Genomic DNA, 56,064 nt, shown 5'->3' with positions numbered 1-56,064 from the left:
CCAACGATCGCGCCCATCGAACCGCCCATGAAGGAGAATTCGAACGCCGACACCACCACTGGCATGCCCAGCAGGGTACCGCTCATGGAGATCAGTGCGTCTTTTTCGCCGGTCTGCTTCTGTGCAGCGGTCAGGCGATCCTTGTACTTCTTGCCGTCGCGGAATTTCAGGCGGTCAACCGGCTCCAGGTCAGCGCCCAGTTCGGCACGGCCTTCGGCATCCAGGAAAATGTCGATCCGCGCACGCGCGCCGATGCGCATGTGGTGGTTGCACTTGGGGCAAACATCCAGGGTCTTTTCCAGCTCTGGACGATACAACACCGCCTCGCAGGACGGGCACTTGTGCCACAGGCCTTCAGGCACCGAGCTTTTCTTCACCTCGGAACGCATGATCGAAGGGATCAGTTTGTCTACTAACCAGTTGCTCATGCTTTCTTTCTCCAGTACCGGCGGCCCGAACGCTTTGGTTCGCAGCCCCGCGTATGCCCTTGAGCTAAATTCATGTGTGCGGCGATGGTCGGTGGATGGCCGGGTCAGCAAGACTGACCTTCGTACAACCCAACAACCCTCAGCCATGCCTGCCGTATGCAGTACACCTGTTTCGTACAGTGCAATGGACGGCGGCAGACTGCCAGCCGTCACATCGACTACACGCTAGTGCGCACTGCCTGTATAAACGCGCGAATCTTCGCGTGATCCTTGATGCCCTTGCTCTGTTCTACCCCACCGCTGACGTCCACCGCATACGGGTGAACCCGGGCAATGGCCTCGGCGACATTGGCCGCCGACAGCCCGCCTGCAAGGATGATCGGCTTGCTCAAACCTTGCGGTATCAATGACCAGTCAAAGGCCTCGCCGGTTCCGCCGGGAACACCTTCGACATAGGTATCGAGCAAAATGCCGCTGGCTTTAGCGTAAAGATCGCAACTGGCAGCGATGTCGTCGCCCGCCTTGACCCGCAATGCCTTTATGTACGGTCGATGGTAACCCTCGCAATCGGCCGGGGTTTCGTCGCCGTGGAACTGCAACAGGTCCAGCGGCACCGCGTCGAGAATCTCACCGAGTTCGCAGCGGCTGGCGTTGACGAACAAGCCCACCGTGGTCACGAATGGCGGCAACGCGGCGATGATCGCCCGAGCCTGTTGCACCGTCACTGCTCGCGGGCTTTTGGCATAGAACACCAAACCGATTGCGTCCGCCCCGGCTTCAACCGCTGCCAACGCATCTTCAATGCGGGTAATCCCACAAATTTTGCTGCGAACGGCTGACATGTCGTTTGAACCTCAGGGCAAATCCGGGAAAGTCCCGGATGGTAGCAAATGCATTCGAGGGCGTCAGCCGTCAAGTTCCGAGAAGCCGGTCAGGAAGTGCGGACCGATGTAACGCTCGGGCAACTCGAACTCGTCGCGGTACTCGACCTGCACCAGGTACAGCCCGAATGGATGGGCCGTGACGCCACCGGTACGGCGGACCCGGCTTTCCAGCACTTCTTTGGCCCACTCCACCGGACGCTCACCGGCACCGATGGTCATCAGCACGCCGGCGATATTGCGCACCATGTGATGCAGGAACGCACTGGCGCGGATATCCAGCACGATCATCTTGCCGTGCCGGGTGACGCGCAGGTGATGGATTTCCTTGATCGGCGACTTGGCCTGGCACTGTCCGGCGCGGAAAGCGCTGAAGTCGTGGGTACCGATCAGATGTTGCGCCGCCTCGGCCATGCGCTGGACATCCAGCGGCCGGTGATTCCAAGTGACCTCTTCGTTGAGGTGCGCCGGACGGATCTGATCGTTGTAGATCACATACCGATAACGCCGGGCAATCGCCTTGAAACGCGCATGAAAGTGCGCCGGCATGACCTTGGCCCAACTGACGCTGATGTCGTGCGGCAAGTTGATGTTGGCGCCCATGACCCAGGCCTTCAACGAGCGGTCGACTTGCGTATCGAAATGCACCACCTGGCCACAGGCATGCACGCCGGCGTCGGTGCGACCTGCGCAGTGCAAGGACACCGGCGAGTCCGCGACCTTCGACAGCGCCGTTTCGAGGGCTAGCTGCACGGTGGCCACACCGGACGCCTGACGCTGCCAGCCACGGTAGCGCGAGCCTTTGTATTCAACGCCCAACGCGATCCGGAAAAAGCCGTCGGCCGCCATTTCGGCGGCCGGGTTATCTATATTTGCCAAGGAATGACAGCCTGCTGATCTACGCAAAGGCGTGCATTATAAGGCCGCAGGGCCGGGACGCCATGTTCATGGTGTTTTTTGTTCGGGCCCCAATAAGCGATTTGACATTTGCATGCGCCGCCCGCAGTTTCGCTATATAGATAACCACATAACGAAAACCATAAACCTGACGAGACCCGACACATGAGCGCCATGCAAAAGGAAGCCGTTGGATTGGCCTACAGCCTGGAGGGAATGCTCCACGCCAAACGCAAGACCTGGGAGGCCATCGAAGAAATGGCTCGCCGGATAAAGCCCGGCATGCTCGAGTCCGAAGCCCTGCAGATGGGGCTTGAAGTACTGACCGAGCTGGGTATGGACCGCATCTGGCACCCGACCAAGATCCGCTTCGGCGAGAACACCCTGAAAACCTTCAAGCAGCCTTCGAGCGGCGATCCGGTGCTGGGTGAAAACGACATTTTCTTCATTGATCTGGGTGTTGTATGGGATCGCCACGAAGGCGACTGTGGCGCCACGTTCACCACCGGCAACGACCCTGAAATGCAGGCCTGTGCAGCGGCCGCCAAAACCCTGTTCGATCAGGTCCACGATTATTGGCGAACCTACCAGGTTGCCGGCCCCGAGCTGTATCGCTACGCAGAAGAACAGGCGCGCGAAATGGGCTGGGTGTTGAACCTGGACATCAAGGGTCACAGGGTCAGCGATTTCCCCCACGCAATCTATCGCGCAGGGGATCTGGGCTATTTCGACGCCTGCCCGAATGTGGGACTGTGGATCCTCGAAATCCAGCTGGCCCACCCTACCCGGCCGTTCGGTGCGTTTTACGAGGATTTGCTGGCTTAAGGTGATGCACTTGTGGCGAGGAAGCTTGCTCCCGCTCGATTGCGAAGCAGTCGTAAAGCCTTCTGGCGAGGAGTACCTGAAAGAATGCGATTGCAGATTTCGGGGTCGCTTCGCAACCCGGCGGGAGCAAGCTCCCTCACCACAGGTTATGTGACCAATCCCTAAACCCCCGAAACAAAAACGGCAGCCTCGATGGGCTGCCGTTTTCATTATGCGTTACCGGTCATCAGGCCATACGCGCCAACATGTCCTTGGCTTCGCTCTTCTGACCGTCATTACCCTCGCTGAGCACCTCACCGAGGATGTCCCGCGCGCCATCGTTGTCACCCATGTCGATGTAAGCCTGCGCCAGGTCCAGCTTGGTCGCAACTTCGTCAGTGCCCGAGAGGAAATCGAAATCGGGCTCACCCATCTCCATCTCCATCCCCGCCGCCGCATCTTCAGCGGTGAAGCTTGGCGCAGCGATAGGCGGATGCTCCAGGCTACCGGACAAACGATCCAGCTCGGCATTGACGTCGTCCAGTTCGGACATGAAGTCGTCCGGCTCAGGCTTGGCGGGAGCATCGATTTCATCTGCCAGGGACAGATCGAAATCGGCCGGCAACTCCAGATCATCAAGCGCCGCTTCAGTGACTGCCGGCGACTCGACTGCTGGCAGGTCTTTCAGATCGTCGTCGAGGTTGAGCAGGAACTCGTCATCGGCCAGCGTTGCATCCGGCACGTCGCCACCCAGATCAAGGTCGAAATCCGACAGATCATCCAGGCTGTCCTTGGCTTCGGTCTGCTGTTGCAGAACAGATTCGAAGCTCAGATCGTCATCGAGCGGAAAAGCGTCCAGATCCAGCGCCGGCTCCGGCGTCTCTGGCGTAACGACCGTTGGCGATGCGGCCTCCAGATCGTCCAGACTCAGATCGAAGGCGCTGTCGAAGTCATCATCGGCCGGTGCAGCTTCAGGCTCCGGCGCCTTGGGCTCCTCGTGCAGCAGGTCCTTGACGTACTGCGCATCCAGCTCGGCGGCAACCGCTGCGGCGGCGATGCCGCCAACAGCTGCCACGGCAACCATCGCCGGAAAGCGGCTTTTCAGCTGTTCAACGTCAGCATGATTTTTGCCATTGGCAACCAGCTGACGCTCTTGCGCCACGAACGCACTGCGATCGCCCTGCTGGCCGTAGACTTCCATCAGCTTCAAGCGCAGGTCGCTGCGTTGCGGCTCTTGCTTGATACCCTCTTCAAGCAGGCTGGCAGCCTGATTCAAACGCCCGGCATTGATGTGCGACTGGGCTTGCGCCAGGACATCGTCCGAACGCTCGGCCGCCGGCGCGACCAATGGTGCAGCAATCGGCGGCGTGACTACCACCGGCGCCACGACTGGAGCTGGAGCTGGAGGCGTTGCAAGCTTGACGACTGGCGGCGGCACTTCGAGGCCTTCGAAGCTGCTTTCCGGCAGATCGAAGTCTTGCGTCAAGTCCGACTCTTCAGCCAGTGCCTTCGCCATGCGCTTGTGCCTCTCGGCTTCCTGTTGAGCCTTGCGCCGACGCGCCAGCAACAACAGCAGCAACAGCACCACCACCGCACCGCCCCCCACCAGACCCAGGAGTATCGGATTGGTCAGCAGTTCGTTGTACTTTTGCTCGTCGCTCGCTGCCGGGATTGCCTGAATCGGCGCTTCGGCAGGCACTGCGGCCGGCGTTGCCTCTGGGACTACCGCGGGTGCAGGCGCCGCCGCTGGCTGGGTAACCAGATCAGCCGAGATCGGCGCCGAAGGTTGAGCTGCAGAGTTTTCCCCCGCGCCTTCTGCCTGCATCTTGGCCAATTGATTATTTTTCAGCTCGATCAAGCGCTGGAGTTTGTCCATCTGACTCTGCAAGTCAGTTATGCGGCTTTTCAGCTCGGCATTGTCACGACGAGTCGTATCGAGGCCTTCCTGGGCTACCGCCAGCTTATTGCTGATGGCCTTGCTATCGCCCGCTGCACCTTTACCACCTTTCTTGCCGGATTCGGCCGAGACCAGGCTCAACTTGTCCTTGGCAGTGCCTTGCGGCGCGACCACATCATGCCCACGCTTGGTTGCATCAAGCTGTTGCGCCTGCGCCCGGTGAACCGAGCGACGCCCCTGACGCCAGGCCGTGTTCTGCGCGGCGACTTCGGCAATGGCTTTAGGCTGTGGCAGGCTGGTGCTTTGTGTGGCGTCCGGCAGGCGCAAGACCTGACCGGTTTTCAGTCGATTGATGTTGCCATCGATAAAGGCGTTCGGGTTCAGTGCCTGAATCGCCAGCATGGTTTGCTGGATCGAGCCGCCATTGCGTGCTTTCGCGGCGATTTCCCACAAGGTGTCGCGCGGCGTCGTGACGTGCTGTTTAGGCTTGCTCGCGCCAGTCACTGGTGCGTTGATCGCCGGCGCTTGAGCCGGTGCGGATTGCGCAGCAGCGTCAGCCGTCTGCGGCGAGAATTTGGACGGATCGAGCAGTACGCTGTAGTCGCGCAGCAGTCGGCCGCTTGGCCACATCACCTGAACCAGGAATTTCACCATCGGCTCGGAGAGTGGCTGACTTGAAGTCACCCGCAGGATGCTTTTACCGCTGGCATTGAGCACTGGCGTGAACGTCAGGTCATTGAGGAACGCCTGACGATCAACCCCGGCCTTGGCGAAATCATCGGCCGACGCCAGGCTCGGCACCACTTCGGCAGCGGTGAGGTCCTTGACGTCGAGCAACTCGATTTCTGCCACCAGGGGCTGGTTCAGGGTCGACTTCAGGGTCAATTCCCCAAGCCCGAGGGCATGCGCCATACCGGAGGACAGCGCCGAGGCGGCCGCTATTGCTAACACCAGTTTGCGAACTTGAACCATAGCCTCATCCTTTGTTGAACTTTCCTCGGCAAGCGAGAAGGTGTTGATACCGCTGCCGTAAGGCATTGCGCGCAGCCTCGAAGAGTCTCTGCGCGCGCTTATTTCACTGATGCCCTTGGAAGCCCCTGATGGCGGCTCGCCTCCAGCATTCAGGCCTTGCGGCCTGTACGACTAGAATCTATTTGCAAATTGTTGCCAAGTATCTTTTACACAAGGTCTTTTATCAACAACTCAGCCACCTGCACCGCATTGAGTGCAGCGCCTTTGCGTACGTTATCTGACGTCAGCCACACGTTAAGTTCCGCCGGATCGTCGATACCGCTGCGAACCCGACCGACGTAGACCACGTCCTGCCCTACCGCATCGCCCACCGGCGTCGGGTAATCGCCCGCCTCGACCAGCTCGACACCCGGCGCCGCCTCAAGCGCAGCATTCACCGCCGCCAGGTCAACAGCCTTGGCTGACTGCAAGGTCACGCTAAAGCTATCGCCGAAAAACACCGGGGCTTGAATGCAAGTGACAGAAATCTTTAATAAAGGCTGCGCCATGACCTCGCGCAGCTCTCGAACCAGGCGTTTTTCCAGCAGCGTATGGCCCTGAGCATCCGGCGTGCCGACTTGTGCCAGCAGGTTGAAGGCCATTTGCCGATCAAAGAAACGCGGCTCCAGCGGGCGAACATTCAGCAATTCTGCTGTCTGCCGTGCCAGCTCGCTGACTGCTTCGCGGCCCTGAGCGGAAACGGCCAGGCTGGCAGTGACGGTCACTCGCTGCAGGTCGAGCAATTCGCGCAATGGCGCCAGCACCACGGCCAGGGTGGTGGCCGATGCACTTGGACTGCTTACCTGAAACGGCTTTTTCAAACCGGCCAGCACTTGGCTGTTAGCTTCCGGCACCACCTGCGGTGCCTGTTCCGCCGGCAAGGCACCGGACAAATCGATCAGCGCGCAACCGGCGGCCGTGGCACGCGGCGCAAAGCTCAGGGTGACCGCAGGACCGGCGGCGAAGAACACCAGCTGGACCTTGCTGAAATCAAATTCGTCGACTTCCCGCACCCGTACGTTCTTGCCGCGAAACGGCACCGAATGCCCTGCTGATTCACTGCTGGCCAGCAGGTGCAGGTTAGCCACCGGGAAGTCGCGCTCTTCAAGAATCTGGACGAGTGTTTCGCCGACAGTACCGGTGGCGCCGACGACGGCGATATCAAAGGACTGGCTCATGGATCTACCTCAGGCGAAACGGGGGGAGCGGCACTTTACCGGGTGACTGGCATGCAGGCAATTCACAGGGGAATTTGTAGTAGCTGCACCGGCCTCATCGCGGGCAAGCCTTGCTCCTACAGGTTATGCGTCGTGCAAATGGAATGCGGCCAACACAAACCTCGTAGGAGCAAGGCTTGCCCGCGATGGCGGCCGACCAGGCGACACAATCCCCCCCCCCGCTAACGGCCATAAAAAAACCCGCAGCTCTTTCGAGATGCGGGCTTTTTCATTACATCAGCGAATCAACGCTCCAGCAGAATCCGCAGCATGCGACGCAGCGGTTCGGCCGCGCCCCACAGCAGTTGGTCACCGACGGTGAAAGCACCGACGAACTGCGAACCCATGTTCAGCTTGCGCAGACGGCCAACCGGTACGTTCAGGGTGCCGGTGACCTTGGTCGGGCTCAGCTCTTGCATACTGATTTCGCGCTGGTTCGGCACCAGCTTGACCCATGGGTTGTGCTGGCTGATCAGCCCTTCGATATCGGCGATCGGCACGTCTTTGTTCAGCTTGATGGTCAGCGCCTGGCTGTGGCAACGCATGGCGCCGATGCGCACGCAGATGCCATCCACCGGGATCGGGCTCTTGAAGCGACCGAGGATCTTGTTGGTCTCGGCCTGGGCCTTCCACTCTTCGCGGCTCTGACCGTTCGGCAGTTCCTTGTCGATCCACGGGATCAGGCTGCCGGCCAATGGCACGCCGAAGTTTTCAGTCGGGTACGCATCGCTGCGCATCGCTTCGGCGACACGACGGTCGATGTCGAGGATGGCACTGGCCGGATCGGCCAGTTGATCGGCGACAGCTGCGTGGGTCACACCCATTTGCTTGATCAGTTCACGCATGTGCTGCGCGCCGCCACCGGAGGCCGCCTGATAGGTCATGGCACTCATCCACTCCACCAGACCGGCTTCGAACAGACCGCCCAGGCCCATCAGCATCAGGCTGACGGTGCAGTTGCCGCCGATGTAGTTCTTGGTGCCCGCGTCGAGTTGCTGGTCGATGACCTTGCGGTTCACCGGGTCCAGAACGATGACCGCGTCATCCTGCATGCGCAGGCTGGAAGCGGCATCGATCCAGTAACCCTGCCAGCCGGCTTCGCGCAGTTTCGGGAAGACTTCGCTGGTGTAGTCGCCACCCTGGCAGGTCAGAATCACGTCGAGGGTTTTCAGCTCTTCAATGCTGTAAGCGTCCTTGAGCGGAGCAATATCCTTACCCACGGACGGGCCTTGGCCACCCACATTGGAAGTGGTGAAAAACACCGGCTCAATAAGATCGAAATCCTGCTCTTCCAGCATCCGCTGCATGAGCACGGAACCGACCATACCGCGCCAACCGATCAGACCTACACGTTTCATCGCAACTACACCTTTTACAAAAAGTGGGCTCGCTTGCCGGCATCAGCGACAAGCGGGGCCAGAGAGATTACAGATTCCGCAGCGCTGCGACTACTGCGTCGCCCATTTCCTGCGTACCTACTTTCACGCAACCCGGCGACCAGATGTCACCTGTGCGCAGCCCTTGGTCCAACACCAGGCTGACGGCCTTTTCGATAGCGTCTGCGGCCACCAGCTGGTTGAAGCTGTATCGCAGCATCATCGACACCGACAGAATCGTCGCCAACGGGTTGGCGATGCCTTTACCGGCGATGTCCGGCGCCGAACCGTGGCACGGCTCGTACATGCCTTTATTGTTGGCATCCAGCGAGGCCGACGGCAACATGCCGATGGAACCGGTGAGCATCGAGGCTTCGTCGGACAGGATATCGCCGAACAGGTTATCGGTGACGATCACGTCGAACTGCTTCGGTGCACGCACCAGCTGCATGGCGGCGTTGTCGACATACATGTGGCTCAGCTCGACATCCGGGTAGTCCTTGGCCACTTGCTCGACGATTTCGCGCCACAGCTGGCTGGACGCCAGAACGTTGGCCTTGTCGACCGAGCAGAGCTTCTTGCCGCGTACGCGCGCCATGTCGAAACCGACGCGGGCGATACGGCGGATTTCACTTTCGCTGTATGGCAGGGTGTCATACGCCTGACGCTCGCCATTCTCCAACTCGCGCACACCACGCGGCGCACCGAAGTAGATACCACCGGTCAGTTCACGGACGATCAGAATGTCCAGGCCTGCGACGATTTCGGCTTTCAGGCTCGACGCTTCAGCCAGTTGCGGGTACAGGATCGCCGGGCGCAGGTTGCCGAACAGACCCAGTTGCGCACGAATCTTCAACAAGCCGCGCTCTGGACGAATGTCACGCTCGATGGTGTCCCATTTCGGACCGCCCACCGCACCCAGCAGCACCGCATCGGCAGCACGCGCGCGGGCCAGGGTTTCGTCGGCCAACGGCACGCCGTGCTTGTCGATGGCCGCGCCGCCGATCACGTCGTGGCTCAGCTCGAAATCCAGTGCGAACTTGTCGTTGGCCAGTTCCAGCACCTTGACCGCTTCGGTCATGATTTCCGGGCCAATACCGTCACCTGGGAGAATCAGAATCTGCTTGCTCATGCGTTCCTCATGTCATCAGTCGGCGCGCTCATGGGCGCGCCCGGAAAAATTCCAGCGCTCAGCGCTTATCGTTCAGCCATCAGCACCAGCACATCGGTGCTGAACGAACCATCGGCTTCAATCTCGAAATACTCGCGAACTTCGTTGCCCATCGCCTGCTGCAACTCGCGGATCGCCACGCGCAACGCCTGGGGTGTACGCATGCGCTCGACCCAGGAGTTGTACTCCAGGCGCAGCCGCTGGCGCGTGGTGCTACGGGTATGCAACCCCGCCTCGCTGACCTGGCGCAACCACTCCCCGGCGGAATAATCACGCACGTGGCTGGTGTCGCGCAGTACTTCAACACTTTGCAGGTAAGTGTCGAACAACGGACTGCCCGGCGACAAGACATCAATAAATACTGCTACCCCACCCGGCCTGAGCACTCGGCGCACTTCGCGCAAGGCCAAGCCAAGGTCGCTCCAATGGTGCGCCGAATAACGGCTGAAGACGAAATCAAATTCACCCTCGGCAAACGGCAGGCGCTCCGCCGCACCGAGCACGGTGGTCACATTGTTCAGACCACGATCAACTGCGGCGCCAGCTACCACGTCGAGCATCTGCTGCGACAGGTCATAGGCGACCACTTCCTTGACCAGCGCAGCCACATGAAAACTCACATGACCGGCGCCGCAGCCCAGGTCCAGCACCCGCGCATCACTGCGACCCGCCAGCTCGGCCTGTAGCAGTGCGAATTCGGTGCCCTGTGCGTGTACTGCACTGCTCAGGTAGGCGGCAGCCTGTTCACCGAATTGCTTTTGTACTACGTCGCTGTGCTGGGCGGTGCTGGTCATGATGACTTCCTTAAGGGGTGAGTCTTGAGTTGTTTGTGCGGGCCCCATCGCGAGCAAGCCTTGCTCCTACAAGAGCAACGCATTCATTCCCATGCAGGAGCCGAGCTTGCTCGCGATGGTGTCATTACGCCTTACACACAATCACGCGTCGCGAAACAACCATGGCTGGCTGGCGCGGTGCCTGGCTTCGAACGCGGCAATCGCATCGCCGTCCTGCAAGGTCAGGCCGATATCGTCCAGGCCGTTGAGCAGGCAGTGTTTGCGGAAAGCATCGATTTCAAAACTCAGGACCTTGCCGTCAGGACGGGTCACGGTCTGGGCCTGCAAGTCAATCTGCAACTGGTAGCCCGGATTGGCTTCCACTTGCGCAAACAATTCGTCGACTTCAGCGTCGCTCAGGATGATCGGCAGCAAGCCGTTCTTGAAGCTGTTGTTGAAGAATATGTCGGCGTAGCTCGGCGCGATGATGCTGCGAAAACCGTACTCTTCCAGGGCCCACGGCGCGTGCTCGCGGCTCGAACCGCAGCCGAAGTTTTCCCGGGCGAGCAACACGCTGGCACCTTGATAACGCTCGGCGTTGAGCACGAAGTCCTTGTTCAGCGGACGCTTGGAGTTGTCCTGATACGGTTGCCCGACATCCAGGTAACGCCACTCATCGAACAGGTTCGGACCGAAACCGGTGCGTTTGATCGACTTCAGGAACTGCTTGGGAATGATTTGGTCGGTGTCGACGTTGGCACGATCCAAAGGCGCGACAAGACCAGTGTGCTGGGTAAAAGCTTTCATGCTGCGCTCCTTCAGATCAATTCACGGACGTCGACGAAACGACCGTTGACAGCGGCGGCGGCGGCCATTGCCGGGCTCACCAGGTGCGTACGGCCACCGGCGCCCTGACGGCCTTCGAAGTTACGGTTGGAGGTCGAGGCGCAATGCTCGCCGGACTCCAAACGGTCCGGGTTCATTGCCAGGCACATCGAGCAACCCGGCTCACGCCATTCGAAACCGGCTTCGAGGAAAATCTTGTCCAGCCCTTCAGCTTCGGCTTGCGCCTTCACCAGGCCCGAACCCGGCACCACAATGGCTTGCTTGATGGTCGAAGCCACTTTGCGGCCCTTGGCGATCACTGCCGCAGCGCGCAAATCTTCGATCCGCGAGTTGGTGCAGGAGCCAATGAACACGCGGTCCAGTTGAATGTCGGTGATCGCCTGATTGGCGGTCAAACCCATGTACTTCAAGGCGCGGACGATCGAGTCGCGCTTGACCAGATCCATCTCTTTAGCCGGGTCCGGCACGTTCTGATCGACGGCGAGGACCATTTCCGGGGACGTGCCCCAGCTGACTTGCGGCTTGATCTGCGCAGCGTCGAGTTCAACGATGGTGTCGAACTTGGCATCCGCATCGGACACCAGGTCTTTCCAGGCTTCGACAGCCAAGTCCCACTCAGCGCCTTTCGGTGCAAACGGACGACCCTTGACGTAGGCAACGGTCTTTTCGTCAGCAGCCACCAAACCAACTCGCGCACCGGCTTCGATGGACATGTTGCAGATGGTCATGCGGCCTTCGACCGACAACTCGCGAATCGCGCTACCGGCGAATTCGATCGCGTGGCCGTTACCGCCAGCGGTGCCGATCTTGCCGATGACAGCCAGGACGATATCTTTGGCGGTCACGCCGAACGGCAAGGTGCCTTCAACGCGGACCAACATGTTCTTCATTTTCTTGGCGACCAGGCACTGGGTGGCGAGCACGTGCTCGACCTCGGAAGTGCCGATACCGTGAGCCAATGCGCCGAAAGCGCCGTGGGTCGAGGTATGGGAGTCACCGCAGACCACGGTCATGCCCGGCAAGGTTGCGCCCTGCTCCGGGCCGATGACGTGGACGATGCCTTGACGCACGTCATTCATCTTGAATTCGACGATGCCGTATTCGTCACAGTTGTCATCGAGGGTCTGAACCTGCAAACGCGAGACTTCGTCAGCGATGGCAGCAATGCCGCCCTTGCGCTCAGGAGTCGTCGGTACGTTGTGGTCCGGGGTCGCGATGTTGGCATCGATGCGCCACGGCTTGCGCCCGGCCAGACGCAGACCTTCGAAGGCCTGCGGCGAGGTCACTTCGTGAATGATGTGGCGATCGATGTAGATCAGCGCCGAACCATCGTCGCGCTGCTTGACCAAATGCGAATCCCAGAGCTTGTCGTAGAGCGTTTTGCCGGCCATCAGACGTTTCCTCATCAGCTTGTTTCTATGCCCTGGATTACTGAAGCGAATCAATAACCCCTTGGCTTGTGAGGTCGATCCTATGGGGTTACATTAAATAACTCAAATTCATATTTTTCATGCTTTGGATAACCAACTGGAATACGACCATGGACCTGGCCAACCTCAATGCTTTTATAGCCATTGCCGAGACCGGCAGCTTTTCCGGCGCGGGCGAACGGCTGCACCTGACCCAGCCAGCCATCAGCAAGCGTATCGCCGGGCTGGAGCAGCAACTCAATGTACGGCTGTTTGATCGACTGGGCCGCGAAGTCAGCCTGACTGAGGCCGGACGCGCCCTGCTGCCGCGCGCTTATCAGATTCTGAATGTGCTGGATGACACGCGCCGGGCGTTGACCAACCTGACTGGCGAAGTGACTGGCCGCCTGACCCTGGCGACCAGTCATCACATTGGCCTGCACCGCCTACCACCCTTGCTACGGGCGTTCACCCGACGCTATCCCGAGGTCGCGCTGGATATTCAGTTCCTCGATTCGGAAGTCGCCTACGAGGAAATTCTTCACGGCCGCGCCGAACTGGCGGTGATTACCCTGGCACCCGAGCCGCACGCGCTGGTGAAAGCCACGCCGGTATGGGACGACCCGCTGGACTTTGTGGCGGCCCCCGAACACTCGCTGATCAGTAACGGTGCGGTCAGCCTGGCCGATATCGCCCGTCATCCGGCGGTTTTCCCCGGTGGCAACACCTTTACCCACCACATCGTGCAACGACTTTTCGAAGCCCAGGGGCTGACGCCGAACATCGCGATGAGCACTAACTATCTGGAAACTATCAAGATGATGGTTTCCATTGGCCTGGCCTGGAGCGTGTTGCCGCGCACCATGCTCGATGATCAAGTGGCACGCATTCCTTTACCGGGCATACAGCTCACTCGCCAGCTAGGCTATATCGTGCACACCGAACGGACGCTGTCGAATGCTGCACGGGCTTTCATGGCCTTGTTGGACGCACAAATCGATTTGCCACGGACTCACGGCTAACTTGTGCTAATCCTTTAAGGTTGAAATTCCCAGCGCCAAACACCCAATTCAGCCCAAGGCTTGTTACCCATGCCCAAATCTGCTGACCGCACTCGCTCACGCACGCCCCCAATGCCGCGCATTCAGGCGCTCGACCCGCGTACCTCGGAGCAGAGTTGGGAGAGCGCGCCACAACTGCTCGCCGCCTTGAACGGTGCACGCTTGGGCGCCTGGTACTGGGACATTGAACGCGGGCTGATCAGTTGGTCACGTGGGACTCAAGCCTTGTTCGGGTTTGACCCAAAAAAACCACTGCCAGCCGACCTGGAATACCTGGATCTGCTGCCGGTGGAGGATCGCGCCAAAACCCTGCGAGCCTTTAACGCCGTAGTGGCCGGTGCACCGCTGGAACAGGCGATGCATCACCGGATCCGCTGGCCCGACGGCAGCTTGCACTGGCTGGAGATCAACGGCAGCCTGATACCGGACAAGCAAGGCCGGCCACGGATGATCGGGGTAATCCGCGAGATCACCCATCAACGCCAGCGCGAACAGGCCCTGAGCAGCTCGGAGAAACGTTTCGCAACACTATTTCATCTATGCCCGAACATGGTGTTGCTGACCCGTCAGGAAGACGGCCTGATCAGCGAAGCCAATCAATACTTCGAAAGCCTGTTTGGCTGGCCCGTGCACAGCGTGATCGGCCGCACGACACTGGAGCTGGGCCTTTGGGTGAACCCGGAACAACGCGCCAAACTGGTCAAGGCAACCAAGGCCAAGGGTGAACTGGTCAGCATGGAGGTACAGTTTCGCGCCAGCAATGGCCAGGTCCACGATGGCATTCTCAGCGCGCAAAAGGTTGAACTCGAAGGCCAGCCCTACCTGCTCAGCACTTTCCTCGATACCAGCGAACGCAAACTCGCCGAGCAAGCGCTCAAAGACAGTCAGGAGCGCCTGGACCTGGCCCTCGACTCGGCGCAACTCGGCACCTGGGACTGGCACATTCCCAGTGGCATGCTCTATGGCTCGGCCCGTGCCGCACAGCTGCATGGCCTGGACCCGATCCCCTTTCACGAGCCCTTCGACGCGTTTTTCGAAGGCGTGCCGGACGATGAACGCGACAGCATGCGCGACGCCTACCGCAGCCTCCGCGAAGGCCCGGCCGGCAATTATCAACTGACTTACCGTGTGCAATTACCCGACGGCAGTTCGCGCTACCTGGAAAGCCGTGCACGGCTCTATCGCGATGAGTCCGGCGTCCCCCTGCGCATGGCCGGTACGTTGCTCGACATCACCGACCAGGTGGAGCGCGAGCAGCGTCTGATCACCTCCGAAGAAAAATTCGCCAGCCTGTTCCAGGTCAGCCCGGACCCGATCTGCGTGACACGCCAGGACACCGGCCAGTTCATCGAGATCAACCCCGCCTTCACTCAGATCTTCGGCTGGACCACCACCGACGTCATCGACCGCAGTGCCGACGAGATTGGCCTCTGGGACGCTTCGGTGAAGCGTCAGCAACGCATCGAGCAGGTGATTCGCGAACAGGCGCTGAACAACGTCGCAATCATTGTTCACCACAAGGACGGGCAACCCTTGACCTGCGTGATTTCCAGCCGTCAGATCAGCGTCGGCAACGAACCGTGCATTGTCACCACCTTGCGCGATATCACCCAGCAGCAGCGCTCGGAGGCCGCCCTCAAGGCCAGTGAAGAGAAATTCGCCAAGGCGTTTCACTCCAGCCCCGACGCCATCACCATCACCGAGCGCGACAGCGGACGCTACCTGGAGGTCAACGACGGCTTCTGCCGCTTGACCGGCTACAGCGCCGACGAAGTGGTGGGCAAAACCGTGTATCAGATCGGCATCTGGGCCGAAGAAAAACAACGCTCAACCCTGCTGGCCGCGCTGAAGGCCAAAGGCCGGGTGCATCACCAGGAAATGCTCGGCCGCAACAAGCGCGGCGAAATTCTCACCGTCGAAGTGTCGATCGAGCCCATCACCCTGAACGAAACCGCCTGCCTGCTGATGACCGCCCGGGACGTCAGCCTGCTGAAAAACGCCGAAGCGCAGATCCGTCACCTCGCCTACCACGACCCACTGACCAACCTGCCTAACCGCGCCCTGCTGATGGATCGCCTGAGCCAGCAGATCGCCTTGCTGAAACGCCACAACCTGCGCGGCGCCTTGCTGTTCCTCGATCTCGACCACTTCAAGCACATCAACGACTCGCTCGGTCACCCAGTGGGCGATACCGTGCTGAAAATCATCACTGCACGCCTCGAAGCCAGTGTGCGCATGGAAGACACCGTGGCGCGACTCGGTGGCGATGAGTTTGTGGTGCTGTTGAGCGGCCTGGAAGGTACGCGCAACGAAGTCAGCGAACAGGTTCGCGAACTGGCCGACACGCTGCGCGAGCTGCTGTCCGAGCCGATGTTCCTCGACGGTCAGCGCCTGCAAGTCACTCCGAGCATCGGCGTGGCCTTGATCCCCGATCACGGCTCAACCCCCACCGACCTGCTCAAGCGTGCCGACATTGCCCTGTACCGAGCCAAGGATTCGGGACGCAATGCCACGCAGATGTTCCACAACACCATGCAAAAAGCCGCCAGTGAACGCCTGCGGATGGAAACCGACCTGCGCCTGGCCCTTTCGCGTGGTGAGTTCAGCGTGCAATACCAGCCTCAGGTGGACGCCCTGGACGGTCGCATTATCGGCGCCGAAGCCTTGGTGCGCTGGCGCCACCCGCGGCTGGGGGAGCAATCGCCCAGCGAATTCATCAAGGTACTGGAAGACAGCGGGCTGATTCTTGAGGTCGGTGCCTGGATCCTCGATGAGACCTGCCAGGCCTTCAGGCAATTGATCGATAGAGGCCTGATCGATCCGCTGAACTTCAGCCTTTGCGTGAACATCAGCCCACGGCAATTTCGCCAGAACGACTTTGTCGAACGGATTGAACAAACCCTGAGCAGCCATGGACTGCCGTATTCGCTGCTCAAGCTGGAGGTCACCGAAGGCATCGTGATTCAGAACCTGGACGACACCATCAGCAAGATGCGCCGCCTGAAGAAACTTGGCGTCAGTTTCGCCATGGACGACTTTGGCACCGGCTACTCCTCGCTGACGTACCTCAAGCGCCTGCCGGTGGACACCTTGAAGATCGACCAGTCGTTCATCCGCGATGCGACCAGCGATCCGAACGACGCGGAAATCATCCGCGCCATCGTGGCCATGGCCCGCAGCCTTGAATTGACGGTGATTGCCGAAGGTGTCGAAACCACTGAACAGCTCGATTTCTTGCAGGGGCTGGGCTGCCACTTGTATCAAGGCTACCTGCACAGTCAGCCGCTGCCGCTGGAGGGCTTCCTGAAACTGCTCAAATGACGTGCACAAAAAAGGGCGCCGGTGGCGCCCTTTCTCATCGCGATGACTCAGTGTTCCAGAGCCGGTTTTTGCGTCCCGTTGATCGGGATACGCTTGGCTTTCGCTTCCTCCGGCACGACCCGCAGCAGGTCGATGTTCAACAGACCATTGCTCAGGCCCGCGGCCTTGATTTCAATGTGGTCCGCCAGCCGGAAGGACAGCTTGAAAGCTCGCTGTGCGATGCCTTGGTACAGATAGGTGACGTCTTCATTGGCGTCACGTTTGCCACCACTGATGGTCAGCACACCTTTCTCCACTTGCAGCTCCAGGTCTTCTTCCTGGAAGCCGGCTGCTGCGACGACGATGCGGTATTCGTCGTCGCCATGTTTTTCAACGTTGTACGGTGGATAGGTGCTGCCTGGCTCATTGCGCAGTGCTGACTCGAACAGATCGTTGAAACGATCGAAGCCCACCGAGGAACGGAACAGTGGCGCCATGGAAAATGCAGTACTCATGATTCAAATCTCCTGAAAATAATCAGCAAGTTTTTTGTCTCCGCGACCCGAATTCGGCATCGCGTAATCCTTAGATAAGGACCGCCGATTGCATTTCAAGAGATTTTTTTGTGTTTTTTTCAAAAAAAGGTTTCAGGCGGCTTCGCACGCCTGCAGACCCAGCAAACGCGACACCTGATCCAGCTCAGTCTCACGACGCAGGACCGTGAACAGCTCCACCGCTTCGGGATAATTGCGGGTCAGCATCGCCAGCCACTGTTTCAAGCGACCCGGCGACTGGCGCGGCGTCATCTGCGCCTTGGCTTGCAGCCAGAAGTCCTGAAGCAGCGGCAACAGCTCGGCCCAGGTCATCTCGACCACCTCTTCACCGGCCCGTGCGGCAGCGATTTGCCGCGCCAGATCAGGACGCGACACCAGGCCACGACCCAGCATGATGTCTTCCACGCCGCTGATTTCGCGGCAACGGCGCCAGTCTTCAACGCTCCAGATATCGCCGTTGGCGAACACCGGCACCTTGACCACTTCCTGCACCCGCGGGATCCATTCCCAATGTGCTGGCGGCTTGTAGCCATCCGTCTTGGTCCGTGCGTGCACCACAATGTGCGCAGCACCGCCCTCAGCCAACGCAGTGGCACACACCAGCGCGCCGTCGGGACTGTCAAAACCCAAACGCATCTTGGCAGTCACCGGGATGTGTGCCGGCACTGCGCGGCGTACATGTTCGACGATTTCGTTGAGCAGCTCGGGTTCTTTGAGCAGTACTGCACCGCCACGCGATTTGTTCACGGTCTTGGCCGGGCAACCGAAGTTCAGGTCGATCACCTCCGAACCCAGCTCACAGGCCAGCGCCGCGTTTTCTGCCAGGCACACCGGATCGGAGCCGAGCAATTGCACGCGCAACGGCACGCCTGAAGCGGTCTTGGCGCCGTTCAGCAGTTCAGGGCCGAATTTGTGGTAATAGGCAGGCGTGAGCAGTTGATCGTTGATCCGAATGAACTCGGTCACGCACCAATCGATACCGCCAACACGGGTCAACACGTCCCGCAGGATGTTGTCGACCAACCCCTCCATGGGCGCCAAAGCAATTTGCATGGAAAACACTCAACGAAAAACGTGCGGCAGTTTACTGGATTATCAATCGAAAGACTTGCGCCTACCCATGTGGCGAGGGGGCTTGCCCCCTCGCCACATGGGTGATCAGGTGCTGACTTGCAACGCTGGGCCGTAGCCTTCGATGAACTCCGCCGGCATGCGTCTGGGCTTGCCGCTGGACAGCTCGATGCAGACAAACGTGGTTTGCGCCCGCAGCAGCGTGGCGTTGTCGCTCGGGCGTTTGAGCTGGAAGTGCCGGGTCATCTTCAGGCGCTGATCCCAGTCGACGATCCAGGTCGCCAACTGCAACTCGTCACCTTCATAGGCGGCCGCCAGGTAATCGATCTCGTGGCGCACCACGGCCATCGCCCGGTCCAGCCGCCGATACTCGGTCAGGTCCAGCCCTAGGCGCTGCGAGTGGCGCCAGGCGCAGCGCTCGAGCCAGGTGACGTACACCGCATTATTGGCGTGCCCCAACCCATCGATGTCCTCGGCAGCAACCTGCAGGTCAATGATAAACGGCGTTGCCCGATCCCAGCCCATGCCCCACTCCCGGTCAGATTATTCGACCGGGGCAGTGTAACGGATGATCAGGCCGATTGGCGCGCCTGCAAGCTCCGACCGGACAGCAGCGAGAGCACGCCTTCGATCACTCGCGGATCCGCCAGCACCCGCTGATGCCCACCCTCCTCCAGGCGCAACAGCCGGCTGTCGAACCAGGCGTCGTGAATCAATTGCGACTCATTGACCGAGACAAAGACGTCGTCTTCGGCGTGCACGATCAGCCCTGGCATATCCAGTTGATAGTGGGCGACGTCGAGTCGTGAAGCCTGGATACCGACATCCCGTTCGACCTTGCGGATAAACGCCGAACGCACCTTGGGCGGCATGCGAACGTGACGGGCAAAACCGCGCAAAACGGCGAGAATCCGTGCCGGTGCGGCGATGCTGACCAGGGTTTCAGTACGCAAACCCAATTGAACGGCAAGCATCGCACTGGCGCCGCCCATGGAGTGGCCGATGACCGCTTGCAAGGGAGGCAGCTCTGCCGCCGCTTCAAGCATCGCCCGAGCAAAAAGCACGACGTTGGCCTCGCGACCCGGCGAGCGACCGTGAGCCGGACCATCCAGCGCGACCACGGTGTAGCCGGCGTCTACCAGCGCGGTGATCAGGCTGGCGAATTGTGTCGGCCGACCTTCCCAGCCGTGCATCAGCAGCACTGTCGGGCCTTGCCCCCAGCGCAATGCTGAAAGGCCGAAGCGCAGAGTGATCCGCTCGGACTTCGCCAGCAGCGGCATTTCCCAATCACGCGGAGGCAGCTCGCGCGGCGTCATGAACACCGAACGCATCTTGCTTGCCACCCATTGCGGTGCAACCCAGCCCAAGGTGCCGTTAACGCCACGAACCCAACTTAACGTGCTCATCGCTCATCTCCAAAGGCTTGTGCTTCAGGTCATAGCACCGCCGACTTGGCGGCACGCAGCAATCGATCGGACAACTCACCGGCACCCAGCGCCCGCGCCAGGGCCAAACCACCGACCATCAGCGCCAAGTCAGCCAGCGCTTTATCGGTGTCTTCCGGGCTGGCGGCCAACTGCGCGACCATCAGCTCGATGTGTTCATTCAAGGCCAGACGGAAATCGTCCGGAAGACGCCCCAGCTCGCCTATCGACGCCGGAATCGGGCAAGCGTGCTCGGTGGAATCACGGTGTTTGCGCGACAGGTAAAACGCAGCGACCAGCGCCCGGCGCTCTTCGCCGGTCAGCGTGGCGTCCATTTCGGCGATCAGCGCCCGACGCTGGCCGAGCAATTGCGTGAAGGCCTCCAGCATCATGGCGTCCTTGCTTTCGAAGTGTGCGTAGAAGCCGCCGACGGTAAGACCGGCAGCCCCCATCACTTCACCCACGCTAGGCTCTGCCGGGCCGCGCTGGACCAGCGCAGAGCTGGCGGCCTGGAGAATGCGTTCACGGGTTTGAGCTTTTTTGTCGTTCATCGTTGCCTCCGAATATTACGAATAGAATATTATTCTCATAATAATTATTCGCAAGTCGTTGATGTGACCGTTGGTCAGAAGAACAGCGCGAGGAGAAAGAGAGGATTGGCCAAACGCCAGACAAACAAAAGGGCCATTCAATAATTGAATGACCCTTATAAATCCCGCAGAGCGGGTAATCGTGGCGTCCCCTAGGGGACTCGAACCCCTGTTACCGCCGTGAAAGGGCGGTGTCCTAGGCCACTAGACGAAGGGGACGCAAACCCTTCTATACAACTGATCAGTGCTGAGTACTGATCGATTCAAGGCCGGTGTGGCCAGACCTTGAACTGTAAAATTGGTGGAGCTAAACGGGATCGAACCGTTGACCTCTTGCATGCCATGCAAGCGCTCTCCCAGCTGAGCTATAGCCCCGGATTTTTCGCCTCGCGGCGGAGTGACATCTTGCAACATCACTTCTGTAAAACTGGCGTCCCCTAGGGGACTCGAACCCCTGTTACCGCCGTGAAAGGGCGGTGTCCTAGGCCACTAGACGAAGGGGACGCAAACCCTTCTATACAACTGATCAACGCTGAGTGTTGATCGCTTCAAGACCGGTGTGGCCAGGCCTTGAAGTGTAAATTGGTGGAGCTAGACGGGATCGAACCGTCGACCTCTTGCATGCCATGCAAGCGCTCTCCCAGCTGAGCTATAGCCCCTCATCGCTGAGGACGGGGCGAATCTTAATGGCGCATCGGAAAGCTGTCAAACTTATTTTTAACAATTTTCAAAATTTTTTGCCGCCATAACAATCACTTACCGCCCTCCCCCCGAAAAATGGGGGTGACGCCGAAGAGCAAGATCAAAAGATCGCAGCCTTCGGCGGTTCCTGCACGGGGTCAAATACCTCAGGCGATAGCGCCCAGGAGCTTTTCCCACTCTTTGTTTTCTTTCTTCGACACGCCACCGAGCAAGTCGATCGCCTGGCGCAGACGGAAACGCGTCAGGTCCGGACCAAGGATTTCCATCGCATCCAGCACCGACACCGAGCTGGCCTGGCCAGTGATGGCCGCGAACATCAGCGGCATGGCATCACGCAGCTTCAGCTCCAGGGATTCGACTACCGCCTGAATGGTCGCCGTGATGCTGTCCTTCTCCCACTGACGCAGGCTTTCGAGCTTCCACAGGATCAACTGCATCAACTGGCGAACCTGATCGCCCGAGAGCTTCTTGGATTCGAACAGCTTGGCATCCGGGGTCACGCCACCGGCGAAGAAGAATCCGGCCAACGGTGCGATCTGGCTGAAGGTTTCAACCCGACCCTGCACGTGCGGCGCGATCTTCATCATGTATTCAGGGTTCAGCGCCCAGGCCTGCACGCGGCTGGCGAACTCTTCCACCGGCAGATCACGCAGCCATTGGCCGTTGAGCCACGACAGTTTCTCGATGTCGAAAATCGGCCCGCCGAGGGACACGCGTTTCAGGTCGAAGTTGTCGACCATTTCCTGCAGCGAGAACTTCTCGCGCTCGTCCGGCATCGACCAGCCCATGCGACCGAGGTAGTTGAGCATCGCTTCCGGCATGAAGCCCATACGCTCGTAGAACGTCACCGAGGTAGGGTTCTTGCGCTTGGACAGCTTGCTCTTGTCCGGGTTACGCAGCAACGGCATGTAGCACAGCTCTGGTTGCTCCCAGCCGAAGTACTCGTAAAGCAGAATCAGCTTCGGCGCCGATGGCAGCCATTCTTCGCCGCGCAATACGTGGGTGATGCCCATCAGGTGGTCGTCGACCACGTTGGCGAGGAAGTAGGTCGGCAGGCCGTCGGTCTTCATCAACACTTGCATGTCCATGCGATCCCACGGGATCTCGACGTCGCCACGCAACATGTCCGGCACCACGCAAACGCCTTCGGTCGGCACCTTCATGCGGATGACGTGCGGCTCGCCAGCGGCCAGACGGCGCGCCACTTCTTCCTTGGAGAGCAACAGCGCACGACCGTCGTAACGCGGGGTTTCGCCGCGGGCCATTTGCTCGGCGCGCATCTGGTCCAGCTCGTCGCTCGTGCAGAAGCACGGGAACGCGTGACCCAGATCGACCAGTTGCTGGCAGTACTTCTGATAGATGTCGCCACGTTCGCTCTGGCGATACGGACCGTGCGGGCCGCCGACATCCGGGCCTTCACTCCAGTTGATGCCCAACCAGCGCAAGGCATCGAAAATCTGCTGTTCGGACTCGCGGGTCGAACGCAATTGGTCGGTGTCTTCAATCCGCAGGATGAACTCACCGCCATGCTGCTTGGCAAAGCAGTAGTTGAACAAAGCGATGTAAGCGGTGCCGACATGGGGATCGCCGGTAGGCGATGGCGCGATGCGAGTGCGGACGGTGGTCATGGCATGTCTCGAAAGAATATAAAAAGCGGAGATGAAACAAAGGGCGAATGGTAACAGGCGTTGCCCGCCCGGCTCCAGTGAGCAGGGCATTTAAGCCAACGTTGGGGCTACAAAAGGCTCTGGCACCGCTCAACGGCTGATTATCAATAAGTGGCATTTACCGCTTATCGGCTATATGACAGATTCGAGTACTGATAAATCTCCTTACACTTTCTCGACTACAGTCTGCTCATGCCTGCCCAACTCAAGCGTCGCCTGTTCACTTTCCTGCTGATCGTCCTGCTGGTTGCCGGGGGCTTCTTCGCTCAATGGTTCTTCAAGGGACGGTTTTACGAAAGCACCGATAACGCTTATGTCCAGGGTGAAATCACCCGTGTCTCCAGCCAGTTGGGCGCGCGCATTGAGGAAGTGCTGGTACAGGACAACCAGCACGTCGAAAAAGGCCAACTGTTGATCAAACTCGAAGGCGATGACTTTCATCTCGCCGTCGACCGCGCCAACGCGACCCTCGCCACCCGCGAAGCCGAGCGCCTGCAAGCCCAGAGCAAACTGACCCAACAAGCCAGCCTGATCGCCGCCAGCGAAGCCCAGGTCGCCGCCAGCCAGGCCACCCTCGGCCGCTCGCAAATCGATCTGTCCCGCGCACAAACCCTGCGCAAACCGGGTTATGTCTCGGAAGAACGGGTGACCACCCTCTCCGCCGACAACCGCATCGCTCGCTCGCAAGTCGCCAAGGCCCAGGCTGACGCACAGGGCCAGCGTCAACAGGTCAACGCCTTGACGGCCGAGATCAAGCGCCTGGACGCCCAGATCGCCAACGCCAAAGCCGATCTGGCGCAGGCCCGACTGAACCTGACCCGCAGCGAAATCCACGCACCGATCAGTGGCCTGATCGGCCAGCGTGCCGCCCGCAATGGCCAATACGTACAGGCAGGCGCTTACCTGCTGTCGATCGTCCCGGACCAGGACATCTGGATTCAGGCCAATTTCAAGGAAACCCAGATTGGCCACATGCAGCCCGGCCAGAAAGCCGAACTGACCTTCGATGCCTACAGCGACACACCGATCGAAGCTCGGGTCGACAGCCTGTTCGCCGCCTCGGGCGCGCAGTTCAGCCTGCTGCCACCGGACAATGCCACCGGCAACTTCACCAAAGTCGTGCAACGGATTCCGGTGAAACTGACGTTTGCTGCCGACAATCCGCTGCACGGCAAGATCCGCCCAGGCATGTCGGTCACCGTCAAAGTCAGCATCAAAGACCCTGGCGATGGCCGGTGATCAACTGATCCGCCCGGCCGGCGAACCGACCCGGCGGGACTGGATTGCGGTGATGAGCGTGATGCTCGGCGCCTTTATGGCGGTGCTTGACATCCAGATCACCAACGCCTCGCTCAAGGATATTCAAGGCGCGCTGTCAGCGACCCTGGAAGAAGGCTCGTGGATTTCCACCTCGTATCTGGTGGCGGAAATCATCATGATTCCGCTCACCGCATGGCTGGTGCAACTGCTCTCGGCACGACGCCTGGCGGTCTGGGTTTCGCTGGGTTTTCTGGCCGCCTCGCTGCTCTGCTCGATGGCCTGGAGCCTGGAGAGCATGATCGTGTTCCGCGCCTTGCAGGGTTTCACCGGCGGCGCACTGATCCCGCTGGCGTTCACCCTGACACTGATCAAACTCCCCGAACACCATCGTGCCAAAGGCATGGCGATGTTCGCCATGACCGCGACCTTCGCGCCCTCTATCGGCCCGACCCTCGGCGGCTGGCTGACGGAAAACTGGGGCTGGAAGTACATCTTCTACATCAACATTCCGCCGGGGTTGATCATGATCGCCGGCCTCATGTATGGCCTGGAGAAAAAAGCAGCCCACTGGGAATTGCTCAAAAGCACCGATTACATGGGCATTCTCACGCTGGGTGTTGGCCTGGGGTGCTTACAGGTGTTTCTCGAGGAAGGCCATCGCAAGGACTGGCTGGAGTCGAACCTGATCGTGACGCTGGGCTGCATCGCCCTGTTGAGTCTGATCACCTTTGTGATCGTGCAAGTGTCCAAGCCCAATCCGCTGATCAATCTGGGCATCTTGCGCAACCGCAACTTCGGCTTATCGAGCATTTCCAGCCTGGGCATGGGTGTGGGGCTGTACGGCTCGATTTATCTGCTGCCGCTGTACCTGGCGCAGATCCAGAGCTACAACGCCTTGCAGATCGGCGAAGTGATCATGTGGATGGGCGTGCCGCAGCTGTTCCTGATTCCGCTGGTGCCGAAGTTGATGAAGTTCGTTTCACCGAAGTGGCTGTGCACGCTCGGTTTCGGCCTGTTTGGCTTGGCGAGCATTCTTTCGGGCGCACTCAACCCCGACTTCGCCGGACCACAGTTCAATCAGATCCAGCTCGTCCGGGCGCTGGGCCAGCCGCTGATCATGGTGACCATTTCGCTGATCGCCACCGCCTACATCCTGCCGCAGGATGCAGGCTCCGCGTCGAGCCTGTTCAACATTCTGCGCAACCTCGGCGGTGCGATTGGCATAGCCCTGCTCGCGACCCTGCTGGATGCCCGAACCAAGACCTACTTCGATTATTTACGCGAGTCGATCGTGCCGACCAACCCGCAGGTGGCCGAGCGCATGGCGAGCATGACCGATCGATTCGGCAGCGAAATGGCCGCGCTGGGCAAGCTCAGTGAGATCACCCATCAGCAGGCCTTGATCATGGCCTACAACGATGCGTTTCACTTTGTCGGGATTGCGCTGGGGGTGAGCATGCTGGCGATCCTGCTGACCAAGGCACTGCCGCCCGGGTTGAAGGCTGGAGAAGCGCACTAAGCCTGAGACATGCACGCACCTGTGGCGAGGGAGCTTGCTCCCGTTGGGTTGCGAAGCGACCCTGAAATCAGCCGCCGCGAGTATTCAGATGGAGCGCGATTGCCGGATTACGACCGCTTCGCGGCCGAGCGGGAGCAAGCTCCCTCGCCACAGGGACCGCGCACGATCATCAGACGGTCAACAACCGCTCGCGCATCTTGGTGATTTCGTCGCGTGTCTGTGCGGCGGCTTCGAACTCCAGGTCGCGAGCGAGCTGGTACATCTTCTCTTCCAATTGACGAATGCGCTTGGCGATTTCGCTCGGCGAACGCAGCTCATTTTCGTAGCGGGCACTTTCCTCGGCTGCCTTGGCCATGCCTTTGCGCTTCTTGCTGCGCGAACCAGGCACCGTGGCGCCTTCCATGATGTCGGCAACGTCCTTGAATACACCTTTGGGGGTGATGCCATTGGCCAGGTTGAAGGCGATTTGCTTGTCGCGACGGCGCTCAGTCTCGCCAATTGCCCGTTCCATCGACCCGGTGATCCGGTCGGCATACAGAATCGCCCGGCCATTGAGGTTCCGCGCCGCGCGACCGATGGTCTGGATCAGCGAACGCTCGGAGCGCAGGAAGCCCTCCTTGTCGGCATCGAGAATCGCCACCAGCGACACTTCCGGCATGTCCAGGCCTTCACGCAGCAGGTTGATCCCCACCAGCACATCGAAGGTGCCCAGACGCAAATCGCGGATGATCTCAACCCGCTCCACCGTATCAATGTCCGAGTGCAGATAACGCACCCGCACACCGTGGTCGGCAAGGTAGTCGGTCAAGTCTTCGGACATGCGCTTGGTCAACGTAGTGACCAACACCCGCTCCTCCAGCGCCACACGCTTGGTGATTTCCGAGAGCAAGTCGTCGACCTGAGTCAGTGCGGGACGAATCTCGATTTGCGGATCGACCAGACCGGTCGGCCGCACCAGTTGCTCGATCACCCGACCGGCGTGTTCCGCCTCGTAGTTACCTGGGGTGGCCGAGACGAAAATCGTCTGCGGACTGATGCTTTCCCATTCATCAAAACGCATCGGCCGGTTGTCCAGCGCCGAGGGCAGCCGGAAACCGTATTCGACCAGCGTCTCTTTACGCGAACGGTCGCCCTTATACATCGCACCGACCTGCGGCACGCTGACGTGGGATTCGTCGATCACCAGCAAGGCATCGGCGGGCAAATAGTCAAACAAGGTGGGAGGCGGCTCACCCGACTCTCGGCCCGAGAGGTAGCGCGAGTAGTTTTCGATACCGTTGCAGTAACCCAGTTCCAGAATCATCTCCAGGTCGAAACGGGTGCGCTGCTCCAGCCGCTGGGCCTCCACCAGTTTATTGTTGGAGCGCAGGTATTCCAGGCGCTCCTGCAGCTCGACCTTGATCCCTTCGATGGCTCCCAACAGGGTTTCTCGCGGCGTTACATAGTGGCTTTTCGGATAGAAGGTGAAACGCGGCAGCTGGCGAATCACTTCGCCGGTGAGCGGATCGAAAGCGGAAATCTTCTCCACTTCATCATCGAAGAGCTCAATACGAATCGCTTCAAAGTCGGATTCCGCCGGGTGGATATCAATCACGTCACCGCGCACGCGGAAGGTCGCGCGAGCAAAATCCATGTCATTGCGGGTGTATTGCAGGTCAGCCAAACGGCGCAGCAAGGCGCGCTGATCGAGCTTGTCGCCACGATCGACGTGCAGGACCATTTTCAGATAGGTTTCCGGGCTGCCCAAACCGTAGATGCACGAGACCGTGGTGACGATGATCGCGTCCTTGCGCTCCAGCAACGCTTTGGTCGCCGACAGTCGCATCTGCTCGATGTGATCGTTGATCGAGGCGTCTTTCTCAATGAAGGTATCGGACGACGGCACGTAGGCTTCGGGCTGGTAGTAGTCGTAGTAGGAAACGAAGTACTCCACCGCGTTGTTCGGGAAGAACGCCTTGAACTCGCCATACAGTTGCGCCGCCAGCGTCTTGTTCGGCGCCAGCACCAGCGTCGGTCGCTGCACCTGGGCGATCACGTTGGCGATACTGAAGGTCTTGCCCGAACCGGTCACACCAAGCAACGTCTGGTGCGCCAGCCCGGCCTCGATGCCCTCGACCATCAGACGGATGGCTTCCGGCTGATCGCCGGCGGGCTCGAAGCGGGTGACTAGCTGGAATTCAGACATATCGTACCTATTGGTTTCCAAGGAGCGACGCACTCCGGCGCTGGCGGGCGCGCCAGAACGGTGAAGGTCGCTCACGACGAATGTCGCAGGGAAAAATCATGATAACCGTTGATGTGGTGCCGAATACCTCTAGTTTCAAGGTAAACGTCCTACATGCCCCTAAGCCATTGACATGACAATAAGGCTAACGAGCAAAAAATAATCCGAAAAAACCTGCCCGAAAAGCGGAAACGCCTGTCGCCGCGCCCGGTGTTGGCCTCTATACTAGCTCCCCGTTTGTGCACCGCTCTAGTGCATTCGGCTGGAGCGCTACACGTCCCTCCACATTCCATTCAGAGCCGCCGCAATAATGAGCCTCTTCTCCGCTGTCGAAATGGCACCACGCGATCCAATCCTGGGCCTCAACGAAGCATTCAACGCTGACACCCGTACCAATAAGGTCAACCTGGGGGTCGGTGTTTACTGCAACGAGGAGGGGCGAATTCCACTCCTGCGAGCCGTTGTCGAAGCCGAGACGATTCGCGCTGCTCAACACGCTTCCCGTGGCTACCTGCCGATCGACGGTATCGCCGCCTACGACCAGGCCGTGCAAAAGCTGCTGTTCGGTAAAGACTCGCCACTGCTTGCCGCTGGCCGGGTTGTCACCGCCCAGTCCGTCGGCGGTACCGGCGCACTGAAAATCGGCGCTGACTTCCTCAAGCAACTGCTGCCGAACGCCGTCGTTGCGATCAGCGACCCAAGCTGGGAAAACCACCGCGCGCTGTTCGAAACCGCCGGCTTCCCGGTTCAGAACTATCGCTACTACGACGCCGCGACTCACGACGTGAACCGCGCCGGCCTGCTGGAAGACCTGAACGCCCTGCCGAATGGCTCGATCGTTGTGCTGCACGCCTGCTGCCACAACCCGACTGGCGTCGACCTGAGCCCGGCAGACTGGAACAACGTACTGGACGTGATCAAGGCGAAAAACCACGTGCCGTTCCTCGACATGGCCTATCAGGGCTTTGGCGACGGCATCGACGAAGACGCCGCTGCCGTGCGCCTGTTCGCCGAGTCGGGCCTGAACTTCTTCGTTTCCAGCTCATTCTCCAAGTCGTTCTCGCTGTACGGTGAACGTGTTGGCGCACTGTCGATCGTCAGCGAATCGAAAGAAGAAAGCGCTCGCGTGCTGTCGCAAGTCAAACGCGTGATCCGCACCAACTACTCCAACCCGCCGACCCACGGTGCAGCGATCGTTGCGGCCGTACTGAACAGCCCTGAACTGCGCGCCCAATGGGAACAGGAACTGGCTGAAATGCGTCTGCGCATTCGCGGCATGCGCCAGCAGATGGTTGATCTGCTGGCGAAAAACGCACCTCACCAGGACTTCAGCTTCGTCGGCCGTCAACGCGGCATGTTCTCGTACTCGGGCCTGACGGTTGAGCAAGTCACCCGTCTGCGTAACGAGTTCGGCATCTACGCCCTGGACACCGGCCGCATCTGCGTTGCCACGCTGAACCAGAGCAACATCGACGTAGTGACCAAGGCCATCGCTCAGGTGATCTAAGCCACACGCGCGATAGAAAAGGGGAAGCCGTTTGGCTTCCCCTTTTCGTTGGCGAGCAGATAATTCTGAATGCGCAGGCTATGGGCTCTAAACTGATACATCGGTGTCGACCTGAAAAGATCGTCCGAACGCGGCCCGAACCTGCGGCAGCTCCTACATCAGCGTGTACACCCGAGAAACCGCGCATTTCACCTATTGAGAGATCTTATGAAAAACGATGACTTACGCGCTGACCGCGATGACGACCTGGACCTGGACCGCTTTGTGCCACGCAACCAGACCAAACGCAGCAGCGGGCTGGTGTGGCAGGTTGCCTTGGGCGTATTTCTCGGTGGCCTGGCCCTGTGGCTGGTGCAACTGGCCGCCACGTCGCTGTACGCCAAGTTCCTGCTCGGCACCTTCACCTTCGGCGGTTAAGGCCGATCAGCCCGCCAGTTCGCTCGAACGCTGACTGGCGGCGGCGTCATAAGCCACATACAGCGATTCGGCAACCTGGCTTTTGATCGCCTTGGTGCTTTCCAGCCCCAGCACAAACCCTTCAGCCTTGCCGCCAGCGCGATTCAACTCATCAGCGGTGCTCGCCTGAGCGATTGCATCGAAGAGTTTCTCGGCATGCGGCCCGACGCCTTTTGGCAGGCTGATCTGAGCAATGCTCATACGAACACCTCGCGCAGCATTGACGACGTGAGCAGTGGTTGGTGAGTCATGACGCGTACCTTTTCGGCTGAGGGCCGGCAGCGCGTGAAACCACTTCCGGGGGGCCATGGTAGACCTCCGCGACGATTCTGGTAACCGCCAATGGCTGACAACGCCCTCCTCGCCTGCAGAATCATCACCGCCCACCTGAAAATCTGCCATTCGAGCAATTGATGCTTGACTTGTCCTTTTTAATCAGTAACATACGGCGCATTCCGCGATAGCTCAGTTGGTAGAGCAAGTGACTGTTAATCACTGGGTCCCTGGTTCGAGTCCAGGTCGTGGAGCCAGACAGCACTATCGAAAAGCCCCTGAATCGAAAGATTCAGGGGCTTTTTTGTGGCTGATGGAAAATCAAAAGATCGTCCGAACACGGCCCGAACCTGCGGCAGCTTCAACATCTATGGCCGGGGGACACGAGGCAGTTCGCGTTTGTGAGCGGTTTTGATGTAGGCGCTTTCGATGATCTGCTGCGCCTGCTGCGACACCGCTTCGCCCATCAGATACGCATCGATTTCCTCGTAACTGCAACCATACGCCGCCTCATCCAGCTTGCCCGGTGCCAGGTCTTCCAGGTCGGCGGTCGGCGCCTTGCGCACCAGATGCGTCGGCGCGCCCAGGGCGTCGGCCAGCAACCGCACCTGGCTTTTGATCAACCCGGACAGCGGCGCCAGATCGCAGGCGCCGTCGCCGAATTTGGTGAAGAAACCCATCAGCGCTTCCGCACCATGATCGGTGCCGACCACCAACCCATTGCAGAAGTTGGCGATAGCGTATTGCGCCAGCATCCGCGCCCGAGCCTTGACGTTGCCTTTGGCAAAGTCGGTGAGTTCGGCCGAAGGCTGCAAACCATCGATGGCGATATTGACCATCAGGCCGTCGACACAGTCGGCAATGTTGCTGGTGGTGATCAGGTCCGGCTGGATGAAGTCCAGGGAGGCCTGGGCGTCACGTTCATCGGCCTGAGTCTTGTACGGCAGGCGCACGGCGATAAAGCGCGCCTCATGATCCTCGGCCCGCAACTGCTCCACCGCCAGCTGGCACAGGCGGCCGGCGGTCAGGGAGTCGACGCCGCCGCTGATACCGAGCACCAGGGCCTTGCAGCCCGACTCGCGCAGCACCTGTTTAATGAAATCGACACGACGGACGATTTCAGCGGCCTCGCCACCCTGGGCGAGTTGCCGGTCGATGCCCAGTTCCCGGGCAATGCGTTCTTGCCGTTGCATAGTCATATCAGGCCCCCAGTTGTGGATTGATCAGGCTGACGTTGAATACCTGGGCCGCGTAGCGCAGGAACGAGGCGTCTTCACAAACATTCTTGATCGGGTCGTCGGAGAACTTCACCACCGGCTCGCCATGCACCCGCACCAGCTTCATGACGATGCTCAGCGGCTCGACGCCCTCGACATCGCAAGCCAGGCTGGTGCCCATGCCGAAACCGAATCTGGCCTTGCCACGCACATGGCGCAGGATTGGCAGGCACTTCTCGAAGTTGAGGCCGTCGGAGAACATCAGGTCCTTGGTTCTTGGATCGATGCCCAGCTCCTTGTAACGCCCCAGCACCTTGTCGGCCCAGACGATCGGGTCACCGGAATCCTGACGCAGGCCGTCATAGAGCTTGGCGAAGTACAGGTCGAAATCCTTGAGGAAGAAGTCGGTGCTGATGCAGTCGGTGAGCGCAATCCCCAGCCTGCCACGGTACTCACGCACCCAGTTTTCCAGTGCGGCGTTCTGGCTCTCGCGCAACCGCCCGAGTTGCTGGTGAACCATCAGCCATTGGTGGGCCATGGTGCCGATCAGCGGCAGGTCGAACTCGTAGGCCAGGTGAGCATTGCTGGTACCGACGAACACCCCGGGGAAGTCACTGCGCATGACGTTGACCACTTCGCGCTGGGCCCTGAACGACAGGCGCCGGCGGGTGGAGAAGTCCGAAACGCGAAACTCGGCGAGCTCTTCGCGGCTGGCGTTTTTTTCCAGCCATTCGAACTTCTGGTACAGCTTGCGGGTCACGTCGGCCAGCTCGACTTCCGGATACTTCTCGCGGTTGCGCAGTTCACTGACCATCGCCAGCACCGGCTGCTCGAACATGATGCAGTGCAACATCGGACCACGGACGCGGATGTGCAGTTGGCCGTCGACTTCCGACACGTGGATGTAGCGCAGGTTGAAGCGAAACAGACCGAGGAACTGTTCAAAGTCCGGTGTCAGGTATTCACGGAAACGCTTATTGAACAGAAACCGCTGCTCACCTTCGCGCAACTGCAGGCCAGCGAGCTTCTCCAGCTCATCGCGAATGTCCGGAATCAGGTGCCCGAGCCGCTCTTTCGAACGCACGATGAACTGGTATTCCACCTCGACGTTCGGGTGCTGGTGCAGCACCGCCTGCATCATGGTGAAGGTGTAGTAGTCGGTATCCAGAAGACTCTGGATGACGCCGTTGCTGCTATCGAATGCACTTTCCATGTTTTCTTCCTTATGCGCTTGCCAGACTGGCGGTTTCTTCGCGGGTCGCGGTCACCGAGATTCCCGCTTGTTGCATGTCTTGAATGGCTTGAGTCGCACCCTCCTCACTAATGGCCCGGCAGGCCGGCAAGTGGATGATCACCTTGAAACCGGCAGCGGCCAGTTGCAGGGCGGTGGTCTTGACGCAGAAGTCCAGCGCCAGGCCTCCGACGATGACCTGCTTCACACCCTGGCTGTTCAGGTACTCGATCACGCCGGTGGAGAGCTTGGCGTGCAGGTCGTGGTAGCAGGCGCCGTAAGGGTGCAGGTCCGGCTCGACACCCTTCCAGACGAAGTAGTCGTAGTCGTACGGGGTCGGCAACTCGTCCAGCAGGGTGAAGCCTTCAGTGCCAGGGACACAGTGGCTGACCCAAGTGATATCGGCGTGTTCGAGGCCGGTCGACTGGAACATTTGCGAGTGCTCGGCCACCACCCACGGGGCCTGAGCCGTATGAGCGTCCTTGCTGCCGACACGCAGGCTGGCCAGGGTGGCCATGAAGTTCAGCTCGCTGCCGATCTGCTCGCCGCCCGCCACGGGCAGCTCATCAGGGCACAACGGCGTGAAGCTCTTTTGCGCATCAACATCGAAGGAAGCGGTTTTCAGGGGCTGACTGTTCATGTCGGGTCTCTCCTTTGCATGGATCAAAAAGTACACGTCATGTACTTTCATTGCAATACCCGATCATGAAAATATTTTTACCGCGAAGAATCCCGCCTATTATCTGTATGCATGTGAGCAATGGGAGATGGTTTCGTCTGAACGGATTCGGTGATAAGGTACACGTCATGTACTAACAGGGAGATCAGCCATGTATGAAATAGCCCTCTACGGCGGCGCCTTCAACCCTCCTCACGCCGGGCACGCCCAGGTGATGATCGAAGCCTCATGCCAGGCCAGGCGTCTGCTGGTGGCCCCCAGCTTCAGGCACCCTTACGGCAAACGAATGGCCGACTATGAACTGCGCCTGAACTGGCTGGAATCGATCGTCGAGCACGTACAGCCGCTTTGCTGCGCGGAAGTGCGTGCCAGCCGGGTCGAACAGATCGTGGCGCGCGGCGTCGAAGGTCCGATCTACAGCTACACCCTGCTCGCCCATCTCGCCGACAGCCTGGCCATGGACGGTAAACAGATCGCCCTGGTGGTCGGCCAGGATGTGGCTGACCTGCTGCCAACCTTCTATCGCGGCCCGGAGTTGCTGGAGCGCTTTTCCATCATCTGCGTCGAGGAACAAATCCATGTGCGCAGTACGGTGCTGCGCGAACGGCTGGCCTTGGGCGAGTCGCTGCCCACCCACTGGATGGCACCCGGCATGGATCCGGTAAACTATGACCTCTACGCTGCCCACGGAAGCTGACATGCCAGACCGCATCCCCCCTCCAAGCGCTTACCTGCACACCATCGACCTTTGTGTGCTGCGCTATTGCCGGGAAACCCAGGCGCTGGAAATCCTCCTGAACCGCCGCGAAACCGAACCGTTCGCCGGCCATTGGGCACTCCCCGGGATCGTGGTCAATGGCGGGGTCGAAGACCTCACGCTGAACGACGCCGTGGAGCGCCTGCGCGCCTCGAAAAAAGTCGGCATGCCGCTGGCCTGGATCGAGCAGGTCGGCACGGTCGGCGACGCGTTCCGCGATCCGCGCTGCTGGTCGTCGTCGACCTTCTACCTCGCCATCGTCAGCGATGCGGTCCCGCCGGCCGAACACCAGGGATTTTTCCCGCTCAAAGACGTGGCCGAAGCCTCGACCAGACTGCCCTTCGATCACAACAGCCTGGTGGCCTCGGTGCAGGAGCGCCTGTTCTCCAAGTCGTTGTACAGCAGCCTGCCGTTGATGTTCCTCGGCAACGAATTCAGCGCGCCCGAAGCGGTGAGCATATTCTCCCTGGTGCTTGAACGACCGGTGCTCAAGACCAGCATCCGCCAACGCCTGCTGAAGATGATCGAGGCCGGCTACCTGCAAGAGACCGGGCGCAAAAAAAGCGGCGACGGTGGCCGCCCGCAAGCCACGCTGGAAAACCTCAAACCCGCCAACCTCTACCTTTTCGATCGCTGCTTTCTGGAGTAATACCGCGCATGAAGCCTGTCACCGAATCCCAGTGCCTGCTGGAAACCCCATACTTCAACGTGGTCCGCGAGAACGGCTACTTCATCATCAAGGAAGCCCGGGCTATCAACGGCGTGGTGGCCGTACCGACCCTTGAAGACGGCCGGTTGATGCTGGTCAACCTCAAGCGCCGGGCCATTGGCGGGATGTCCATCGAGTTCCCGCGGGGCGCCATCGACGAGAACGAAACCGCCTGCGACGCGGTGGCCCGCGAGCTGCTGGAGGAAACGGGCTGGCAGGCGTTGAAGGTCAAGGAGTTGGGCTTGCTGCACAGCAACACATCGCTGATTGCCAGTGCGGTTGCGGTGTGCCAGGTCTACCTCGATACACAAGCCACCGACACAACCGATGGCGAGGTGGATGATCTTTTGTTCATCACCCGCCAGGAACTGATGGCCATGATCACCGCCGGCCAGATCACCGATGGCCACACGCTCTCGGCGGCAATGATGCTGATCGCCAGCGAGGCCAGTCGCCCCTAGCCCTCCACTGCGACTTGTCGACTGTCAGTCGGAATGCGCCATGCAAAAAGGGCAGAAGGGATGCGATCCCCTCTGCCCTTCTGTTTATCGATTGTGAGCGCGTCGTCGGTCAGGCGCCGCTCTGCACAGTGTCGTCAGACATGCTCACCGCTTTTGGCATGCTCCGCATGATGCTCCGTCGGGCCGTGGGATGAATCCACCACCACCGGGACTTCGTTACCGTCGCAGTCATGCAGCTTGCCGCGACTGAAGTAATCCCCTTCGCGCAACGCCGCCAGATCCTGGAAACGCAAGGTCCGTTCGGTGCCGGCAGCAAAGACCGACTGCTGGTCCGAGTTACCGGTGGTGAAGTGGTTAAAGGTCAGGTTGAGTGCGATCGCCATGATCGCCGACGAGCTGATGCCGGAATGGAAGATGGTCGCAAACCAGCCAGGGAAGTGATCGTAGAAGTTGGGAGCGGCGATGGGGATCATGCCGAAGCCGATGGAAGTGGCGACGATGATCAGGTTCACGTTGTTGCGGTAATCGACCTTGGACAGCGTACGTATACCACTCGCCGCCACGGTGCCAAACAGCACGATACCGGCACCGCCGAGGACGGATGTCGGCACAGCGGCGATCACGCGCCCCATCACCGGCAACAGCCCGAGCACCACCAGGAACACCCCGCCGGTGGCCACCACATAGCGGCTCTTGATCCCGGTCACCGCCACCAGCCCGACGTTCTGGGCAAAGGCACTTTGAGTGAAGGAGCCAAAGATCGGCGCGATCATGCTCGACAGCATGTCAGCCCGCAGCCCATTGCCCAGACGCCTGGAATCAACCTTGGTGCCAATGATTTCACCGACCGCCAGAATGTCCGCAGAGGTTTCCACCAGCGTCACCATGATCACAATGCACATCGACAGGATCGCTGCGAAGTGGAAGGTCGGCATGCCGAAGTGGAACGGTGCCGGGAAGCCAAACATCGGCCCCTGAGTCACCGTCGAAAAGTCGGCCATGCCAAGGAACACCGCAATCACCGTACCGATCACCATGGCCAACAGAATCGACAAGCGGGAGATCGTGGCGCTGCCGATCTTGCTCAACATCAGCACCAGTGCCAGCGTCAATGCCGCCAGCCCGATATTCGCCATGCTGCCGAAGCTTTCGGCGTGGCTGTTACCGCCCATGGCCCAGCGCGCTGCCACCGGCATCAGCGTCAGGCCGATGGTGGTGATCACGATACCGGTGACCAACGGCGGGAAGAACTTGGTAATTCGAGAGAACACCGGCGTGATCAGCAGCCCGATCAGCGAGGCGGCGACCACCGCCCCCAGAATCGACTGAAAACCGCCCTCACCACCGCTGCCGACAATCGCCACCATGGTCGCGACACCCGAGAACGAAACGCCCTGAACCAGCGGCAACTGACAGCCGAAAAACGGTAATCCGAGGGTTTGCAGCAATGTCGCCAAGCCCCCCGCAAACAGTGACGCCGCAATCAACAAACCGATGTCGGCCGGAGAAAGCCCGGCCGCCTGGCCGATGATCAGTGGTACCGCAACGATACCGCCATACATGGTCAGAACGTGTTGCAGGCCGTAAGCCATATTCGCGCCGACCCCGAGGTTTTCATCCTCAGGCCGCTGGTGTGAAACAGAGGGCGTTTTCATCGTGAGGGGGTTCCCTGGTTTTTGTTATGCGCACACTGTATTCAATACTCAAGACAAATGTCTATAGAGTTGTATACAGTTTGCCGGCCGGTATTTGCAGTCCCACATCAAAACCTTGAAATAGTTCTTCCCTCGGCCCCTCCCCCACGACGACTAACGTTCAAGTCTCTTCAGCGATCAACGGTTCACTCGCTGCCTTTTTTATACATATAAAGTATGCATAATTAAGACGTTCGACATTCAGTACGACGAAGTAAAAAACGCTGCAAACAAAAGGAAGCACAAGGGCATCAGTCTCGCCGACACAGAACCGCTTTTCTACGACAACAATGCCCTGACGCTCCTGGACAGCGACCATGATGAGCAACGGTGGATCGTTATGGGTAAGGATGCTGTGGGCCGGGTACTGGTGGTTGTCTACACCTACCGCGATCCGAACTTCGTTCGAATCATTTCTGCTCGCATCGCCACCCACAATGAGCGCCGCCAATACCTGGAGGCTTGAACCATGAAAGAAGAATACGACTTCAGCAGCGCCAAACGTGGGCCGGTTGCCGCCAGTAAAGGCAAGACCCGCATCACCATCATGCTCGATGACGCCGTGATAGAGGCAGCACGCGAGCTCGCAGAGAGTGCGGGATATGGCTATCAGACCGTGATCAACAATACCTTGCGCCAAGCCTTGCTGAACGCAAAAGGTCAGGGTCCGACGCCTGCCTCTGCCATTGACGCAGGCATCAAACACCTGAAGAAGGGCATTACCGCTGCTGAACTGAAATCACTGGAGCAGACGTTGAGTGTGGCAGCCAGTGAAATCAACCGGATGCTCGAAGCCGAGCACAGCCCGAAGGCAAAACCCAAAGCGACTCGAACACTGAACCATGCCTGACGCAGCGCTCAGTCAGGTCTTTCGCTTGAGCTGACCAGCTGCGCCAGCACCTGCCTCAACTCTGGATGCTGCGGCACGCGAATGTCGAACTCGCGCTCCAGCACCGCAATCACTTCATCAGCATTCGTGAGCTGCCGGCGCTCGCTCTCCTGGCCCATCCGGTGAATGGCATAGCTGCCGTTGTTGAGCGTGCGGCGCATCCCTGGCCCGGTGCGCGCCACCTTCAATTGCCCCCGAAACGGAGAGTCGGGATGGGTCGAGGCATACCAGTTGCCGATCTGGTAATCGATGTCTGACTGAACCTGAAGATCGAACACATACATCGGCCGCCACTCGCCCGCGACCTTCGCGCGCAACGCGTAGCTGCTGTCCTGGCGAACGATGCGGTACGGTTCATGACCGGTCGGCTGCTCCTCTTCAGTATCAAGGCGCAGCGGCGCCGTGGGTACCATGCCGCCGAAGCCGACATCCGCGATGTAACGAACCCCGTCCAGGGTGACCAGGCTCAAGCGGTGAGTGCGCGCGGTCAACGCGTCTTCAGGACCGCCCATCACCACCCGCCCGGTGATCCCTCGGGCTTCGAACCCCAGTTGCTGAAGCAGGGCTAGGAACATGTTGTTGAGTTCGTAACAGTAGCCGCCTCGCCCATCATGCAGGACTTTGCGCTCGACCGAAGGCAGGTCGATGGGCACCGGAACCCACAACATCGTCGACAGGGTTTCAAAAGGGAACGTTGCGGTATGACGCGACTGCAACTCGCGAAGGGTGTCGAGCGTGGGCGACGGCGGCGTGTCATAACCGAGGCGTTTCAGGTAGAGGTCAACGTTCGATAGTTCAGCCTGAATCATCAATGGCTCCTTGCTCAGGACACGTGCGCCATCACCAAACGGGTGGCAGACGCCAGAACATCACGACGCGCTTCGGCGTCTTTTTGATGTTGGGTGAAGTAAACCGCGAGCACCACGGGTGCGCCTGTCTGTGGCCAAAGCACCGCCACATCGTTTGTGGTGCCGTAGTCGCCGCTACCGGTTTTATCGCCGACGATCCAACCCGTCGGTGTGCCGGCCCGAATGCTCGCATCGCCAGTGGTGTTGCCCTTGAGCCAGGTCACCAACTGCTCGCGCTGTGGCGTTGCCAACGCATCACCCAGCACCACTTTCTGCACGCTGGCGGCCATCGCTGCCGGTGTCGTGGTATCACGCTGATCTTCAGGAATGGCCGTATTCAACTCCGGCTCCTGGCGATCCAGCCGGAACGCCGGATCACCCAGGCCTTTGGCAAACAGGTTAACCGCTGCCACTCCACCTAACTCCTTGATCAACAAGTTGGCGGCAGTGTTATCGCTGTATTGCAACGTGGCGGCGCACAGCTGCGCGATGCTCATGCCCTGTTCCAGATTCTGTTTGGCGATGGGGGCGTAAGACAGCAGGTCGGCTTCAGCATAGGCAATATGCTTTTCCAGCAACCCCGGCTCAGCCATGCTTTTGTGCAACACCGCTGCGGCCAACATCAACTTGAAAGTACTGCAGAACGGAAAACGCTCACCGCCCCGATACTGAATCTCGTGACCATTGGCAGTGTTGATCAAGGCAACGCCCAATCGACCTTTCGCACTGTTCTCCAACTCGGCAAGTTTCTTGTACAACTCGGCCAGCGGTTTATCCGCAGCCGAAGCGTTAGCCCAGGCCGGAACGACCAGTGTGATCAATGGCAGTGTCAGACCTGCCTTCAACAATGAACGTCGCGAAGGTGAATACTTCATGTGGTGCCTCATAAAAAACAAACATTACAGGCGGGTCCACTGTGCAACCGCGCCCCGCCCTTTCATCAGACTTCTGGATGCACGACCACTTCAGGATTTCCTTCCATCGACATTACCACCGTGCGGTTTCGACCCAAGTTTTTCGCCTGATACAACGCCGCGTCTGCCCGCTCGATAAACATTTCGATGCTATCCCCGTCTTTGGGCACAAACGCATAACAGCCCAGGCTCACCGTCAGATGCCCCGAAGGCGCGCCTGAATGGATGATGTGCTTGTCCTTGAGACTGTGGCGGATCTGCTCGGCAATCGTAAAGGCGCCGTGAATGTCCGTGTCGGGCAACAGCACCGCAAACTCTTCACCGCCATAACGCACCGCCAGGTCGGATTTGCGCAGACAACAACTGTTTACCGCGCGCGCCACTTCCGCCAGGCACTGATCCCCCGCCACATGACCGTAGGCATCGTTGTAACGTTTGAAAAAATCGATATCGAGCATGATCAGGCTCAACGAACTCTGTTGGCGCGCACCCCGTGCAAATTCGATGTCCAGCGCCCGCTCGAACAGCCGACGATTCGCCAACCCGGTCAGGCTATCGTGAGTCGCGATCACTTCCAGCTGCTCTTGCGCAGTCCGCAAATCCGCCTCGATAAGCTCACCATTGCGAACCTGCAGCACAAATACCCAACCGAACAAACCTACACCGAGCACCACCAGGGCGACGACGACGCTGGATTGATAGGCGTTGGCGTACCAGCCCCGAAGAATCGTCTCCTTCGGGGTCGCCGCGGCAACCACCAGCGGGTAGGCGTCCAACTGACGATAGCCATATAGCCGGATCACGTTATCCACCACCGAACGGATCATCCCATTGCCGAAACTGGCATGGGGCAGGTACTTCTGGAAAATATCCCCATGTGCCAGAGACTCGCCTATTCGCGCTTCCTCGAACGGTCGCCTGGCCAGCAGCGTACCGTCCGACAACGCCAGAAACATCACGCCGTTGTCATCGATGCTGAAGCTCTTGAAGAACTGATCGAAGTACGACAGCTTGATCCCGGCCAGCAGCACGCCCTGGAACTCGCCATGCGGGTCGTTTATCCGCCGGGAAATCGGAATGATCCACTCGCCATTCTGCCGGCTACGAATCGCCGGCCCAATGTGCGCGAGCAAGGTAGGATTCTGCTGATGGAACTTGAAGTAGTCGCGATCGGCCACACCTCCGCGACGCGGCAAGTCATCAAACGATGTCACCACCCACTGGCCGTTTTTATCGAACAGAAACAGCCCGTGTAACTGCTCGAGCGCCTGCACCCGACGTGCGAAGATCTGTTGCAGCCGCGGGTTCTGCATTACGCCAAAACCCTCTGCCTGAATCCAGTCGACCAGGCTGGTCATCACCAGGTCCGCGCCCAAAAACGTGTCTTGCGCCTGCTGCGCCATCGCCCGCGTCAGGTTCGACGACGCCACCTCAGCCAACGACAAATCGTAGCGCCGGGACTGTTCCAGTTGCAGGTAAAGCAAACCACACAAACACAGGCAAACCGCCGCAACAAACATCATCGCAGCCTTGCGCAGCGGCAGGCGTTTAAGCGGGCCGCCGGGGGTGTAATGAGGGTCGTGAATGGGGGTAGGCAAAAGCGTCATCCTTGAAGGGTAAGGCATGAGCAAAAGCCCAGATCCCTTAATGGCGGGGGAGCTTAGCCTACAGGAGTGATGAGGGGCAATTGTGGTGCTAGCCATAACCCCCGCTTCTTGTTTTCTCCTGTAATGTTCAACGCATTTGTTGATGCTCGTTTGAAACGCCAATGCTTCCCACCAAAACTGCCCTGTGAGTGTCCACGCTCGATGAAATATAAAGACAGCACGGCATCGCTGGACACCGCCAGAAAAATTCTCAAGGTGAACCACGCCGGGGAATTCGGCGCTATCAACATTTACCGATCGCAGATCTTTGTATCGCGCCTGCTACGCAAAGACTACGTGCCTCTTCTGGAAAGCTTCATGGAAGACGAAAAACGTCACATGAACCGGTTCTGGGAAGAGATACAGCGCCGCAACGGCATCAAGTGCAAGAGCTACTGGCTCTGCGGTGCCGGGGGTTGGTTCATGGGTTTTATCTCGGCACTGCTCGGCAAAAGCGGCGTCATGGCCTGCACCTGGGCCGTGGAATCGGTCGTGGTGAGCCATTTGAAAAACCAGCTCTCCTACCTTGAAAGCCGGAACGATCTGGCGGCCTATGAAACGGTCCAGTCGATTCTGGAAGATGAGGAAAACCACCGCGATACCGGTCGAGTCGAGGGCGGCAGCGCGCTGCTGTATGGGCCGTTCAGATGGATGATCAGTTTGTTTACGGAGGGTGTCATTCGGTTTGGGATGCGGTAAAACAAGGGCTCCCTAAAACCGTCTACACAAGCCAATCCATGGAGGAAAAGCATGAACACTCTGAACCGCCCCGCAACCATCAACACCGTTGTGTTCGACCTCGGCAACGTCCTGATTCGCTGGAACCCAAGAAACCTTTACCGGAAGATCTTCGGCGAAGACGTACAGGCCATGGAGACTTTTCTTTCCGAGGTCTGCCCTCCCGAGTGGAACGAGCGCCAGGACGCAGGCCGGTCGTGGCAGGAAGGGGTCGAGGAAGCCATCGCGCGGCATCCGTCGCAAGAGGCGCTGATTCGTGCGTACCACGAGCGCTGGGAAGAGACACTCGGCGGCGTACTGGAAGAGAGCGTGCAGATCCTCGATGAACTGCACGCCAAAGGCGTCCGCCTGCTGGCCCTGACCAACTGGTCCGCCGAAACCTTCCCGATTGCCCTTCAGCGCTTTCCCTTTCTGCAGACATTCGAGGGCATTCTGGTGTCCGGCGAAGAAGGTCTCATCAAGCCCGACCCGGCGATCTTCCAGCTACTGAAATCTCGCTACCGGTTCGAAGGTCACCATGCGGTGTTTATCGATGATCACGCGCCGAACATCGCAGGTGCACGTCAGGAAGGCTTCAATGCGCTGCAGTTCACCAGTGCCGCGCAACTGCGCAAAGACCTGGCAGCGCTGGGGTTGCCCGTGCTTGTGCAGAATGAACCGGCATGACCAACTACCCGCCCTTAAGCCCTGAGGATAAAACCAAAATCCGCTGTGCACTGGCTGACGCTTTCGTTGACACCGCGGTGGACTATGCCTACATCGCACGGCAAATCCAGGGTTACGACATAGCGCTGGTCGAAGAGATTTTCTTCTCGCAAGTGACTGCTGCCTGCCACTGGAATGCGCAAACGCCAATCCCTCCAATCTGGACAGGGTTTGATGATGAGTGGCTGGAAGCTGAAATCGAAGAAATCCTCCGAGCTCGTAGAGAAAGCTGGCTCAAACGAAATGTCGATAAGCTGCTGGTCATTTGGTGGCGATTCAGGTTCAAAGACTTCTGGCTGGAAATCAAGAATAGCGTGCCAGAGTAAGCGAACTTACCAAGCAAAATGGGCGACCGAGGTCGCCCATTTTTATGCCAACAAATCGACAACACCCCCCATCAACGCATTGGCGGAACCCGAATATCACCTGCTCGACACTGACTTTTCACGCCCTTGCCGCAAGACCCGAACGACAAGTCCTTGCCCAGGCACACGCGCACTTCCGACAACTCGGGTCCGTTGCAGACAATCGCGATGCCATCCGCTGGAATCCCGGGGTTGCTCTGACGGAACATCTGCGCAATTTCCTGCGCCGGGAAGTAGATCTCGGTGCTCAAGGGCTTCAGCTTATCCGGGATTTTCACCGTGCCAACCGCCTTGTCCGCCATATCCAGATAACCCGAGGCACCAAGACCGCTGCAGGTGCCGTGCTTGGACCATTCATGCTGAAGCAATTTTGGCGTCACAAACAGCGTCAGCCCTTGTTTTTGCTCCGCTGGCGACAACGGCACCATCGGCGGACACGACTCCGGCCAACCGCCCTTGGCGTACTGCGGCCATAGACCGTGAAGGACAAAGCCATAGCCTTTGCCCGAGCATTGCGGGTTGTTCTGATGAGTCAGGCAAAACGTCGGCGACCAGGACAGCGTCAGCAGGTAGTAATCAAACACCCCCGCCACCGACTCGGTCTGCTGCTTATCGCGATGGGACCGAGCGTCGCTCATGCCGACGCTGCCAATCGTCAGCGCAAAGAGCGCAACCAGTGCATACAGTTTTTTCATTAACCCTCTCCCCGGAGGCGAATCGGTTGGTTGCCTCATTGTCGAGCTGACGTTTAATGCCAGCACGATTCTGCTCACACGGACATTTCAACCACCTGTTGCTCACAACAGGTTGTACATGCCGCGCCTATAGAAAAGCACAATGCGGTGAATTCGGTAGGATACTTAACGCAACGAAGAGTAACGCAACTGCCATGGCGGCATGGGAAATACGGCACATAAAGGACCGGCCACTCCCGACTTACAGACATGAGTGACCGGCCCTTTTTCCTTATGGCGTGTACGCCATTAAGTGTTCAGGTGTATGAAATCACCGGGGCAATATCAACTCTCATTGCCCAATGCCTGTTGCCTGGCATTTTTTTCATTCATACGTTCTGGCGTTGTATTGAGTTCCAGATCGAACTGCCGCTGTACCGCATCTTGATCGTAGAAACATCCAACCCAGTAGTTATCCGGCTCGCCAGTAGACATCGCCTGCAGCGTTCGGTCGTCCATGACCTTACGGAAATCGTTGGCCTCACCGCCGCTGCCGGTATTCGCCAGTTGCAACTGCTGAGCCGTTGTCCGGATATCCACACCGGGTTGAGTGGACGGCACCCGCAGGTAAAAACTGCGATGGTCGCTCATCACCGCCACCGACGAACTCACGTTACCAAAGGACAGCGCAGGTTCGATGGTCCAGGCCAGACCGCCCCACGGTTCGAACTCCGACGCTGCGGTCAGCGTCAGCTCTTTGCGTTCAACCAGACCGTTGAAGACCATAACGTCTTGCAAAGAAGCCGTGCAGTGCGTCAAACGCTCGATCAAATCCCGCTGATCCAGCGGCTGAGCGTTTACGGCCAGGCTCGCGAAGGCGGTGAACGCCAACACTGCCCAAGAGGATTGAACACGCACTTACGGCTTGAACACGCAGTCAGTCAGGGCCATGTATTCCGAACCCATCGTCATCGCCAGTACGCACACCGCTTTAAAGTCGGTACCGACCGCCATCGCGTCCATCTTGTTCGACTCGTCCGCGTCAAAACCCGTCAGTCTTGCCAGTACTTCATCAGAATCGGCAAGACCGGCCTCCATCACGGCTTCGCCGGAGAAGTTCTTTGAAACGCCGAGAACGCTGCCGGAAATCAGAATCTCTTTCTTGAACTGCGGCATGTTCATGGAGGACTGATTGTGCTCAAGGTAGCTGTCATACAACTCCCCCAAGTCAACCTTCTCAGGAGCCGAGGCACAGGCGAGGCTCGCCACCAATACCAACCCGAGGGACGCGATGGATTTCACACTTTGCTTGATCATATTTAAAATTTCACACGTATGTTAACCGATGAGATCGGTAGGCCAGATATCATTCCTTGAGCTGAATACGAGTTACTCTATCCAGTGACTCACTAACACCAACAACTCTGATTGCTACTCTATCGATAGATACAAATAGAACAGACACCTGCAAAGTACGCAGTAACTTTCAATCGAGTGTTAGTTCGACTCTCGAAAAATCGAGCGCGGAGTTTACAGGACAACAGCAGTGCCCTTCAACCAAGCTTCCGACAGGAAAACAGGACAATAGCCACAGCTTCCCGCCGTAAAAACACAGTCCAATCGCGCTTTTTTCTCTGAGCTTTTTTCGGTCTGGTCATCGCATGCCCAGGTGAAGTACCTTGGTGTGGCATCGCTAAAATTCACACCACGATAGGGAATCGGAATGAGTAAGGCAGATGAGCTCGCTGTAAAACTGAAACAGAAACAACAAACCCGTGCGGACGCGGAAGCCTGCGCAGATACGGCGATTGAGCATTGGCCGATACAGGTCTATGCGATGTACCACCAGCTTGAAGCATGGCTGGAGCCACTGACCGAAGCTGGCTTGAACATTCGCCGCATCCCCACACACGTTATCGAAAACCTCCCCTCCGGCGAGAGCTTCAACTACGCCATCGACAAACTGCTGATCGAGGGCAACCACCACAGCATCACCCTCGACCCCATCGCGCGCTTCGTCATTGGCGGCATGGGTCGTGTCGATATCCTCTCAAAAGGTCAAGAGCTGTATCTACTCCGGACCGAGACCGAACACGGTGAAGCGCGCTGGCAAATCCAGAGCCTCCCGCGCAGCGGACAACCGCAGCCTGATCCGGTTGAGCTCGATGAGGACAACTTTCTCTCGGTGATACAGGAAGGTCTGGAGCTCTAAAGCAGAGCGCCACGCAGGGAAGCATTGCGGTGTGTCACCCTTCCCTGCCGATCCCGAAAAAATGGGCGACCCGATGCGGTCGCCCATTTTCTTTTCAGCCAAGAAATCCACTCCCTGATGTCACTCACCGCGCTTTACCTGATATCCGACAATCCGTATATTCGCCAAACCATATATTTGCCCCCGGCCCGGCGCCCTACGGAGTAACCGATGAAAGTCCTGTTCATGTGCACGGCCAACAGCTGCCGCAGCATCCTGTCCGAAGCCATGTTCAACCACCTCGCACCGGCAGGTTTCGAGGCGGTGAGCGCCGGCAGCTTTCCCAAAGGCCAGGTCCTGCCGCGCAGCCTGACCACCTTGCGGGCCGCCGGCATTGCCACTGACGGGCTGAGCAGCAAGGGCAACGACGCCTTTGCAGACAGCCCGCCAGACATCGTCATCACCGTGTGCGACAAGGCCGCCGGTGAAACTTGCCCGGTGTATTTCGGCCCCGCACTCAAGGCGCATTGGGGGCTTGAAGACCCGTCCGACGTCAGCGGTAGCGAAGAACAAATCACCGCCGCCTTCAACGCCACACTGGCGACCATCGAAACCCGTTGCCGCGCTTTCCTCCAGTTGCCCTTCGAACGCCTCGACGCCGCTGCACTCCAGCGCGAACTCGAGCGCATCGCCACCCTTTAGCCTGGAGCGCCGCATGAACGATCAACTGCCAAACCTCGACACGCTGCTTTCCGACACCCTGCACCACGCCGCGGTCGACAACCCCAAGCCACGCATATTGCTGCTCTATGGTTCGACCCGCCCGCGCTCGTTCAGCCGCCTGCTGGTGGAAGAAGCGGCCCGGTTGCTGGAACACTTCGGCGCCGAAACGCGGATCTTCAACCCGTCCGGCCTGCCGCTGCCGGATGACGCGCCCAGCGACCACCCGAAAGTCCAGGAACTGCTGACCTTGATGCAGTGGTCCGAAGGCCAGGTGTGGTGCTCGCCGGAACGCCACGGCTCGATGTCCGCCGTGTTCAAGGCGCAAATAGACTGGGTGCCGCTGGCGATGGGCGCCGTACGCCCGACCCAAGGCAAAACCCTGGCCGTGATGCAGGTCTCGGGCGGCTCGCAGTCGTTCAACACCGTCAACCAACTGCGCGTACTGGGGCGCTGGATGCGCATGTTCACCATCCCCAACCAGTCCTCCGTGCCGAAGGCCTTCTTGGAGTTCGACGATCAGAACCGCATGAAACCCTCCGCGCTCTACGACCGCGTGGTCGACGTGATGGAAGAACTGCTGAAATTCACCCTCCTGCTACGCGACCGCCCCGACCTCGTCGACCGCTACTCGGAGCGCAAAGAAAGCGCGGAGGAACTGAGCAAGCGGGTTAATCAGCGTTCGATATAAAGCCTCGAAATAAACAAGGAGCGACCGCAATGGCCGCTCCTGCATATTTTCTACAACTTCTGTAACACTTTAATTATTCGCACTCCCTTCGATCACATTCTTTTACATCTGAGGTACACATTCTTAACAATTGCATTCCACTCGTTGATTAGCATGGACACACCTTATGCGAATTCAGGGACGTCGCTATTCCAACGGATGCCTTATGAAGGAAAGCAAATGCCTACTGAACAAATCATCATCTTTGTTGCCGTTACAGTCATTGGCCTTGTATGGGCGGCCAGAAGAGATTTAAAAAACCGAAAGAAAGAACAGGCTACGAAAGAGGCCAATGAGAGCGTAGATTGACTATCAGTCACTTACAAAAATGAGTGGGCAAATAAAGTTAATTATTATAAAAAACCAACCCGCCCCACTGACTGCACCGACAGCTATCTACACAAAGCTGAAACACGGAATAGAACCATGTCCGTAGCAGCTGCCGAGCCCGCGAGGCTGCGTTCGAGGACAAAGTCCTCGCAAATCCTGAGTACGTGGTTTGCATGACGGAACGCGTGACTGATTCACCACCGCCTCATCCGAACACAACCCAGGCCTGACGCAGCCTCGCAGGCTCAACAGCTGCTACAGAACGGGACAACCCAACCAAAAAGGGGCAACCTCACGGCCGCCCCTTTGCTTTACCTCTGCAACCGCCGCCCAACCACATCCATCAAATCACACCCATCGCGCAGCGGAATCGCCAGCACCCGCGCGAAATCCTGCAACAGCAACGCATCACGACCAAGCCCCTCGCCCAGGGAAAGCGTTTCCAGCAATTGCGTCACGCTGCAAATGCGGTACGCCGCCGTGTCGTGCAGTACATCGATCGGCGCTTCGGTATCGATCAGCAGCGACGCAATTGTGCAGTCGATGCCGGTGATCGGCATGTATCGAGTCATGACAGAACCTCCAGTGAATGAACCAGCGTGAGCACTCAGTGACGAGCCGTGGACGAAACCCCGGATGCCAAGTCCGGCGTGTCGAAGTGCTCCAAGGCGCGGTTCACCAACAACTCGCTGAGTACCACCAGTTGCTGCACCGCCAACGCGACATGACGGCGTGAGCCTTCGAGCTCGAAGGCCAGGTCGGTGGTCATAGCGTTTAGGGACGCGAGGGTTTCGGAGGTGTGGATTAACAGGGTTTCGGTGTCGATGTTGGGGGCAATGGTGAAGATGTGGGTGGTGGGGTCGGAAACGGCTGGGGTCTCGGGGGGATTGGGGGTGATCTTTTTCATGAGTGAAGCTCCTTTAGCATTTATGGGTGCTTGGGCTCCTTTAGCGATAGAACGGACTTCCACATCCGGCCGCTGATTTTGCAGCGACGTGGGAAGGTTATCTGGGGAGGTGACTGTGGGTAAAGCGGCTGGAACCGATGCGGGTTGCGGGAAATGTCCGATGAGGGTGTGGTGTGTTGGAAGCTGGATTCAATCGTAAAAAAATCGTGGGGGTGTCAGAAATTTTGTGTTCGGGCATAACATGAGTAAGAGGTGCATGTATGCCAACCAAAAAGAAACCTGCGTTGCGAGAGCTGCCGAAAATCCCGAAAGAGCTGCTCGAGCAATTCACCGATGGACCGATGACCGCTGAAGCCATCGAGGACGCGTCTGCGGCGTTCAAGAAGGCTTTGATCGAGCGAGCCCTGAGTGCTGAGCTCGGGCATCACTTGGGCTATCCGCCGGGCGCGCAGCGTCCAGAGGATGAAACCAATCAGCGCAACGGCAAAAGCGGCAAGACGGTTCTAACCGGCGACGGCCCGCTCCGACTGGATATTCCTCGCGACCGGGACGGCAGTTTTTCCCCTATCCTGATTCCCAAACACGAGCGCCGCTACACCGGGTTTGATGACAAGATCATCGCCATGTATGCCCGTGGAATGACTGTCAGAGAGATCCGTGCGTTTCTTTCAGAGCAGTACGGTACTGACGTTTCTCCCGACTTCATCAGCTCGGTAACCGACGAGGTCATGGCAGAGATCGGTGCATGGCAACAGCGGCCTTTGGAGCCGATGTACCCGGTGATTTTCTTCGATGCTCTACGGGTCAAAATCCGCGAAGAGGGGCTGGTTCGCAACAAGGCGATCTACTTGGCCCTAGGTGTTTTGCCTGACGGAACACGCGATATTCTCGGCATTTGGATAGAAAATACCGAGGGCGCCAAATTCTGGATGAAGGTGTTCAACGACCTCAAGACACGCGGCGTCGAAGACGTGTTGATTGCTGTGACCGATGGCCTTAAAGGCATGCCAGAAGCGCTCAACGCCGTATTTCCAGACACGACACTGCAAACATGCGTTGTCCATCTGATCCGCAACAGTCTTGATTATGCAGCCTGGGATAAACGCCGCGAACTGGCCAAGGCGCTCAAACCGATCTATCAGGCAGTCACCGCCGAAGCGGCTGAGCAGGCGCTGGATGCATTTGAAAACGGGCCATGGGGCAAGCAGTACCCGACGGTAGTGGCGGCTTGGCGCCGCGCTTGGGATCGTGTGATTCCATTTTTCGTGTTCCCGCCGGCGATCCGAAAAGTGATCTACACGACTAACGCCATTGAGAGCATCAACGCTCAGCTGCGCAAGATCATCAAGACCCGCGGCCACTTCCCGACCGACGATGCGGCAACGAAACTGATCTGGCTTGGGCTACGCAATATCACCGCAAACTGGGGCTCAGCGGCACATGACTGGAAAAGCGCGATGAATCAATTTGCGATTCTGTACGGAGATCGACTTATCAGGCCGACCTGGTAAAAGCACGACCTGCCTGACGGCAGGCCGTTACCGGCCCGCACACAAAATATCTGACAGTCCCGGCCGTCATCGCGAGCAAACTCGGCTCCCACAGGAGATGGGGCAGCCAGACCAGACTCAATCGTTGACCAGTTTCCCAACCCGAATCGCTTCCCGCCCCGCCACCTTCGCCTGCCAGATCCCCGGCTGCGTATACCGCCCGCGATCCAGCGCAAACAACACCCCGCTGGTCCCGGCACACACCACCGTCACCCGATCACTCAACGGATCGACCACCTCAAACAACGCATCGCCCTTCTCGACCCACTCCCCCGCCTCACGCAGAAAACTCACCACCCCGTGATGCGGTGCAAACAGATACTCCGTGCCCTCGAACGGCATCCCCTCACAGCACTCATCCGGCGCGTGCGGCCACTGCCCGGCAATAAAACCCTGCTCTGCCAGAAACCCGAGGATCGCCTCGCAATTGGCCTGAGCCTGATCAACCCGCGTGTCACCCATGCTCCCCAATTCCAGCGTCGTCGCCAGGTTGGCCGGTGGAATCGCCGCCTCTGGAAACGCCTTGGCCAACCGCAACCACGGCGACGAACAGGACTCATCGAACGAGCTGCCACCGGAGTCTTCGCACAACAACGCCACACCGGCCTTCAACCGTGCCGCCAAAGACTGCCACCGCGGCCAGTGTTGCGGCAGCGCATAAAGATGAATGACCGCCTCGAAATCGCAATGCAGATCCAGGGTGATCTCAGCCTCACAGGCATGCCGCAACAGCAAACGGTGCAGGGCTTCCAACTGTGAAGCCGGTGCTGGCAACCGGTCGAGAACCTGACCCATGGTCTGACGGATCAACGCGATGTTGGCCTCGGCGTCGTTGCCCAACTGCGAACCGATCAACTCCCCCACCGGCCCGCTGAGTTCGTAGAACGACCGGTTGAAATTCTTCCCGCTGCCCAGTTCGAAACGGCCCATGTGGGCGCTTTGCAGATGCTGATCCAGGCCAATCGGGTTGGCCACCGGCACCAGTTCGATAACACCGTTGAGCTGGCCCTGGGCTTCAAGTTCGGTGAGACGCTTCTTCAGCTCCCAGGCCGTGCGCATGCCCGGCAGCTCATCGGCATGCAGGCTGGCCTGAATGTAGACCTTGCGCGGACCCGCGCCAAAACGAAACACACTGAGGCTGCGCTCGGTGCCGAGGTGGCTCCAGGGCAATTGATGGTCGATACGTTGCATGGCGGGCTCCTGTGTTGAACTCTGCCTGGTGACCTTTGCGTTTGCCTGCAGACGTCTGTAACCGGCCTTCAGAAACGCCTCGTTTTCAGTCAAGATGCCACAGGTTCCGACGGAAAAGCCGACCGTACAACCCTCCGCCACCAGAGAGCCGCGCCATGCCCGAGCAATCGACCTCGCTGAACCTGATCCAGCACCACCCCGCTGAAGGCCCGGGGGCGATTGACGATTGGGCCGAGTCCCGAGGGCTGACGCTGAAGGTGTTTCGCGCGGACCTTGGTCAGCTTCCGCCCGCAGGCGCTGCGCCGGTGATCATTCTGGGCGGGCCTTATGAGGCCAATGCAGGTCCGCAGTGGCTGGCAGAAGAGCGCAAGTGGCTGGCGGCAAGCATCGCGCAAGGCGCGCCAGTGTTCGCCATTTGCCTGGGTGCGCAATTGCTGGCCCTGAGCCTGGGCGGGAATGTGCGGCGAATGGCCCGGACCGAAACCGGCTGGACCCAGGTTACGTTCGCTGACGGGCACGCACTGAACGTACTGGAATGGCATGAGGACGCGATTGATCTGCCACCCGACGCCCGATTGCTGGCCAGCAGCGCCCAGTGTGAGCAGCAGATGTACGCCGTCGGCTCGACGCGTGTGGGATTGCAGTTTCATCCGGAATGGAACGCCGAGTCGGTAGCGCTACTCAATGCCCACTTCGGCAATGAGTCCCCCCTGCCCCGCGATCAGGACGACAGCGCCGCTTACCGCCTAGTGTTCGACTGGTTGCAGGCGACGCTGGATGAGTGGCATGCAACCGCGTCCGGGGTCTAGCAATTCCCCCTGTGGCGAGGGAGCTTGCTCCCGCTCGGCTGCGAAGCAGTCGTAAACCTGTCAGTGCGTTCTCTCAGGATAAACGCATCAACTTTATGGCGACCGCTTCGCGATCGAGCGCGAGCAAGCTCCCTCGCCACAAGAGCTGACTCGACGGCGTGTCGTGATCAGCACTCGCATCCGATTGCCGCACTGGTTGGGCGTTCAACCGGGTGGCTCAGTTCAAAGCCTTCATCCAGCCAGCCGGTCACTCCGCCGATCATTTCCTTGACCGGGTATTCCAGCGCCGCGAGCTTCACCGCAGCCTTGTTCGCGCCGTTGCAGTGCGGACCGGCGCAATACACCACGAACAGCGTGGTTTTCGGGTAAGCCGCCAGGACCTCGGCGTTGATCAAGCGCCCAGGAATGTTGATCGCGCCCGGCACATGTCCGCGCTCGAACGCCAGTGGACCCCGCACATCCACCAGAACGAAGTCCACATCACCCGCCTGCTGGCTGCCAAAGACGTCGGAACAGTCGGTTTCAAAGGTCAGGCGGTTGCTGAAATGCATCAGGGCAACGGCGGATGGGGCGGCAGGAATTTCGCGAACCAGGCTGGTCATGGGTGCTCTCCAAAGCGTGTGTGGGCGTGAGAGGACTGTATCCAACTCGCCGATACCGCTACAGTGGCGCACAAGACACTCACTGGGAATTTTCCGCCAAATGCACACTGAACCCGGATTAGTCGCGATTCTGGCCTACGACGGTCTCTGCACCTTCGAGTTCGGGATTGCCGTGGAGATCTTCGGGCTGGCACGGCCAGAGTTCGACTTTCCTTGGTACGAACACCGGATCGTCGCTGTCGATCAGGGGCCGATGCGCGCCATGGGCGGCATTCAGGTATTGGCGGACGGCGGCATGGAGCTGCTGGACACCGCGCGGACCATCATCATTCCCGGTTGGCGCAGCCGCACTGAACCAGTGCCTGAAGCCCTACTTTCGGCCCTGCGCCAAGCGCATGCCCGAGGCGCGCGGCTGCTGTCGATCTGCTCCGGGGTGTTTGTACTCGCAGCCACGGGGTTGCTCGACGGGCTGAGCGCAACAACTCACTGGCGTTATACCGAGGAACTGTCCGAACGCTTCCCGAACATTCTGGTCGACCCCGACGTGCTGTATGTCGATGCGGGGCAGTTGATCACGTCCGCCGGCAGCGCCGCCGGCATTGACGCGTGCCTGCACCTGGTGGCACGGGACTTTGGCACCCAGGTCGCCAACTCGGTGGCACGCCGGTTGGTGATGTCGCCGCAACGTACCGGCGGGCAGGCACAGTTCATTCCCGCCCCCGTCAGCCGCACACCCCGCAGCGATCTGTCGCGCGTCATGCAATGGGCCCGCGAACGCCTGCATGAACCGTTGGGTGTGCGCGAACTGGCGAGTCAGGCAGCGATGAGCGAGCGAACTTTTTTACGACGGTTCAGCGAAGCCACCGGTGCCTCGCCCAAATCCTGGCTGCAACAACAACGGCTGGCACGCGCCCGGGAACTGCTGGAAAGCAGCGCGCACAACACCGAGTCCATCGCGCTGCAATGTGGTTACCGTTCGGTGGAGAGTTTTCGGGTGGCGTTTCGCAGCGTGGTCGGGCTGCCGCCGTCGGTGTATCGGGAGCGGTTTGGCCGCGAGGTGAAAACGCTGTCGATGTGAGGGGTGATTGCCAATCCACTCACCCGCAAACACAGCAATACTGCGTTTGCGGGTGATGTACAGCGCCGCGGCTTAGTGCCCGCTGCGCAGCATTTCGTTCGGCACATATTTGCCGATTTCAAACTTGCCGATCGCTGCGCGGTGCACTTCGTCCGGGCCATCGGCCAGACGCAGCGTACGTTGCATGGCGTACATGTAGGCCAGCGGGAAATCGTTGGAGACACCCGCACCACCGTGGATCTGAATCGCCCGGTCGATCACCTTCAAGGCCACATTCGGCGCCACCACCTTGATCTGGGCGATTTCGCTTTTCGCCACTTTGTTGCCCACGGTGTCCATCATGTAGGCGGCTTTGAGGGTCAACAGCCGCGCCATGTCGATTTCCATCCGCGAGTCGGCGATCTTGTCGATATTGCCGCCCAAGCGCGCCAGCGGTTTACCGAAGGCGGTGCGGTTGATCGAACGTTTGCACATCAACTCCAGTGCGCGCTCCGCCATGCCGATCGAGCGCATGCAGTGGTGAATCCGGCCTGGGCCAAGGCGCCCCTGGGCGATCTCGAAGCCACGCCCCTCACCCAGCAGCACGTTTTCATAAGGTACGCGGACGTTCTCGAACAGCACTTCGGCGTGACCGTGAGGCGCGTCGTCGTAACCGAACACCGGCAGCGGACGAACGATCTTCACGCCAGGCGTATCCACCGGCACCAGGATCATCGAGTGCTGCTGGTGACGCGGTGCGTCGGGGTTGCTCAGGCCCATGAAAATCAGGATTTTGCAGCGTGGATCGCATGCGCCGGAGGTCCACCACTTCTTGCCATTGATCACCCACTCGTCGCCATCACGCACTGCACGGGCGGCCATGTTGGTGGCGTCGGAGGACGCCACGTCCGGTTCAGTCATGGCGAACGCCGAGCGGATCTCGCCGCGCAGCAGCGGCTCCAGCCAGCGCTGCTTCTGTTCTTCATTGGCGTAGCGCACCAATACTTCCATGTTGCCGGTATCCGGCGCCGAGCAGTTGAACGGCTCAGGTCCGAGCAAGGAGCGGCCCATGATTTCCGCCAATGGTGCGTATTCCAGGTTGGTCAGGCCGGCGCCCAGTTCGGACTCCGGCAAAAACAGGTTCCACAAGCCTTCAGCCTTGGCCTTGTTTTTCAGCTCTTCCATGATCGCCGTCGGCTGCCAGCGATCGCCTTCAGCGACCTGACGTTCGAACACCGCTTCGGCTGGATAAACGTAAGCATCCATGAACGCAGTCACGCGTTCACGCAGTTCCTGGACCTTGGGGGAATAGGCGAAATCCATGGGCAGCTACCTTTTTTGACGAGGTGTTGAAGACGTTGTTGAGGTCATGAATCGATGCTAGATCAGCGTTGATAATTTACCTAGCCTATTCTCGGCGTGTATTAACATTCATCACCGATATATGATCGACTGATCGAGCCCCCTGCTCCAATAACAAAAGCCAAGAGCGAAACGCCATGAACCTAAGCAAGGTCGACCTCAATCTTTTCATCGTCTTTGACGCGATCTACACCGAAGCCAACCTGACCCGCGCCGGGCAAATTGTCGGCATTACCCAGCCTGCGGTGTCGAACGCTCTGGCCCGCCTGCGCGAGACCTTCAACGACCCATTGTTCGTGCGTACCGCCCAGGGCATGGTGCCCACGCCCATGGCGCAAAACATCATCGGTCCGGTGCGCAACGCGCTGTCGCTGCTGCGGGTATCGGTGCAGGAAAGCCGGATTTTCAACCCGTTGCAGGCGGTCAAGACCTATCGCATCAGCATGACCGACCTCACCGAGGCGGTGATCCTGCCGCCGCTGTTCCAGCGCCTGCGACGCCTGGCGCCGACGGTGATCATCGAGAGTTTTCTGTCGAAACGCCGCGAGACCACCAAGGAACTCGCCGCTGGCCGCCTGGACTTTGCCGTCGATGCACCGCTCAACACCGATCCGCAAGTGCGTCACGTCAAGTTGATGGAAGATCGCTACGTGTGTGCCATGCGCAAGGGCCATCCGATGGCGAGCAAGGAAAAATTCAGCCTCGACGACTACCTGTCACTGACCCATGTGCACATTTCCAGCCGCCGCAGTGGTCTCGGTTATGTCGAC

Annotated in this window: 56 protein-coding genes and 5 tRNA genes (2 of these 61 cut by a window edge); 24 read left to right on the top strand and 37 right to left on the bottom strand. The window is 59.2% G+C overall.

Annotated elements, in window-relative coordinates; all coding sequences use genetic code 11:
* The 3 genes from accD to truA form a co-directional block, all read right to left on the bottom strand.
* Positions 1-428, bottom strand: the start of a protein-coding gene (gene accD / locus AO353_RS20670) for an acetyl-CoA carboxylase, carboxyltransferase subunit beta (RefSeq protein ID WP_054596628.1). 493 nt of this gene lie to the left of the window's left edge; 428 of the gene's 921 nt are visible here — the first part of the coding sequence; the start codon lies at positions 426-428; the stop codon falls past the left edge of the window.
* Between the two features lie 218 nt (positions 429-646).
* Entirely contained in the window at positions 647-1,270 is a 624-nt protein-coding gene (locus AO353_RS20665) for a phosphoribosylanthranilate isomerase (RefSeq protein WP_054596627.1), read from the bottom strand.
* 63 nt (positions 1,271-1,333) lie between these two features.
* A complete protein-coding gene (gene truA / locus AO353_RS20660; RefSeq protein WP_054596626.1) occupies positions 1,334-2,158 on the bottom strand; it encodes a tRNA pseudouridine(38-40) synthase TruA in 825 nt (274 codons plus the stop codon).
* Positions 2,159-2,371: 213 nt separating this feature from the next.
* Between truA and AO353_RS20655 the strand changes: the two genes are divergently transcribed.
* Positions 2,372-3,031, top strand: coding sequence for a M24 family metallopeptidase (locus tag AO353_RS20655; protein ID WP_054596625.1), 660 nt, complete (start codon positions 2,372-2,374; stop codon positions 3,029-3,031).
* A 226-nt stretch (positions 3,032-3,257) separates the two neighbouring features.
* Here AO353_RS20655 and AO353_RS20650 read toward each other — a convergent pair whose 3' ends face one another.
* The 7 genes from AO353_RS20650 to leuC all read right to left on the bottom strand — a co-directional run bounded on the left by AO353_RS20650 (position 3,258) and on the right by leuC (position 12,692).
* Positions 3,258-5,879, bottom strand: a complete 2,622-nt coding sequence (locus AO353_RS20650) for a FimV/HubP family polar landmark protein (RefSeq protein ID WP_054596624.1) — start codon at positions 5,877-5,879, stop codon at positions 3,258-3,260.
* Positions 5,880-6,085: 206 nt separating this feature from the next.
* Positions 6,086-7,096: an aspartate-semialdehyde dehydrogenase gene (locus AO353_RS20645; RefSeq protein WP_054596623.1), complete on the bottom strand. Its 1,011-nt coding sequence runs from the start codon at positions 7,094-7,096 to the stop codon at positions 6,086-6,088.
* 284 nt (positions 7,097-7,380) lie between these two features.
* Complete coding sequence (gene asd, locus AO353_RS20640; RefSeq protein ID WP_054596622.1) at positions 7,381-8,493, bottom strand: aspartate-semialdehyde dehydrogenase; 1,113 nt, start codon at positions 8,491-8,493, stop codon at positions 7,381-7,383.
* A gap of 67 nt (positions 8,494-8,560) precedes the next feature.
* Complete coding sequence (leuB, locus tag AO353_RS20635; RefSeq protein ID WP_054596621.1) at positions 8,561-9,643, bottom strand: 3-isopropylmalate dehydrogenase; 1,083 nt, start codon at positions 9,641-9,643, stop codon at positions 8,561-8,563.
* A gap of 65 nt (positions 9,644-9,708) precedes the next feature.
* Positions 9,709-10,476, bottom strand: coding sequence for a class I SAM-dependent methyltransferase (locus AO353_RS20630; RefSeq protein ID WP_054596620.1), 768 nt, complete (start codon positions 10,474-10,476; stop codon positions 9,709-9,711).
* Between the two features lie 141 nt (positions 10,477-10,617).
* A complete protein-coding gene (leuD, locus tag AO353_RS20625) occupies positions 10,618-11,262 on the bottom strand; it encodes a 3-isopropylmalate dehydratase small subunit (RefSeq protein ID WP_054596619.1) in 645 nt (214 codons plus the stop codon).
* Positions 11,263-11,273: 11 nt separating this feature from the next.
* Positions 11,274-12,692, bottom strand: coding sequence for a 3-isopropylmalate dehydratase large subunit (gene leuC, locus AO353_RS20620; RefSeq protein ID WP_054596618.1), 1,419 nt, complete (start codon positions 12,690-12,692; stop codon positions 11,274-11,276).
* A gap of 149 nt (positions 12,693-12,841) precedes the next feature.
* On the opposite strand from leuC, the gene AO353_RS20615 reads away from it, so the two are divergent.
* Both AO353_RS20615 and AO353_RS20610 read left to right on the top strand, forming a co-directional pair.
* Complete coding sequence (locus AO353_RS20615; protein WP_054596617.1) at positions 12,842-13,732, top strand: LysR family transcriptional regulator; 891 nt, start codon at positions 12,842-12,844, stop codon at positions 13,730-13,732.
* A gap of 69 nt (positions 13,733-13,801) precedes the next feature.
* Positions 13,802-17,092: a PAS domain S-box protein gene (locus AO353_RS20610; RefSeq protein ID WP_054596616.1), complete on the top strand. Its 3,291-nt coding sequence runs from the start codon at positions 13,802-13,804 to the stop codon at positions 17,090-17,092.
* A gap of 47 nt (positions 17,093-17,139) precedes the next feature.
* Here AO353_RS20610 and AO353_RS20605 read toward each other — a convergent pair whose 3' ends face one another.
* The 10 genes from AO353_RS20605 to gltX all read right to left on the bottom strand — a co-directional run bounded on the left by AO353_RS20605 (position 17,140) and on the right by gltX (position 23,040).
* Positions 17,140-17,586, bottom strand: a complete 447-nt coding sequence (locus AO353_RS20605) for an Hsp20 family protein (RefSeq protein ID WP_054596615.1) — start codon at positions 17,584-17,586, stop codon at positions 17,140-17,142.
* Between the two features lie 132 nt (positions 17,587-17,718).
* Positions 17,719-18,678: a tRNA dihydrouridine synthase gene (locus AO353_RS20600; RefSeq protein WP_054596614.1), complete on the bottom strand. Its 960-nt coding sequence runs from the start codon at positions 18,676-18,678 to the stop codon at positions 17,719-17,721.
* 105 nt (positions 18,679-18,783) lie between these two features.
* Positions 18,784-19,221, bottom strand: coding sequence for an acyl-CoA thioesterase (locus AO353_RS20595; protein WP_054596613.1), 438 nt, complete (start codon positions 19,219-19,221; stop codon positions 18,784-18,786).
* A 47-nt stretch (positions 19,222-19,268) separates the two neighbouring features.
* Positions 19,269-20,102 (bottom strand): alpha/beta fold hydrolase, encoded by an 834-nt coding sequence (locus AO353_RS20590; RefSeq protein ID WP_054596612.1) that lies wholly within the window; start codon positions 20,100-20,102, stop codon positions 19,269-19,271.
* A 29-nt stretch (positions 20,103-20,131) separates the two neighbouring features.
* A complete protein-coding gene (locus AO353_RS20585) occupies positions 20,132-20,671 on the bottom strand; it encodes a TetR/AcrR family transcriptional regulator (RefSeq protein WP_054596611.1) in 540 nt (179 codons plus the stop codon).
* 182 nt (positions 20,672-20,853) lie between these two features.
* Positions 20,854-20,929, bottom strand: a tRNA-Glu gene (locus tag AO353_RS20580).
* 80 nt (positions 20,930-21,009) lie between these two features.
* Positions 21,010-21,085 (bottom strand) — tRNA-Ala (locus AO353_RS20575).
* Between the two features lie 53 nt (positions 21,086-21,138).
* Positions 21,139-21,214 (bottom strand) — tRNA-Glu (locus tag AO353_RS20570).
* A gap of 79 nt (positions 21,215-21,293) precedes the next feature.
* A tRNA-Ala gene (locus AO353_RS20565) sits at positions 21,294-21,369 on the bottom strand.
* Between the two features lie 189 nt (positions 21,370-21,558).
* Positions 21,559-23,040, bottom strand: a complete 1,482-nt coding sequence (gltX, locus tag AO353_RS20560; RefSeq protein WP_054596610.1) for a glutamate--tRNA ligase — start codon at positions 23,038-23,040, stop codon at positions 21,559-21,561.
* A 231-nt stretch (positions 23,041-23,271) separates the two neighbouring features.
* Here gltX and AO353_RS20555 point away from each other — a divergent pair, with 231 nt between their 5' ends.
* Together AO353_RS20555 and AO353_RS20550 are read left to right on the top strand one after the other, a co-directional pair.
* Positions 23,272-24,318 carry an HlyD family secretion protein gene (locus AO353_RS20555; protein WP_054596609.1) on the top strand — a complete coding sequence of 349 codons (1,047 nt, stop codon included), beginning with the start codon at positions 23,272-23,274 and terminating at the stop codon, positions 24,316-24,318.
* Positions 24,319-24,367: 49 nt separating this feature from the next.
* Entirely contained in the window at positions 24,368-25,858 is a 1,491-nt protein-coding gene (locus tag AO353_RS20550; RefSeq protein ID WP_173860010.1) for an MDR family MFS transporter, read from the top strand.
* A 169-nt stretch (positions 25,859-26,027) separates the two neighbouring features.
* Here AO353_RS20550 and uvrB read toward each other — a convergent pair whose 3' ends face one another.
* Entirely contained in the window at positions 26,028-28,043 is a 2,016-nt protein-coding gene (gene uvrB / locus AO353_RS20545) for an excinuclease ABC subunit UvrB (RefSeq protein ID WP_019692689.1), read from the bottom strand.
* Between the two features lie 349 nt (positions 28,044-28,392).
* Between uvrB and AO353_RS20540 the strand changes: the two genes are divergently transcribed.
* The gene (locus tag AO353_RS20540) at positions 28,393-29,589 is read left to right on the top strand and encodes an amino acid aminotransferase (protein ID WP_054596607.1); all 1,197 of its coding nucleotides are present in this window, start codon (positions 28,393-28,395) and stop codon (positions 29,587-29,589) included.
* Between the two features lie 207 nt (positions 29,590-29,796).
* Positions 29,797-30,006 (top strand): hypothetical protein, encoded by a 210-nt coding sequence (locus AO353_RS20535; RefSeq protein WP_054596606.1) that lies wholly within the window; start codon positions 29,797-29,799, stop codon positions 30,004-30,006.
* A gap of 6 nt (positions 30,007-30,012) precedes the next feature.
* Here the strand turns inward: AO353_RS20535 and AO353_RS20530 are convergent, their stop codons facing one another.
* Positions 30,013-30,246 carry a hypothetical protein gene (locus tag AO353_RS20530; protein ID WP_054596605.1) on the bottom strand — a complete coding sequence of 78 codons (234 nt, stop codon included), beginning with the start codon at positions 30,244-30,246 and terminating at the stop codon, positions 30,013-30,015.
* A 253-nt stretch (positions 30,247-30,499) separates the two neighbouring features.
* Between AO353_RS20530 and AO353_RS20525 the strand changes: the two genes are divergently transcribed.
* A tRNA-Asn gene (locus AO353_RS20525) sits at positions 30,500-30,575 on the top strand.
* Between the two features lie 111 nt (positions 30,576-30,686).
* Here the strand turns inward: AO353_RS20525 and nadE are convergent.
* The 3 genes from nadE to AO353_RS20510 are packed head-to-tail and all read right to left on the bottom strand — an operon-like array spanning position 30,687 to position 33,406.
* On the bottom strand, positions 30,687-31,517 hold the full coding sequence (gene nadE, locus AO353_RS20520) for an ammonia-dependent NAD(+) synthetase (RefSeq protein ID WP_054596604.1): 831 nt from the start codon (positions 31,515-31,517) through the stop codon (positions 30,687-30,689).
* 1 nt (position 31,518) lies between these two features.
* Positions 31,519-32,748 (bottom strand): nicotinate phosphoribosyltransferase, encoded by a 1,230-nt coding sequence (gene pncB / locus AO353_RS20515; protein WP_054596603.1) that lies wholly within the window; start codon positions 32,746-32,748, stop codon positions 31,519-31,521.
* Between the two features lie 10 nt (positions 32,749-32,758).
* Positions 32,759-33,406 carry an isochorismatase family protein gene (locus tag AO353_RS20510; RefSeq protein ID WP_054596602.1) on the bottom strand — a complete coding sequence of 216 codons (648 nt, stop codon included), beginning with the start codon at positions 33,404-33,406 and terminating at the stop codon, positions 32,759-32,761.
* 190 nt (positions 33,407-33,596) lie between these two features.
* On the opposite strand from AO353_RS20510, the gene AO353_RS20505 reads away from it, so the two are divergent.
* The 3 genes from AO353_RS20505 to AO353_RS20495 are packed head-to-tail and all read left to right on the top strand — an operon-like array spanning position 33,597 to position 35,372.
* The gene (locus AO353_RS20505; RefSeq protein WP_054596601.1) at positions 33,597-34,142 is read left to right on the top strand and encodes an adenylyltransferase/cytidyltransferase family protein; all 546 of its coding nucleotides are present in this window, start codon (positions 33,597-33,599) and stop codon (positions 34,140-34,142) included.
* A gap of 1 nt (position 34,143) precedes the next feature.
* A complete protein-coding gene (locus AO353_RS20500) occupies positions 34,144-34,851 on the top strand; it encodes an NUDIX hydrolase (protein WP_054596600.1) in 708 nt (235 codons plus the stop codon).
* 8 nt (positions 34,852-34,859) lie between these two features.
* Positions 34,860-35,372, top strand: a complete 513-nt coding sequence (locus AO353_RS20495) for an NUDIX hydrolase (RefSeq protein WP_054596599.1) — start codon at positions 34,860-34,862, stop codon at positions 35,370-35,372.
* Between the two features lie 134 nt (positions 35,373-35,506).
* Here the strand turns inward: AO353_RS20495 and AO353_RS20490 are convergent, their stop codons facing one another.
* Positions 35,507-37,027 carry a nucleobase:cation symporter-2 family protein gene (locus tag AO353_RS20490; RefSeq protein WP_054596598.1) on the bottom strand — a complete coding sequence of 507 codons (1,521 nt, stop codon included), beginning with the start codon at positions 37,025-37,027 and terminating at the stop codon, positions 35,507-35,509.
* Positions 37,028-37,250: 223 nt separating this feature from the next.
* Here AO353_RS20490 and AO353_RS20485 point away from each other — a divergent pair, with 223 nt between their 5' ends.
* The gene (locus AO353_RS20485; RefSeq protein ID WP_054596597.1) at positions 37,251-37,532 is read left to right on the top strand and encodes a BrnT family toxin; all 282 of its coding nucleotides are present in this window, start codon (positions 37,251-37,253) and stop codon (positions 37,530-37,532) included.
* A gap of 3 nt (positions 37,533-37,535) precedes the next feature.
* Positions 37,536-37,916 carry a BrnA antitoxin family protein gene (locus AO353_RS20480; protein WP_054596596.1) on the top strand — a complete coding sequence of 127 codons (381 nt, stop codon included), beginning with the start codon at positions 37,536-37,538 and terminating at the stop codon, positions 37,914-37,916.
* An 8-nt stretch (positions 37,917-37,924) separates the two neighbouring features.
* Here the strand turns inward: AO353_RS20480 and AO353_RS20475 are convergent, their stop codons facing one another.
* The 3 genes from AO353_RS20475 to AO353_RS20465 all read right to left on the bottom strand — a co-directional run bounded on the left by AO353_RS20475 (position 37,925) and on the right by AO353_RS20465 (position 41,315).
* Positions 37,925-38,764, bottom strand: a complete 840-nt coding sequence (locus tag AO353_RS20475) for an arylamine N-acetyltransferase family protein (protein WP_054596595.1) — start codon at positions 38,762-38,764, stop codon at positions 37,925-37,927.
* 14 nt (positions 38,765-38,778) lie between these two features.
* Positions 38,779-39,678, bottom strand: coding sequence for a class A beta-lactamase (gene bla / locus AO353_RS20470; RefSeq protein ID WP_054596594.1), 900 nt, complete (start codon positions 39,676-39,678; stop codon positions 38,779-38,781).
* Between the two features lie 65 nt (positions 39,679-39,743).
* Positions 39,744-41,315, bottom strand: a complete 1,572-nt coding sequence (locus AO353_RS20465) for a sensor domain-containing diguanylate cyclase (protein WP_054596593.1) — start codon at positions 41,313-41,315, stop codon at positions 39,744-39,746.
* Between the two features lie 132 nt (positions 41,316-41,447).
* Here AO353_RS20465 and AO353_RS20460 point away from each other — a divergent pair, with 132 nt between their 5' ends.
* The 3 genes from AO353_RS20460 to AO353_RS20450 are packed head-to-tail and all read left to right on the top strand — an operon-like array spanning position 41,448 to position 43,132.
* Positions 41,448-42,062, top strand: coding sequence for a demethoxyubiquinone hydroxylase family protein (locus tag AO353_RS20460; RefSeq protein WP_158246531.1), 615 nt, complete (start codon positions 41,448-41,450; stop codon positions 42,060-42,062).
* Positions 42,063-42,113: 51 nt separating this feature from the next.
* Positions 42,114-42,767 carry an HAD family hydrolase gene (locus AO353_RS20455; RefSeq protein WP_054596591.1) on the top strand — a complete coding sequence of 218 codons (654 nt, stop codon included), beginning with the start codon at positions 42,114-42,116 and terminating at the stop codon, positions 42,765-42,767.
* Positions 42,764-43,132, top strand: a complete 369-nt coding sequence (locus AO353_RS20450; RefSeq protein ID WP_054596590.1) for a DUF7079 family protein — start codon at positions 42,764-42,766, stop codon at positions 43,130-43,132. The genes AO353_RS20455 and AO353_RS20450 overlap by 4 nt, the downstream gene beginning before the upstream one ends.
* Before the next feature lie 71 nt (positions 43,133-43,203).
* Here the strand turns inward: AO353_RS20450 and AO353_RS20445 are convergent, their stop codons facing one another.
* From AO353_RS20445 to AO353_RS20435, 3 genes are all read right to left on the bottom strand, one after another.
* A complete protein-coding gene (locus AO353_RS20445) occupies positions 43,204-43,866 on the bottom strand; it encodes a ribonuclease T2 family protein (RefSeq protein ID WP_054596589.1) in 663 nt (220 codons plus the stop codon).
* 324 nt (positions 43,867-44,190) lie between these two features.
* A complete protein-coding gene (locus tag AO353_RS20440; protein WP_146016097.1) occupies positions 44,191-44,763 on the bottom strand; it encodes a hypothetical protein in 573 nt (190 codons plus the stop codon).
* Positions 44,764-45,162: a hypothetical protein gene (locus AO353_RS20435; RefSeq protein WP_054596587.1), complete on the bottom strand. Its 399-nt coding sequence runs from the start codon at positions 45,160-45,162 to the stop codon at positions 44,764-44,766.
* Positions 45,163-45,568: 406 nt separating this feature from the next.
* Between AO353_RS20435 and AO353_RS20430 the strand changes: the two genes are divergently transcribed.
* From AO353_RS20430 to AO353_RS31875, 4 genes are all read left to right on the top strand, one after another.
* Entirely contained in the window at positions 45,569-46,057 is a 489-nt protein-coding gene (locus AO353_RS20430) for a hypothetical protein (protein WP_054596586.1), read from the top strand.
* Positions 46,058-46,267: 210 nt separating this feature from the next.
* On the top strand, positions 46,268-46,738 hold the full coding sequence (locus AO353_RS20425) for an arsenate reductase ArsC (RefSeq protein WP_054596585.1): 471 nt from the start codon (positions 46,268-46,270) through the stop codon (positions 46,736-46,738).
* A 13-nt stretch (positions 46,739-46,751) separates the two neighbouring features.
* The gene (gene arsH, locus AO353_RS20420) at positions 46,752-47,447 is read left to right on the top strand and encodes an arsenical resistance protein ArsH (protein ID WP_054596584.1); all 696 of its coding nucleotides are present in this window, start codon (positions 46,752-46,754) and stop codon (positions 47,445-47,447) included.
* Positions 47,448-47,666: 219 nt separating this feature from the next.
* The gene (locus AO353_RS31875; RefSeq protein ID WP_256583885.1) at positions 47,667-47,795 is read left to right on the top strand and encodes a hypothetical protein; all 129 of its coding nucleotides are present in this window, start codon (positions 47,667-47,669) and stop codon (positions 47,793-47,795) included.
* A gap of 332 nt (positions 47,796-48,127) precedes the next feature.
* Here AO353_RS31875 and AO353_RS20415 read toward each other — a convergent pair whose 3' ends face one another.
* Positions 48,128-48,388: a hypothetical protein gene (locus AO353_RS20415; RefSeq protein ID WP_054596583.1), complete on the bottom strand. Its 261-nt coding sequence runs from the start codon at positions 48,386-48,388 to the stop codon at positions 48,128-48,130.
* A gap of 35 nt (positions 48,389-48,423) precedes the next feature.
* A complete protein-coding gene (locus tag AO353_RS20410) occupies positions 48,424-48,723 on the bottom strand; it encodes a DUF6124 family protein (protein ID WP_054596582.1) in 300 nt (99 codons plus the stop codon).
* 260 nt (positions 48,724-48,983) lie between these two features.
* On the opposite strand from AO353_RS20410, the gene AO353_RS20405 reads away from it, so the two are divergent.
* Positions 48,984-50,234: an IS256 family transposase gene (locus AO353_RS20405; protein ID WP_054596581.1), complete on the top strand. Its 1,251-nt coding sequence runs from the start codon at positions 48,984-48,986 to the stop codon at positions 50,232-50,234.
* A gap of 117 nt (positions 50,235-50,351) precedes the next feature.
* Here AO353_RS20405 and AO353_RS20400 read toward each other — a convergent pair whose 3' ends face one another.
* Positions 50,352-51,464, bottom strand: coding sequence for a succinylglutamate desuccinylase/aspartoacylase family protein (locus tag AO353_RS20400; protein WP_054596580.1), 1,113 nt, complete (start codon positions 51,462-51,464; stop codon positions 50,352-50,354).
* A gap of 155 nt (positions 51,465-51,619) precedes the next feature.
* On the opposite strand from AO353_RS20400, the gene AO353_RS20395 reads away from it, so the two are divergent.
* The gene (locus tag AO353_RS20395) at positions 51,620-52,273 is read left to right on the top strand and encodes a type 1 glutamine amidotransferase (RefSeq protein WP_054596579.1); all 654 of its coding nucleotides are present in this window, start codon (positions 51,620-51,622) and stop codon (positions 52,271-52,273) included.
* 167 nt (positions 52,274-52,440) lie between these two features.
* Here the strand turns inward: AO353_RS20395 and AO353_RS20390 are convergent, their stop codons facing one another.
* Positions 52,441-52,875, bottom strand: coding sequence for a rhodanese-like domain-containing protein (locus AO353_RS20390; RefSeq protein ID WP_054596578.1), 435 nt, complete (start codon positions 52,873-52,875; stop codon positions 52,441-52,443).
* Between the two features lie 100 nt (positions 52,876-52,975).
* Between AO353_RS20390 and ftrA the strand changes: the two genes are divergently transcribed.
* On the top strand, positions 52,976-53,953 hold the full coding sequence (ftrA, locus tag AO353_RS20385) for a transcriptional regulator FtrA (protein ID WP_054596577.1): 978 nt from the start codon (positions 52,976-52,978) through the stop codon (positions 53,951-53,953).
* A 72-nt stretch (positions 53,954-54,025) separates the two neighbouring features.
* On the opposite strand, the gene AO353_RS20380 is transcribed toward ftrA, so the two are convergent.
* A complete protein-coding gene (locus AO353_RS20380) occupies positions 54,026-55,255 on the bottom strand; it encodes an acyl-CoA dehydrogenase (RefSeq protein WP_054596576.1) in 1,230 nt (409 codons plus the stop codon).
* Between the two features lie 176 nt (positions 55,256-55,431).
* Between AO353_RS20380 and AO353_RS20375 the strand changes: the two genes are divergently transcribed.
* Positions 55,432-56,064, top strand: the 5' portion of a protein-coding gene (locus AO353_RS20375) for a LysR family transcriptional regulator (protein ID WP_054596575.1). The gene runs 297 nt beyond the window's last position; 633 of the gene's 930 nt are visible here — the first part of the coding sequence; its start codon is at positions 55,432-55,434; its stop codon lies beyond the right edge, outside the window.

The organism is Pseudomonas fluorescens (assembly GCF_001307155.1).
Lineage (GTDB): Bacteria > Pseudomonadota > Gammaproteobacteria > Pseudomonadales > Pseudomonadaceae > Aquipseudomonas > Aquipseudomonas helvetica.
Note: the sequence above shows the minus strand (reverse complement) of the source record. Positions and strands in the feature narration are given on the sequence as shown.

Coding starts and splice junctions, on each gene's coding strand:
- ftrA (WP_054596577.1), top strand. CDS start 52,976: ATGCACACTGAACCCGGATTAGTCGCGATTCTGGCCTACGACGGTCTC.
- AO353_RS20460 (WP_158246531.1), top strand. CDS start 41,448: ATGTTCAACGCATTTGTTGATGCTCGTTTGAAACGCCAATGCTTCCCA.
- AO353_RS20480 (WP_054596596.1), top strand. CDS start 37,536: ATGAAAGAAGAATACGACTTCAGCAGCGCCAAACGTGGGCCGGTTGCC.
- AO353_RS20395 (WP_054596579.1), top strand. CDS start 51,620: ATGCCCGAGCAATCGACCTCGCTGAACCTGATCCAGCACCACCCCGCT.
- leuD (WP_054596619.1), bottom strand. CDS start 11,262: ATGAAAGCTTTTACCCAGCACACTGGTCTTGTCGCGCCTTTGGATCGT.
- AO353_RS20450 (WP_054596590.1), top strand. CDS start 42,764: ATGACCAACTACCCGCCCTTAAGCCCTGAGGATAAAACCAAAATCCGC.
- AO353_RS20585 (WP_054596611.1), bottom strand. CDS start 20,671: ATGAACGACAAAAAAGCTCAAACCCGTGAACGCATTCTCCAGGCCGCC.
- leuB (WP_054596621.1), bottom strand. CDS start 9,643: ATGAGCAAGCAGATTCTGATTCTCCCAGGTGACGGTATTGGCCCGGAA.
- AO353_RS20630 (WP_054596620.1), bottom strand. CDS start 10,476: ATGACCAGCACCGCCCAGCACAGCGACGTAGTACAAAAGCAATTCGGT.
- pncB (WP_054596603.1), bottom strand. CDS start 32,748: ATGGAAAGTGCATTCGATAGCAGCAACGGCGTCATCCAGAGTCTTCTG.
- AO353_RS20595 (WP_054596613.1), bottom strand. CDS start 19,221: ATGGGCTGGGATCGGGCAACGCCGTTTATCATTGACCTGCAGGTTGCT.
- AO353_RS20445 (WP_054596589.1), bottom strand. CDS start 43,866: ATGAAAAAACTGTATGCACTGGTTGCGCTCTTTGCGCTGACGATTGGC.
- AO353_RS20555 (WP_054596609.1), top strand. CDS start 23,272: ATGCCTGCCCAACTCAAGCGTCGCCTGTTCACTTTCCTGCTGATCGTC.
- AO353_RS20435 (WP_054596587.1), bottom strand. CDS start 45,162: ATGATCAAGCAAAGTGTGAAATCCATCGCGTCCCTCGGGTTGGTATTG.
- AO353_RS20540 (WP_054596607.1), top strand. CDS start 28,393: ATGAGCCTCTTCTCCGCTGTCGAAATGGCACCACGCGATCCAATCCTG.
- AO353_RS20500 (WP_054596600.1), top strand. CDS start 34,144: ATGCCAGACCGCATCCCCCCTCCAAGCGCTTACCTGCACACCATCGAC.
- AO353_RS20455 (WP_054596591.1), top strand. CDS start 42,114: ATGAACACTCTGAACCGCCCCGCAACCATCAACACCGTTGTGTTCGAC.
- AO353_RS31875 (WP_256583885.1), top strand. CDS start 47,667: ATGCCTACTGAACAAATCATCATCTTTGTTGCCGTTACAGTCATTGGC.
- gltX (WP_054596610.1), bottom strand. CDS start 23,040: ATGACCACCGTCCGCACTCGCATCGCGCCATCGCCTACCGGCGATCCC.
- AO353_RS20615 (WP_054596617.1), top strand. CDS start 12,842: ATGGACCTGGCCAACCTCAATGCTTTTATAGCCATTGCCGAGACCGGC.
- AO353_RS20415 (WP_054596583.1), bottom strand. CDS start 48,388: ATGACTCGATACATGCCGATCACCGGCATCGACTGCACAATTGCGTCG.
- AO353_RS20650 (WP_054596624.1), bottom strand. CDS start 5,879: ATGGTTCAAGTTCGCAAACTGGTGTTAGCAATAGCGGCCGCCTCGGCG.
- AO353_RS20410 (WP_054596582.1), bottom strand. CDS start 48,723: ATGAAAAAGATCACCCCCAATCCCCCCGAGACCCCAGCCGTTTCCGAC.
- bla (WP_054596594.1), bottom strand. CDS start 39,678: ATGAAGTATTCACCTTCGCGACGTTCATTGTTGAAGGCAGGTCTGACA.
- AO353_RS20510 (WP_054596602.1), bottom strand. CDS start 33,406: ATGAACAGTCAGCCCCTGAAAACCGCTTCCTTCGATGTTGATGCGCAA.
- AO353_RS20605 (WP_054596615.1), bottom strand. CDS start 17,586: ATGAGTACTGCATTTTCCATGGCGCCACTGTTCCGTTCCTCGGTGGGC.
- truA (WP_054596626.1), bottom strand. CDS start 2,158: ATGGCGGCCGACGGCTTTTTCCGGATCGCGTTGGGCGTTGAATACAAA.
- AO353_RS20530 (WP_054596605.1), bottom strand. CDS start 30,246: ATGAGCATTGCTCAGATCAGCCTGCCAAAAGGCGTCGGGCCGCATGCC.
- AO353_RS20655 (WP_054596625.1), top strand. CDS start 2,372: ATGAGCGCCATGCAAAAGGAAGCCGTTGGATTGGCCTACAGCCTGGAG.
- asd (WP_054596622.1), bottom strand. CDS start 8,493: ATGAAACGTGTAGGTCTGATCGGTTGGCGCGGTATGGTCGGTTCCGTG.
- nadE (WP_054596604.1), bottom strand. CDS start 31,517: ATGACTATGCAACGGCAAGAACGCATTGCCCGGGAACTGGGCATCGAC.
- AO353_RS20610 (WP_054596616.1), top strand. CDS start 13,802: ATGCCCAAATCTGCTGACCGCACTCGCTCACGCACGCCCCCAATGCCG.
- AO353_RS20535 (WP_054596606.1), top strand. CDS start 29,797: ATGAAAAACGATGACTTACGCGCTGACCGCGATGACGACCTGGACCTG.
- AO353_RS20490 (WP_054596598.1), bottom strand. CDS start 37,027: ATGAAAACGCCCTCTGTTTCACACCAGCGGCCTGAGGATGAAAACCTC.
- AO353_RS20430 (WP_054596586.1), top strand. CDS start 45,569: ATGAGTAAGGCAGATGAGCTCGCTGTAAAACTGAAACAGAAACAACAA.
- AO353_RS20405 (WP_054596581.1), top strand. CDS start 48,984: ATGCCAACCAAAAAGAAACCTGCGTTGCGAGAGCTGCCGAAAATCCCG.
- uvrB (WP_019692689.1), bottom strand. CDS start 28,043: ATGTCTGAATTCCAGCTAGTCACCCGCTTCGAGCCCGCCGGCGATCAG.
- AO353_RS20590 (WP_054596612.1), bottom strand. CDS start 20,102: ATGAGCACGTTAAGTTGGGTTCGTGGCGTTAACGGCACCTTGGGCTGG.
- arsH (WP_054596584.1), top strand. CDS start 46,752: ATGAACGATCAACTGCCAAACCTCGACACGCTGCTTTCCGACACCCTG.
- leuC (WP_054596618.1), bottom strand. CDS start 12,692: ATGGCCGGCAAAACGCTCTACGACAAGCTCTGGGATTCGCATTTGGTC.
- AO353_RS20425 (WP_054596585.1), top strand. CDS start 46,268: ATGAAAGTCCTGTTCATGTGCACGGCCAACAGCTGCCGCAGCATCCTG.
- AO353_RS20390 (WP_054596578.1), bottom strand. CDS start 52,875: ATGACCAGCCTGGTTCGCGAAATTCCTGCCGCCCCATCCGCCGTTGCC.
- AO353_RS20495 (WP_054596599.1), top strand. CDS start 34,860: ATGAAGCCTGTCACCGAATCCCAGTGCCTGCTGGAAACCCCATACTTC.
- AO353_RS20475 (WP_054596595.1), bottom strand. CDS start 38,764: ATGATTCAGGCTGAACTATCGAACGTTGACCTCTACCTGAAACGCCTC.
- AO353_RS20645 (WP_054596623.1), bottom strand. CDS start 7,096: ATGAGCCAGTCCTTTGATATCGCCGTCGTCGGCGCCACCGGTACTGTC.
- AO353_RS20380 (WP_054596576.1), bottom strand. CDS start 55,255: ATGGATTTCGCCTATTCCCCCAAGGTCCAGGAACTGCGTGAACGCGTG.
- AO353_RS20600 (WP_054596614.1), bottom strand. CDS start 18,678: ATGCAAATTGCTTTGGCGCCCATGGAGGGGTTGGTCGACAACATCCTG.
- AO353_RS20400 (WP_054596580.1), bottom strand. CDS start 51,464: ATGCAACGTATCGACCATCAATTGCCCTGGAGCCACCTCGGCACCGAG.
- AO353_RS20505 (WP_054596601.1), top strand. CDS start 33,597: ATGTATGAAATAGCCCTCTACGGCGGCGCCTTCAACCCTCCTCACGCC.
- AO353_RS20665 (WP_054596627.1), bottom strand. CDS start 1,270: ATGTCAGCCGTTCGCAGCAAAATTTGTGGGATTACCCGCATTGAAGAT.